Source organism: Bradyrhizobium zhengyangense (assembly GCF_022012435.1).
GTDB classification, from domain to species: Bacteria; Pseudomonadota; Alphaproteobacteria; order Rhizobiales; family Xanthobacteraceae; genus Bradyrhizobium; species Bradyrhizobium zhengyangense.
The window spans coordinates 55,741-110,531 of the sequence record NZ_JAKLUA010000020.1; the positions used below are offsets into that span (position 1 = coordinate 55,741).

At 63.8% G+C, this 54,791-nt stretch carries 45 protein-coding genes (1 of these 45 running past the window's edge); 19 read left to right on the forward strand and 26 right to left on the reverse strand.

All coding sequences use genetic code 11. The features are described 5' to 3' along the window. From L6637_RS36025 to L6637_RS36035, 3 genes are all read right to left on the reverse strand, one after another. Window positions 1-278: the beginning of an efflux RND transporter permease subunit gene (locus L6637_RS36025; RefSeq protein WP_237863836.1), read on the reverse strand. 2,839 nt of this gene lie to the left of the window's left edge; 278 of the gene's 3,117 nt are visible here — the first part of the coding sequence; its start codon is at window positions 276-278; its stop codon lies off the left edge, out of view. A 33-nt stretch (window positions 279-311) separates the two neighbouring features. Then, window positions 312-1,556 (reverse strand): efflux RND transporter periplasmic adaptor subunit, encoded by a 1,245-nt coding sequence (locus L6637_RS36030; protein ID WP_237863835.1) that lies wholly within the window; start codon window positions 1,554-1,556, stop codon window positions 312-314. A 151-nt stretch (window positions 1,557-1,707) separates the two neighbouring features. Beyond that, window positions 1,708-3,102 (reverse strand): CoA transferase, encoded by a 1,395-nt coding sequence (locus L6637_RS36035; RefSeq protein ID WP_237873661.1) that lies wholly within the window; start codon window positions 3,100-3,102, stop codon window positions 1,708-1,710. A gap of 112 nt (window positions 3,103-3,214) precedes the next feature. Between L6637_RS36035 and L6637_RS36040 the strand changes: the two genes are divergently transcribed. Next, window positions 3,215-3,502, forward strand: a complete 288-nt coding sequence (locus L6637_RS36040) for a hypothetical protein (protein ID WP_212241468.1) — start codon at window positions 3,215-3,217, stop codon at window positions 3,500-3,502. A gap of 198 nt (window positions 3,503-3,700) precedes the next feature. Next, the gene (locus tag L6637_RS36045; protein ID WP_237863833.1) at window positions 3,701-4,471 is read left to right on the forward strand and encodes an SDR family NAD(P)-dependent oxidoreductase; all 771 of its coding nucleotides are present in this window, start codon (window positions 3,701-3,703) and stop codon (window positions 4,469-4,471) included. A 177-nt stretch (window positions 4,472-4,648) separates the two neighbouring features. On the opposite strand, the gene L6637_RS36050 is transcribed toward L6637_RS36045, so the two are convergent. The 3 genes from L6637_RS36050 to L6637_RS36060 are packed head-to-tail and all read right to left on the reverse strand — an operon-like array spanning window position 4,649 to window position 10,297. After that, a complete protein-coding gene (locus tag L6637_RS36050; RefSeq protein ID WP_237863832.1) occupies window positions 4,649-8,023 on the reverse strand; it encodes an error-prone DNA polymerase in 3,375 nt (1,124 codons plus the stop codon). Continuing rightward, complete coding sequence (locus L6637_RS36055; RefSeq protein WP_237873663.1) at window positions 8,020-9,612, reverse strand: Y-family DNA polymerase; 1,593 nt, start codon at window positions 9,610-9,612, stop codon at window positions 8,020-8,022. The genes L6637_RS36050 and L6637_RS36055 overlap by 4 nt, the downstream gene beginning before the upstream one ends. After that, entirely contained in the window at window positions 9,509-10,297 is a 789-nt protein-coding gene (locus tag L6637_RS36060) for an ImuA family protein (protein ID WP_237863830.1), read from the reverse strand. Before L6637_RS36060 ends, L6637_RS36055 begins: the two co-directional genes overlap by 104 nt. Window positions 10,298-10,459: 162 nt before the next feature. Between L6637_RS36060 and L6637_RS36065 the strand changes: the two genes are divergently transcribed. The 3 genes from L6637_RS36065 (at window position 10,460) to L6637_RS36075 (ending at window position 14,884) form a co-directional block, all read left to right on the forward strand. After that, the gene (locus L6637_RS36065) at window positions 10,460-11,695 is read left to right on the forward strand and encodes a putative DNA modification/repair radical SAM protein (RefSeq protein ID WP_237863829.1); all 1,236 of its coding nucleotides are present in this window, start codon (window positions 10,460-10,462) and stop codon (window positions 11,693-11,695) included. Then, on the forward strand, window positions 11,695-13,137 hold the full coding sequence (locus tag L6637_RS36070) for a UdgX family uracil-DNA binding protein (protein ID WP_237873664.1): 1,443 nt from the start codon (window positions 11,695-11,697) through the stop codon (window positions 13,135-13,137). The genes L6637_RS36065 and L6637_RS36070 overlap by 1 nt, the downstream gene beginning before the upstream one ends. A 124-nt stretch (window positions 13,138-13,261) precedes the next feature. Further along, entirely contained in the window at window positions 13,262-14,884 is a 1,623-nt protein-coding gene (locus L6637_RS36075; protein ID WP_237873666.1) for an inorganic phosphate transporter, read from the forward strand. 76 nt (window positions 14,885-14,960) lie between these two features. On the opposite strand, the gene L6637_RS36080 is transcribed toward L6637_RS36075, so the two are convergent. Next, complete coding sequence (locus L6637_RS36080; protein WP_237873668.1) at window positions 14,961-16,133, reverse strand: M20 aminoacylase family protein; 1,173 nt, start codon at window positions 16,131-16,133, stop codon at window positions 14,961-14,963. 178 nt (window positions 16,134-16,311) lie between these two features. Between L6637_RS36080 and L6637_RS36085 the strand changes: the two genes are divergently transcribed. The 6 genes from L6637_RS36085 (at window position 16,312) to L6637_RS36110 (ending at window position 21,691) form a co-directional block, all read left to right on the forward strand. Next, the gene (locus tag L6637_RS36085) at window positions 16,312-17,931 is read left to right on the forward strand and encodes a GMC family oxidoreductase (RefSeq protein WP_237873669.1); all 1,620 of its coding nucleotides are present in this window, start codon (window positions 16,312-16,314) and stop codon (window positions 17,929-17,931) included. A 12-nt stretch (window positions 17,932-17,943) separates the two neighbouring features. Further along, a complete protein-coding gene (locus tag L6637_RS36090; RefSeq protein WP_237873671.1) occupies window positions 17,944-18,828 on the forward strand; it encodes an alpha/beta fold hydrolase in 885 nt (294 codons plus the stop codon). 138 nt (window positions 18,829-18,966) lie between these two features. Continuing rightward, on the forward strand, window positions 18,967-19,911 hold the full coding sequence (locus L6637_RS36095; RefSeq protein WP_237863823.1) for a metallophosphoesterase family protein: 945 nt from the start codon (window positions 18,967-18,969) through the stop codon (window positions 19,909-19,911). A 13-nt stretch (window positions 19,912-19,924) separates the two neighbouring features. Continuing rightward, the gene (locus L6637_RS36100) at window positions 19,925-20,254 is read left to right on the forward strand and encodes a cupredoxin domain-containing protein (RefSeq protein WP_237873674.1); all 330 of its coding nucleotides are present in this window, start codon (window positions 19,925-19,927) and stop codon (window positions 20,252-20,254) included. A gap of 127 nt (window positions 20,255-20,381) precedes the next feature. Further along, entirely contained in the window at window positions 20,382-20,930 is a 549-nt protein-coding gene (locus tag L6637_RS36105) for a sigma-70 family RNA polymerase sigma factor (protein WP_237873676.1), read from the forward strand. Continuing rightward, window positions 20,927-21,691, forward strand: a complete 765-nt coding sequence (locus tag L6637_RS36110) for an anti-sigma factor family protein (RefSeq protein WP_237873678.1) — start codon at window positions 20,927-20,929, stop codon at window positions 21,689-21,691. The genes L6637_RS36105 and L6637_RS36110 overlap by 4 nt, the downstream gene beginning before the upstream one ends. Window positions 21,692-21,710: 19 nt before the next feature. On the opposite strand, the gene L6637_RS36115 is transcribed toward L6637_RS36110, so the two are convergent. Together L6637_RS36115 and hpnO are read right to left on the reverse strand one after the other, a co-directional pair. Further along, window positions 21,711-22,001 carry a hypothetical protein gene (locus L6637_RS36115; RefSeq protein ID WP_237873680.1) on the reverse strand — a complete coding sequence of 97 codons (291 nt, stop codon included), beginning with the start codon at window positions 21,999-22,001 and terminating at the stop codon, window positions 21,711-21,713. Window positions 22,002-22,106: 105 nt separating this feature from the next. Continuing rightward, complete coding sequence (gene hpnO / locus L6637_RS36120; protein WP_237863818.1) at window positions 22,107-23,498, reverse strand: aminobacteriohopanetriol synthase HpnO; 1,392 nt, start codon at window positions 23,496-23,498, stop codon at window positions 22,107-22,109. Between the two features lie 142 nt (window positions 23,499-23,640). Here hpnO and L6637_RS36125 point away from each other — a divergent pair, with 142 nt between their 5' ends. Then, window positions 23,641-24,267: a DUF2147 domain-containing protein gene (locus tag L6637_RS36125; protein ID WP_237873681.1), complete on the forward strand. Its 627-nt coding sequence runs from the start codon at window positions 23,641-23,643 to the stop codon at window positions 24,265-24,267. Here the strand turns inward: L6637_RS36125 and hpnN are convergent. Then, window positions 24,235-26,823, reverse strand: coding sequence for a hopanoid transporter HpnN (gene hpnN, locus L6637_RS36130; protein WP_237873682.1), 2,589 nt, complete (start codon window positions 26,821-26,823; stop codon window positions 24,235-24,237). The genes L6637_RS36125 and hpnN overlap by 33 nt on opposite strands. A gap of 457 nt (window positions 26,824-27,280) precedes the next feature. Here hpnN and ispH point away from each other — a divergent pair, with 457 nt between their 5' ends. The 3 genes from ispH (at window position 27,281) to L6637_RS36145 (ending at window position 30,587) form a co-directional block, all read left to right on the forward strand. Beyond that, complete coding sequence (gene ispH / locus L6637_RS36135; RefSeq protein WP_237873709.1) at window positions 27,281-28,207, forward strand: 4-hydroxy-3-methylbut-2-enyl diphosphate reductase; 927 nt, start codon at window positions 27,281-27,283, stop codon at window positions 28,205-28,207. A 35-nt stretch (window positions 28,208-28,242) separates the two neighbouring features. Then, window positions 28,243-29,403, forward strand: a complete 1,161-nt coding sequence (gene hpnH, locus L6637_RS36140) for an adenosyl-hopene transferase HpnH (RefSeq protein WP_237873683.1) — start codon at window positions 28,243-28,245, stop codon at window positions 29,401-29,403. Window positions 29,404-30,053: 650 nt separating this feature from the next. After that, window positions 30,054-30,587, forward strand: coding sequence for an REP-associated tyrosine transposase (locus L6637_RS36145; RefSeq protein ID WP_237873684.1), 534 nt, complete (start codon window positions 30,054-30,056; stop codon window positions 30,585-30,587). A gap of 119 nt (window positions 30,588-30,706) precedes the next feature. Here the strand turns inward: L6637_RS36145 and L6637_RS36150 are convergent, their stop codons facing one another. The 6 genes from L6637_RS36150 to L6637_RS36175 form a co-directional block, all read right to left on the reverse strand. Beyond that, on the reverse strand, window positions 30,707-31,456 hold the full coding sequence (locus tag L6637_RS36150) for a phosphorylase (protein ID WP_237863812.1): 750 nt from the start codon (window positions 31,454-31,456) through the stop codon (window positions 30,707-30,709). Next, a complete protein-coding gene (gene shc, locus L6637_RS36155) occupies window positions 31,453-33,405 on the reverse strand; it encodes a squalene--hopene cyclase (RefSeq protein ID WP_237863811.1) in 1,953 nt (650 codons plus the stop codon). Before shc ends, L6637_RS36150 begins: the two co-directional genes overlap by 4 nt. 51 nt (window positions 33,406-33,456) lie before the next feature. Further along, window positions 33,457-34,713, reverse strand: coding sequence for a hydroxysqualene dehydroxylase HpnE (gene hpnE / locus L6637_RS36160; protein ID WP_237873685.1), 1,257 nt, complete (start codon window positions 34,711-34,713; stop codon window positions 33,457-33,459). Continuing rightward, window positions 34,713-35,552, reverse strand: a complete 840-nt coding sequence (hpnD, locus tag L6637_RS36165; protein ID WP_237873686.1) for a presqualene diphosphate synthase HpnD — start codon at window positions 35,550-35,552, stop codon at window positions 34,713-34,715. Before hpnD ends, hpnE begins: the two co-directional genes overlap by 1 nt. Next, window positions 35,542-36,426 carry a squalene synthase HpnC gene (gene hpnC, locus L6637_RS36170; RefSeq protein ID WP_237873688.1) on the reverse strand — a complete coding sequence of 295 codons (885 nt, stop codon included), beginning with the start codon at window positions 36,424-36,426 and terminating at the stop codon, window positions 35,542-35,544. Before hpnC ends, hpnD begins: the two co-directional genes overlap by 11 nt. Window positions 36,427-36,618: 192 nt before the next feature. Then, window positions 36,619-36,852 (reverse strand): hypothetical protein, encoded by a 234-nt coding sequence (locus tag L6637_RS36175; RefSeq protein ID WP_237863807.1) that lies wholly within the window; start codon window positions 36,850-36,852, stop codon window positions 36,619-36,621. Window positions 36,853-37,326: 474 nt separating this feature from the next. Between L6637_RS36175 and L6637_RS36180 the strand changes: the two genes are divergently transcribed. Further along, complete coding sequence (locus tag L6637_RS36180) at window positions 37,327-37,824, forward strand: hypothetical protein (RefSeq protein ID WP_237863806.1); 498 nt, start codon at window positions 37,327-37,329, stop codon at window positions 37,822-37,824. 65 nt (window positions 37,825-37,889) lie between these two features. Next, window positions 37,890-38,735 (forward strand): hypothetical protein, encoded by an 846-nt coding sequence (locus L6637_RS36185; RefSeq protein ID WP_237873690.1) that lies wholly within the window; start codon window positions 37,890-37,892, stop codon window positions 38,733-38,735. Between the two features lie 9 nt (window positions 38,736-38,744). Here L6637_RS36185 and L6637_RS36190 read toward each other — a convergent pair whose 3' ends face one another. The 5 genes from L6637_RS36190 to L6637_RS36210 all read right to left on the reverse strand — a co-directional run bounded on the left by L6637_RS36190 (window position 38,745) and on the right by L6637_RS36210 (window position 46,091). Next, on the reverse strand, window positions 38,745-39,536 hold the full coding sequence (locus L6637_RS36190; RefSeq protein WP_237873692.1) for a class I SAM-dependent methyltransferase: 792 nt from the start codon (window positions 39,534-39,536) through the stop codon (window positions 38,745-38,747). Window positions 39,537-39,593: 57 nt separating this feature from the next. After that, a complete protein-coding gene (locus tag L6637_RS36195) occupies window positions 39,594-41,960 on the reverse strand; it encodes an efflux RND transporter permease subunit (protein ID WP_237863803.1) in 2,367 nt (788 codons plus the stop codon). Window positions 41,961-42,165: 205 nt separating this feature from the next. Next, window positions 42,166-42,951: an ethanolamine ammonia-lyase subunit EutC gene (eutC, locus tag L6637_RS36200; RefSeq protein WP_237873694.1), complete on the reverse strand. Its 786-nt coding sequence runs from the start codon at window positions 42,949-42,951 to the stop codon at window positions 42,166-42,168. Further along, complete coding sequence (locus L6637_RS36205) at window positions 42,948-44,534, reverse strand: B12-binding domain-containing radical SAM protein (RefSeq protein WP_237873696.1); 1,587 nt, start codon at window positions 44,532-44,534, stop codon at window positions 42,948-42,950. The genes eutC and L6637_RS36205 overlap by 4 nt, the downstream gene beginning before the upstream one ends. A gap of 174 nt (window positions 44,535-44,708) precedes the next feature. Then, the gene (locus L6637_RS36210; RefSeq protein WP_237873697.1) at window positions 44,709-46,091 is read right to left on the reverse strand and encodes an ethanolamine ammonia-lyase subunit EutB; all 1,383 of its coding nucleotides are present in this window, start codon (window positions 46,089-46,091) and stop codon (window positions 44,709-44,711) included. Window positions 46,092-46,406: 315 nt separating this feature from the next. On the opposite strand from L6637_RS36210, the gene L6637_RS36215 reads away from it, so the two are divergent. Together L6637_RS36215 and L6637_RS36220 are read left to right on the forward strand one after the other, a co-directional pair. After that, window positions 46,407-48,137 carry a methyl-accepting chemotaxis protein gene (locus L6637_RS36215; RefSeq protein ID WP_237863799.1) on the forward strand — a complete coding sequence of 577 codons (1,731 nt, stop codon included), beginning with the start codon at window positions 46,407-46,409 and terminating at the stop codon, window positions 48,135-48,137. 187 nt (window positions 48,138-48,324) lie between these two features. Further along, window positions 48,325-49,335 (forward strand): ABC transporter substrate-binding protein, encoded by a 1,011-nt coding sequence (locus L6637_RS36220; RefSeq protein WP_237873698.1) that lies wholly within the window; start codon window positions 48,325-48,327, stop codon window positions 49,333-49,335. A 41-nt stretch (window positions 49,336-49,376) separates the two neighbouring features. Here the strand turns inward: L6637_RS36220 and L6637_RS36225 are convergent, their stop codons facing one another. The 5 genes from L6637_RS36225 to L6637_RS36245 all read right to left on the reverse strand — a co-directional run bounded on the left by L6637_RS36225 (window position 49,377) and on the right by L6637_RS36245 (window position 54,602). Beyond that, entirely contained in the window at window positions 49,377-50,807 is a 1,431-nt protein-coding gene (locus L6637_RS36225; RefSeq protein WP_237873699.1) for a hypothetical protein, read from the reverse strand. 476 nt (window positions 50,808-51,283) lie between these two features. Continuing rightward, on the reverse strand, window positions 51,284-51,799 hold the full coding sequence (locus L6637_RS36230) for a P-loop nucleotide/nucleoside kinase family protein (protein WP_237863796.1): 516 nt from the start codon (window positions 51,797-51,799) through the stop codon (window positions 51,284-51,286). A gap of 419 nt (window positions 51,800-52,218) precedes the next feature. Then, window positions 52,219-52,482 (reverse strand): hypothetical protein, encoded by a 264-nt coding sequence (locus tag L6637_RS36235; protein ID WP_237863795.1) that lies wholly within the window; start codon window positions 52,480-52,482, stop codon window positions 52,219-52,221. A gap of 89 nt (window positions 52,483-52,571) precedes the next feature. Further along, window positions 52,572-53,063: a septal ring lytic transglycosylase RlpA family protein gene (locus tag L6637_RS36240; protein WP_237863794.1), complete on the reverse strand. Its 492-nt coding sequence runs from the start codon at window positions 53,061-53,063 to the stop codon at window positions 52,572-52,574. 321 nt (window positions 53,064-53,384) lie between these two features. Beyond that, window positions 53,385-54,602 carry an acyl-CoA dehydrogenase family protein gene (locus L6637_RS36245; protein WP_237873700.1) on the reverse strand — a complete coding sequence of 406 codons (1,218 nt, stop codon included), beginning with the start codon at window positions 54,600-54,602 and terminating at the stop codon, window positions 53,385-53,387. Window positions 54,603-54,791: the final 189 nt, after the last annotated feature.

The window sequence follows — 54,791 nt, forward strand, 5'->3', positions numbered from 1 at the left end:
TTGACGTCGGAGAGGCCGTAGAGCGAGATGGTGCGGATCGTCGTCAGGTTCTTCAGGCCCGCGACCTGGGTCTCGATCGGGATCGTGATGTAGCGTTCGATCTCTTCCGCCGACAGGCCCGGGCTCTGGGTGACGATGTCGACCATCGGTGGGGTCGGATCCGGATAGGCCTCGATGTTGAGCTGGTTGAACGCAATCAGGCCGCCGATGAGCACGGCGGCGAACATGCCGACCATCAGGAAGCGCCGGTTGACGGCAAGGGCGACGAGACGGTCCATTCAGGTTTTTCGCAGTTTCGTGGGGCTCGTCGATCAACTACCGGACGCCGCGCGGTCGATGAACAGGCTGCCTTTGACGACGATCTGTTCGCCGGGCTTCAGGTTGCTGGTCACCTCGACGAGGTTGCCATTGATGAGGCCGATCTTGATCTGGCGGAGCTCGACCGACTTGTCTTCACGCGCGACCCAGATGCGGACCTGGTCGCCTTCGTAGATCAGCGCCTGCTTCGGCACTGCAGGCGCCGCGCGGTCGCCGGCCGAATAGATCGTGACGTTGGCGAACATTTCCGGCTTGAGCAGGCCGTCCTTGTTGTCGATGGTGGCGCGGACCAGCAGGCGGCGGGTATTGGGATCGATTGCAGTGGCGACGTAATTGATCTTGGCGGTCAAGGGGCGGCCCGGCAACGCCATCACGTTGACGCTGATGTCCTGTCCGACGCTGACCATGGCAGCATCGCTCTCGCGCACGAAGGCGGTGAGCCAGACCGTGGAAAGATCGCCGATCACAAAGACCGGATCGCTGGCGCCGGCGCTGACATATTGCCCGGGGCCGATCTTGCGCTGCACGACCGTGCCCGAGAGCGGCGCATAGATCGTGATTTCAGGATTGATGGTGCCCTTGTTCTGGAACGTCTTGATCGTTTCGTCGGTAAAACCGAGGATACGCAGCTTGTTGTTTGCGGCCTCCAGCGCCGTCACCGCCGAGCGCATGTCGTTCTGCGCCTGGACCTGGGTCGCTTCCGCCTGCTGATAATCCTTGAGCGGGATGGCGCGGCCTTCGTAGAGATCCTTGGCGCGCTTGTACTGGATGTCGGCAAGCTCTAGCGCAGACTTTGCCTTGTTCTGCGACGTCATCGCCGCGATGAAATCGTTCTGGGCCTGCACGGTGTCGGCGGCCTCGATTGTGAACAGCGGTTGACCCTGCGTCACGCTCTCGCCCGGCTTGGCTAGCAGCTTGGTCACCCGGCCTGCATAGGGCGAGAAGACCGGCGTCGAGCGGTCCTCATCGACCGCGACTTTGCCCTCGGTGACGTACTCGGCACGGAAGGTTTTGGCGTTGACTGGCTCGATGGTCAGCGTCGCCCATTCGGACGGTGTCGGTGTGAAATTCTGCGCGTTCTTGCGCGACTGACTGGAGACTTCGGAGAGCTTCTTCTCCTTGCCGCCGGCAAACAGGAAGCCATAGGCGCCAGCTCCGGCAAGCACCAGTAAAACTACGGATGCGATCACCCGTTGTTTTGTAAGCACCTGCAATCGCTTGGTCTTTTCAGATACCATGGGGCCCGGTCGTGTCTGCGACGATCTCGGCAGACGACTGCCTCATCGGTCGCGCTAATAGTGCCGATTTGGGATTTCAAACAACCTAAAAAACGCTGGCCGTCCTTCGGTTTGCGTTAAAATTTTGCGACACGTCAGCTTCACGTCAGCTTCAGCGCGGCCATCGCGGCGAATGGCTGCCGAGCGGCATTGCCGGACGGCTCCATTGCGCCGGTGTCCTCGACAGCACGGCCGAATGACGCACCGCCTGCAATGCGCCGAAGCCAGATGACACCGTTTCCATGAACGCTGCATGTACAGCCTCGCCCGTAAGATCAGGGGTGTTGAGACCGCTTTCGAGCCGGCCCAGATTCCACAGCCAGCGACCGGTCTGCGCCAGCGACACGCGCACGTGCCAGCTGCCGCCTTCGCGCGCCTGGCGCGCCTTCGCCATCATCGCGCCGAACGCCATCAGATAGCCGGTGGCGTGGTCGAGCATCTGCGCCGGCAATTCCTTCGGACCATCGATACCGGCCGCCTTGCCTTCCGCATGGTTGAAGCCCGTTGTGGTCTGCACCAGCGAATCGAAGCCGCGTCGCTCGGCCCAGGGGCCGGAATGGCCATAGGCCGACAACGTGACGTAGACGATGCCGGGATTGATTTCCGCGGCCTCTTCCGGCGCGAAGCCGAGGCCAGCGAGCGCGCGCGGGCGATAGCCTTGCGAGAAAATGTCGACGTCTTTCAGCAATTCGCGCATTTGCGCCCTGCCCGCCTCGCTCTTCAGCTCGATGAAGGTGGTGAGCTTGCCGCGGCCGGTGTCGATGGTGAGCCAGGGAATGGCCGGCAGCTCCGGCCCCGAGACCAGCAACACATCCGCCCCATGTGCCGCGAGCGTGCGGCCGGCGACGGGCCCTGCGATGACGCGGGAGAGATCGAGCACGCGCAGACCCGAGAGCGGACGATCACCTCGAGGCCACGGCTTCGGAGGCGCCTCGCCGATCCTCTCGATCGAGACCAGCGGCAATTCGGCCAGCGCACGCGCCTGCGGCAACGACGACCATTGGTCGTAGCTCCGCATCAAGGCAACGACACCACCCGCGGCATAGGCCGCGGTCTCGAAATCCTCGCCCTTCCATTGCATCAGCGCGGCCTGCACCTTCTCGCGCTCGGGCGCGCAGCCAAGCACCTTGCAGACGGCGTCGCGGTGATGCGGGAAATTCGTATGGCAGCGGACGAAGCTGTTGTCGCCGGTCCTGTAAACGCCGGCGATGGCGTCCCAGGCCGGCGGCGGAGGCTTGTCGTCGAGGCGCAGATAGCGCTCGGAGCGGCATTCGACGACGGCGTGGCGCATGTCGACGGTCACGTCCTGCGCCTCGCCGCTGCGCAGTCGCCAGATCTCGGCGGCGGCAAGGCCTGCGGCGGCGATTGTCGCTTGGCCGGCGACGGCGACGCGGAACGAGGACGGAACCTGCGGCTCCTCGCCGGTCAGATGCACGCGCGCCAGTGCGGCTTTATCGCCGCCGGCGGAGGTCCAGATGTCGCTGAGGATGTCGGTGGGGCTTTGCATCGTAGCCTCTCCCTTGTCATTTGAGCATGATCTTTCGGAAAACCGCTGCGCACTTTTCCGGATCATGCTGTAGTTTTCTTGCGACCATCCCATGAGCACGGAAAGGATTGCAATGGCCGCCATCGATCCCCTCACCGCAGGCGCCGTGTTCGTTGCAACGGCGGCGACCGATGCGGTCTATGTGATGTTTACGTCAGCCGTGGTCGCGCGCAAGCGCGTACCGGCCGCGAGCTGGAGCGCGATCTGGTATTTGCTCTCCTCCTACGCGGTGATCAGCTACACAGAAAACGCCGTCTATGTGGCGTTCGCTGCGATCGGCTCCTGGGTCGGTGCCTATGCCTCGCTGACCTTCCTGCACCGCCCGCCGGGCGGCCCACCGGTGGGGGCTGCGCCGGAGTGAGGGGGCCGCTCCTCCGGTTCGCACGGTGTCATCATCCGCGAAAGCGGATGATCCCGTATTACAGAGGCGGTTGTGATTGAACCGAGAGGCCGCAGCGTACTGGATACCCCGCTTTCGCGGGGTATGACACCGAGAACGAATTCGACATCCTCGTTCAAACAACTAAGCTGATTACGACCAACAAAAGGAAAACCAACAATGGATCTCGGTCTCAAGGGAAAAAACGCTATCGTGCTCGGCGGCACGCGCGGCATCGGGCGGGCGATTGCGGCAACGCTGGCCGGGGAAGGCAGTAATGTCGCGGTGTGCGCGCGCAATGCAGAGCAGGTCGCGGCCACGGTTGCTGAATTAAAGGCGGGCGGCATCAACGCCACCGGCGGCAGCGTTGACGTCACCAACGGCGCGGCGCTGAAGGCGTGGGTCGAGGGCGCAGCCAGGGAGCTCGGTGGCATCGACCTGCTGTTCGCCAATGCGGGCGCAATGGCGCAAGGCCACGATCCTGCATCGTGGGAGCAGAATTTCCGGCTCGACGTGCTCGGCGCCGTGCATGCATTCGACGCGGCACGGCCGTTCCTCGAGGCCAGCGGCGAGACGAGCGGCGATGCCGCCTTCGTCATCATCTCCTCGATCTCGGCGGCGCAGGCCGATGTCGCCAGCTCCTACGGCCCGATCAAGGCGGCGCTGATCCACATGGCCAAGGGCCTGGCGCGGCAATACGCCAAGAAGAAGATCCGCGTGAATGTCGTCTCGCCCGGCACCGTCTATTTCAAGGGCGGCGTCTGGGAGATGATCGAGAAGAACATGCCGGAGCGTTACAACGACGCGATGAAGCGCAATCCGACCGGACGCATGGCGACGCCGCAGGAGATCGCAAACGCCGCGGTGTTTCTGGCGAGCCCGGTGTCGGGATTCACGACGGGGTCGAATCTCGTGGTGGATGGCGCGATCTCGAACCGGGTGAATTTTTAGGGCGTGCTCGTTCTTGTTCCGTCGTCCTGGGTGCTAGGTTTGCGATGGGCATGCATCGCAAACCGAGCCTCGAAGGATGAACGGCCGAGATGCCAGCCGGGCCGTCCCCCTTCAAGGGCCGCTAAGAAGCGGCCACCTCAGGGGGACGGGGAGAGACTTGCGCGCATAGGCCCCACCTCAATGGAAATCCCGCGACGGCGGCAGGATACGGACGTTGCGGGGGTGGCGGATTTTCTGCGCCGGCATATCTGCGAGCGCGCGTGGGTCTTCGTTGAGCGGCTCGACCACAGTGGCGCCTGATGGCACCGGGTGCTTGCGGCTCAGGGCATCGTTGGCGAGGCCGACCAGATCGTGCGAGCGATCGATCATGCGCTGCGCGATCAGATGCGTGACCTTCTCGGGACTGCTCTGAATGTAGCCCTGAACCTCGATGAGGCGCGCGCCCATTACCTCCTTGCGGTACTGCTCCATGACCTTGGGCCACACCACGACATTGGCGATGCCGGTTTCGTCCTCCAACGTCATGAACACGACGCCGCTGGCGCTGCCCGGCCGCTGCCGCACCAGCACCACACCGGCACAGCGGACGCGGCGCCGCTCGTTCTCGTGGCTGATCTCCTTGCAGGCGACAATGCGCTCGCGCGAAAACATCTCACGCAGGAATTCCATCGGATGGCCCTTCAGCGATAGCCGGATGGTCTGGTAATCCGCGACGACCTGTTCGGGGCGCGGCATCACGGGGAGCGGTTTTGCGCGCTCGTCCGGCTGCTCGCGCGCGGTGGCCGCTTCGAATAGCGGCAGCGCCACGTCGTCAGGCAGCCGCCGCACCTGCCACAACGCCTCGCGGCGGTCGAGCCCGAGCGAGCGGAACGCGTCCGCATCGGCCAGCAGGATCAGCGCACGCTTGGGCAGGCCGGTGTCGCGGGCGAAGTCCTCGAGCGAGGTGAAGGGCCGGCGGCTGCGGGCATCAATGATAAGATCGGCCCAATCTTTCTGGGTGACATAGACCTTGCCTTGCCTCTTCGCCTGCTCCTTTTTGAGGAACTCCTCATCCGGATCGAGCCAGTGGAAGCCATCAATCTGGCGAAAGCCGAGACGCACAGCGCAATATCTGCCTTCCGTATTCTCCAGCGTATTCTGCGCAAAGCTGTAGGACACATCGATCTCGCGAACCTCGACGCTGTTCTTGCGGGCATCGCCGACGATCTGCGCCGGTGCGTAAAAGCCCATCGGCTGCGAATTCAAGAGGCCACAGCAGAAGGCGTCGGGGTGATGATATTTCAGCCATGACGAGATGTAGACGAGCTGCGCAAAGCTCGCGGCATGGCTCTCGGGAAAACCGTAGGAGCCGAAGCCCTTGATCTGGTCAAAGCAGCTTCTGGCGAAGTTTGCATCATAGCCGCGCGCCACCATGTTGCCGATCAGCTTCTCCTCGTATTGGCCGATGGTGCCGACATTGCGGAAGGTCGCCATCGAGCGGCGCAGGCCATTGGCTTCCTCGGGGGTGAATTTCGCCGCTTCGATCGCGATGCGCATCGCCTGCTCCTGGAACAGGGGCACGCCCTTGGTCTTGTGCAGCACCTTGTAGAGTTCGTCAGCGGGACCATGCTCCGGCGATGGCGAGGGATAGGTGACCTTCTCCAAATTATTCCGGCGCCGCAAGTAAGGATGCACCATGTCGCCCTGGATCGGCCCCGGGCGCACGATCGCGACCTCGATGACGAGATCGTAGAAGGTCCGTGGTTTCAACCGCGGCAGCATGTTCATCTGGGCGCGGCTCTCGACCTGGAACACGCCGAGCGACTCGCCAGCACACAGCATGTCGTAAACCTTGGGGTCATCCTGTGGAACGCTTGCCAGCACGAAACGCTCGCCCTTGTGCTGATCGATCAGATCAAAGCATTTCCTGATGCAGGTCAGCATGCCGAGCGCGAGCACGTCGACCTTCATCATGTTGAGCGCGTCGACGTCGTCCTTGTCCCATTCGATGAAGGTGCGATCGTCCATCGCGGCATTGCCGATCGGCACATAAGTGTCGAGCCGGTCCTGCGTCAGCACATAGCCGCCGACATGCTGGGACAGATGGCGCGGGAATTCGATCAGCTCGGTCGCCAGCTCGACCGCAAGGCCAATCATGGGGTTTTGCGGATCGAGCCCGGCCTGCCGGACCTGCATATCGTTGAGGCCCTTGCCCCAGCTGCCCCAGACAGTGTCAGCGAGCGCGGCGGTGACGTCCTCGGTCAGGCCGAGTGCCTTGCCGACGTCGCGGATGGCGCTGCGCGGACGATAATGAATGATGGTGGCAATGATCGCGGCGCGGTGGCGGCCGTAGCGGCGATAGACATATTGCATCACCTCCTCGCGCCGCGAATGCTCGAAATCGACGTCGATGTCGGGTGGCTCGAGCCGCTCCTTAGAGATGAAACGCTCGAACAAGAGATCGACCTTGGTCGGATCGACCGAGGTGATCCCGAGCACGTAGCAGACGGCCGAATTCGCCGCCGATCCCCGCCCCTGGCACAGAATGTTCTGGCTGCGCGCGTAATGGACGATGTCGTGCACGGTAAGGAAGTAATGCGCGTATTTCAGCTCTGATATCAGCGCGAGTTCCTTGTTGAGCGTCGCACGCAGCTTGTCGTCGATCTTGCCGCCGAAATATTTATCAACCCCCGCCCAGGTCAGATCCTCCAGATGTCCCTGCGCGGTCTTGCCCGGCGGCACCGGCTCATCAGGATATTGATATCTGAGCTGGTCGAGCGAGAACTGGATCCTGTCGGCAAAACGCATGGTCTCCGCGATCGCCTCGGGGACATCGCGGAACAGCCGGGACATCTCGCGGGGCGTCTTCAGAAAGCGCTCGGCATTGGCTTCCAGCTTGCGTCCGACCGCCTCGATCGTGGTCTTTTCCCGGATGCAGGTGAGCACGTCCTGGAGGGGGCGCCGGCCGGGATCGTGATAGAGCACCTCGTTGGTCGCGAGCAGCGGCACCTTTGCTTTGGCGGCGAGATCATCGAGCCGCGCCAGGCGACGGCGATCGTCACCACGATAGATCAGGCTCGCCGCCAGCCACACACCGTCAGCGCGGCTTGCTTTCAGCTTTGAAAGCACATCCAGCGCTTGCGCATCATCAAACCGATGCGGCAGCGTCAGGACCAGGAGCTGGCCTTCCGCAAACTCCAACAGATCGCCAAAGCTGAGATGGCACTCGCCTTTCTCGATCCGGGTGATGTCGTCGCCGCGCTTGCCCCGGGTCAGAAGCTGGCAGAGCCGGCCATAGGCTGCGCGATCGCGTGGATAGACGAAAATGTCGGGCGTGCCGTCGATGAAGACGATGCGTGCGCCGATCAGCAGCTTTGGCTTGTGCAGCACCTTGTCATTGTCGAGCTCATTCCAGGCCCGCACCACGCCGGCCAGCGTGTTGTGATCGGCAATCCCGATCACGGGAATGCCGAGCTTGCTGGCCTGATGCACATAGGCGCGCGGATCCGACCCGCCGCGCAGGAAGGAGAAATTGGTGGTGATGCCGATCTCGGCATAGGCAGGAATGTTCATGCGAAGAGACCGTGCACATACCAGCGGGGTGGAGCGGGCTCGCCGTCGGCGTCGAACACCTCCCCTTCATAAAGACCGTCGCGAAAAATCCAGAAGCGCAGGCCCTCGGCATCCTCGATGCGGAAATAATCCCGCGTCAGCTGCTTGCCGTCCTGCCGCCACCATTCCATCGCGATGCGTTCGGGCCCCTCCACCCGCACCACCGCATGTTTCGCGCGCCGCCAGGTGAATTGGTGCGGCGGGCCGTCAGGCACGGTCGCGAACGGCACGGAGACCGGCTCCGGCTGGTCGAACAGTCTGAGGGGACGCAGCGGTGGCTCGCTTTCGGCACGCGCGGGCCACTCGGCCTGCACGGCAGCAGCGAGATGATGCTGGGCGGGCGCGGCCAGCACCGCCTGCTCGGGGATATGGGTATCCTGCGGCAGATGCACGACGACACGCTTTCCGCCGATGCGCGCGGCGATACGGTCGATCAGCGCGGCGAGTTCGTCATTGTCATGGATGTGAGCATCGAGATCGCGCTGCTCCTGCACCACGATCTCGGTGCGGCTTGCCGACAGGCGCACCATGTCGAAGCCGAAGCCGGGATCGAGCGGATCGGCGAGCGCATCGAGCCGTTCGCGGAACAGGCGATCAATCACGGCGCTTCGCGTTACCGGACGTCCGGTTTCGACCGTGATCGCGCGCACCACGCCGTCAGTGCGGAAGAACGCGGCTTCCAGCCGCCGCGCGCCCTTGCCCTGCTTCTCCATGGCGACGATCAACGTGTTAGCGAGCCGCGACAGCGTCATCGCGATCATGGTGTCGGTCGCGATCGGCTCGGCAAAGCGTTTTTCCACGATGTAATCGGGCAGCGGCTTGCGAGGGCTGATCGGCGCATCGCCCTGTCCCAGCGCATGCGCAAGCAGCGTGGAGAACCGCGCACCGAACCGCGCCGTGATTTCGCTCGGGGTGCGCGAGGCGACATCGCCGATGGTCTTCAGACCGGCACGGCGCAAGCCGGTGGTGATCGCCTCATCCGCACCGAGTGCGGACACCGGAAACCGGTCGATCGCCGCTGCCTCCCCGCCATCGGCAACGATGCTGCCCGCGGCCTGCCGCGTCAGCGTGCGCGCGCAGACCGAGGTGCCGGCAATGGCTGCGCTGACGACAAAGCCTTGTCGACCGAGCGCCCGGACCAGCGTCTGCAACAAGGCCGCCTCGCCACCGAACAGATGCGCGCAGCCGGTGATATCGAGGAACAGGCCGTGCGGCGCATCGAGCGCCACCAGCGGCGTGAAGCGGTCGCACCAGTCGGCGATGTCGCTGAGCGTCTTGGCATCGGCGACGACATCGGCGTCGAACACTTTCAGGTCCGGACACATCGCTCGCGCATTGGCCAGCGGCTGGCCGATATGCAGACCCAAACGTTCGGCAGCTTCGTCCAGCGCATGGATCACCAGCGCATTGTTGTCCTTGATGACAACGATGCTCGGCGCATTGGTCTTACCCAGCCCGGCGCTGCTGAAGAACCGCTGGATCCGGTCGATGGGCAGGCGTGGCAGCCACAGGCTGAGGATACGCCGACGGTTCACTGAACTGGCACTCATCACACTTCCATTCCATGATCCACCGGCCGCACGGGCCATGACGATTGCGCAACAGCTCGACATCGAAGCGCGGCGCGCCCCAGGCACTCCATGCTGAACCCGGCGGCGAATGCGCCGCGCGCAGCATCCATCTGGTCTCCGCGGTCGAAGGCAGCGGCTGCGCCGCCATCCGCAGCAACAGGCCAGTGACGCCTGAGCCTTGCGCGGCCAGCGTCAGCTTGCGGCTCGCCACCAGGTCGAACTGCCTGGTCTCGCCCCAGAGCTCGAGCACGACGGCGCCGAGCGCATCGCAGGCGAGCGCATCGGCCGAGGTGCGCAGCGCGCTCTCGACGTCAGCCGCACGCACCATCACCACGCGACGCGGATCGAGGCCGAGCTCGGCGAGCCCGCTCATCGACAGCGCGCCGGTCTCGATCTGCGAGAAATCCTGCCGAACCCACAATAGCGGCCGCTGCGTCGTGACGCGGCCCGCAAGCCCCGTGACAAAGCCCGTCGCGGCCGCACCCTGGCGCCCTTCGCAAAACACCTCGTGGATCGCCGCGCGCGCGAGCCCGCCTTTCAAGGCGCGATCGACCTCACCGTGACCGAGCGCGACGCGGTCGTGATGATGCACGACCTCCGCTGTCTCGATCCGTTCGATCTGGCTGCGCAAGGTCGCAAGCGCGCTCATGCGTGCGCCGCTCATGCTCGCCGCTCCTTCAGAGGTGATTGCCGGAGGCTCTCAAAAAGAGAACCAGCGGCTGGCTCATTTGTTCATGATATGTTCTAATATAAAGCTAACGGCGCCCGAAGAGTCAATCGAATTGCGCCCAATCGGATTCATGAGCTGAATCAAAGGGATTCTGGGATGGACGTACAACGCAAGCTGGAGATCCTGGCGGACGCCGCCAAATACGACGCCTCCTGTGCCTCCAGCGGCACCGAGAAGCGGGATTCCAGCGACGGCAAGGGCATGGGTTCGACCGCGCCGGGAATGGGCATCTGCCATTCCTACGCGCCGGACGGACGCTGCATCTCGCTGCTCAAGGTGCTGCTGACCAACGCCTGCAATTACGATTGCCTCTATTGCGTCAACCGCGCTTCCTCCAACGTGCCGCGCGCCCGCTTCACCGTCGACGAGGTGGTCAAGCTGACGCTGGACTTCTACCGACGCAATTACATCGAGGGACTGTTTCTCTCCTCCGGCATCATTCGCAGCCCCGACTACACGATGGAGCAAGTGGTGAGCGTCGCGCGAAAACTGCGCGAGGAACATCACTTCCGCGGCTACATCCATCTCAAGACCATTCCGGAGGCCGACGACGCGCTGATCACGGAAGCCGGCAAATATGCCGACCGTCTTTCCATCAACATCGAGATGCCCGAAGCGGCGAGCTTGCAGCAATTCGCGCCGGAGAAGGACGTGCGCGCGATCCGCCGCACCATGGGCCGGCTGCGACTCAAGCTGGACGAGGCCGAGGACGATCGCGCCGCGAAAACGAGAGCGAAGCCGCAGCGCTTCGCGCCGGCCGGACAAAGCACGCAGATGATCGTCGGCGCAGACAGCGCGAACGACCACACCATTCTCCATACCAGTGCCAATCTCTACGGCTCCTATCGACTGAGGCGCGTCTACTATTCCGCCTTCAGCCCGATCCCGGACGCCAGCCGCGCTTTGCCTCTGGTCAAGCCGCCACTGCTGCGCGAGCACCGGCTCTACCAGGCCGATTGGCTGATGCGCTTCTACGGCTTCGATGTTGCGGAGATCGTCGACGACAGCGCCATGCTGCCGCTCGACATCGATCCCAAGCTCGCCTGGGCGCTGCGCCATCGCGACCGCTTCCCGCTCGACGTCAACCGCGCCAGCCGCGAGGAGCTGCTGCGGGTGCCAGGCTTCGGTACCAAGGCGGTCGAGCGCATTATCGCGACGCGGCGCACCACCACGATCCGCCTCTCCGATCTGGCGCGGCTGCACGTGCCCCGTCACAAAGCGCTGCCGTTCATCATCCTCAGCGATCATCACCCTACGCCGCATCGTCTCGATGCTGCCGGGCTGATCGAACGATTCAAGCCGAAAGCAACGCAATTGGGGTTTGGATTCTGATGCAGTACATCACCCTCGACAGCGAAACCGATTTCGACGGCTGGCGCAAAGCCGCACGCAGCCTCGTGCTTCATCATGTGCAGCCCGCCGATGTCACCTGGGCCGTGCAAGGCGACGACGCCGATTTGTTTGCGCCGCCCGCACCGTCGCCGATCCTCGAAGTGAATGACGGCACGTTCAATGTATCAGGCAAATTCGTCGATCTCGCGAAATCGGCAATCCTGCATCGCGATCGCGAGCGCTTTGCGATTCTCTATCGCCTGCTCTGGCGGCTGAAGGACCATCACGATCTCATCGAGGTCGCGACCGATCCCGACATCGCGCTGGTGACGGCGATGGCACGCGCGGTCCATCGCGACGAGCACAAGATGCACGCCTTCGTGCGCTTTCGCGAGATCGGCCGTGAACGCGCCGCGCATTACGTCGCGTGGTTCGAGCCGGAACATCACATCGTCGAGCTCGCCGCGCCATTCTTCGCAAGACGCTTTGCCGACATGCCCTGGTCGATCCTGACGCCCGATCTCTGCGCGCATTGGGATGGCCACGCGCTCTCATTCACGCCTGGCGTGAGCAAGAGCGAGGCGCCAAGCGAAGACCGGCTGGAGGAAACCTGGCGGCGCTATTACGCCAGCATCTTCAATCCGGCACGGCTCAAGGTGAAAGCGATGCAGACGGAGATGCCGAAAAAATATTGGAGGAACCTGCCCGAGGCCTCGATCATTAAGCCCTTGATCGAGGACGCCGAGCGCATGACCGGTGCTATGATCGCCAATGCCGCGACCGATCCGCACAAGCCTCAGAAGCGGCCGGAGGCCCCGATGACACGCAAGACGGCTGCCGATGATCTCGAAGCCCTCCGCGAGGAGGCCGCGCATTGCCGCGCCTGCCCGCTCTACAAGGACGCAACGCAAACCGTGTTCGGCGAAGGCCCGAAGCACGCCACCATCATGCTGGTCGGTGAGCAGCCGGGCGACAAGGAAGACCTTGCCGGTCATCCCTTCGTCGGCCCGGCCGGCCAGATGCTCGACCGCGCGCTTGCGGAGGCCGGCGTCGATCGCAAGAAGGTCTATGTCACCAACGCCGTGAAGCACTTCAAATTCGTGCCGCGCGGAAAGATCCGCCTGCACCAGAAGCCGGCAACGCCGGAGATCAAAGCTTGTCGGCAATGGTATGAGCGGGAAGTTTCGGCAATCCAGCCCGAGCTCATCGTGGCGATGGGCGCAACCGCTGCGCAAAGCGTGTTCGGCAAGATCACGCCCATCGGCAAGACTCGCGGCCGACTCATAGACCTCCCCGACGGACGCAAGGCTCTGGTGACGGTGCATCCGTCCTATCTGCTGCGGCTACCTGATCCCGAGGCGAAGGTGATGGAATATCAGCGCTTTGTCGAAGACCTGAAGATCGCCGCCGCGTTGCAGAAGAAAGCCGCGCGCGCCGCCTGACGCAGCTCCGATGCACGGCAACAAGCCGTGGAGAACTCACGTCATTTCGGCGGCCCTTCCGCCATTTCAACCGCCTGTCACATGCCGCGCGCAAAATCGAGGCCTTGGGACAGGAGAATTTCCAATGAGTGACGTTGCTTTGCCGGGCTCGATTGAGCCTGCTTTGAGTAAGGGGCCAGACCTCAATCGCGGATTTCATCCCCTCACCGGCGTGATCTACATGGGGGTGATCGCCGCCGCATTGCTGTTCGTCGCCTACAGCATCTGGGTCGACGTTGATGCGTCCGGCGTGCAGGTCAAGGCCTTCGCCCCCTTCCTCCTGCTCTTCGTCGCGCTCCTGATCGCGCTCGGCTTCGAGTTCGTGAATGGCTTCCACGACACCGCCAACGCGGTCGCAACCGTGATCTACACCCGCTCGCTGCCCGCCCATGTCGCGGTGGTGTGGTCCGGCATGTTCAACCTGTTCGGCGTGCTGCTGTCCTCCGGCGCGGTCGCGTTCGGCATCGTCTCGCTGCTGCCGGTCGAGCTGATCCTCCAGGTCGGCTCAAGCGCCGGCTTCGCGATGGTGTTCGCGCTGCTGATCGCCGCCATCATCTGGAACGTCGGCACCTGGTATTTCGGCCTGCCGGCCTCAAGCTCGCACACCCTGATCGGCTCGATCATGGGCGTCGGCATCATGAACGCGGTCCTGCATGGCCGCAGCGGCACCACCGGCGTCGACTGGTCCCAAGCCACCAATATCGGCAAGGCGCTGCTGCTGTCGCCGCTGTTCGGCTTCGCGCTCGCCGCTGGCCTGCTGCTGATCCTGCGCACGGTGCTGCTGCGCGCCACACCCGCTCTGTTCGGCGAACCGAAGGGCGACCAGCCGCCGCCGTGGTGGATCCGCGGCATTCTCATCCTGACTTGCACGCTGGTGAGCTTCTTCCACGGTTCCAATGACGGTCAGAAGGGCATGGGCTTGATCATGCTGATCCTGATCGGCACCGTGCCGACCGCCTACGCGCTCAACCGCGCCCTGCCGGAGAGCCAGATCGCCGCGTTCATTCAGAACTCGGAAGCCGCCAGCAAGATCATCGAGGGTAAGGCCGCCGGCTACAGCGTGATCGGCAATCCGCGGCCGGCCGTGACCAACTTTGTCGCGCAGCACGAGGTCAACGCCGGTACGTTCCCGTCGCTCGCCGTACTTGTGCGCGACATCGCCAAGCAGGTGAGCACCTACGGCTCGCTCGCCAAGGTGCCTGCCGACCTCGTCGGCAACACCCGCAACGACATGTACCTCGCATCGGAAGCACTGCGCTACCTGATGAAGGACAAGGAAGCCGAGCTCAGCGCCGCCGACGTTGCCGTGCTCAACGCCTATAAGGGCTCGCTCGACAGCGCCACGAAGTTCATCCCCGGCTGGGTGAAGATCGTGGTCGCCATCGCGCTCGGCCTCGGCACCATGGTTGGCTGGAAGCGTATCGTCGTCACCGTCGGCGAGAAAATCGGCAAGACGCACCTGACCTATGCGCAAGGCGCCTGCGCCGAGATTACTGCGGCCGCCACCATTGCTGCCGCCGACGTCTACGGCCTGCCGGTTTCGACTACTCACGTGCTGTCATCGGGCATCGCCGGCGCCATGGCCGCCAACGGCTCGGGCCTGCAATGGGCGACGATTCGCAACATTGCCATGGCCTGGGTGCTGACCCTGCCGGCCGCGATGATCATCTCGGGCGTGCTGTACTATCTGTTTTCGCACGTGTTCTGAGCCGCGACACGACATGCCAAGAAAAAGGGCCCGTGCGCTGCACGGGCCCTTTTCATTCGTGCCTCGGTTCAGCGTGTCATGACGCCGCGAGCTGCTCCTCGACCAGCTTGACCCAGTAGGACGTGCCGAACACAATCGCCTCGTCGTTGAAATTGTAGGCGGGGTGATGAAGGCCGGCGCTGTCGCCATTGCCACAGAAGATGAAGGCACCGGGTCGCGCTTCCAGCATGTAGGCAAAGTCCTCGCCGCCCATCATTGGCGACATCTCCAGCACATTGGTATCGCCCGCGACCTGCCTGGCAATGCGCGTCGCCACCTCGGTCTCTGCGGCGTGATTGTTCACGACAGGATAACCGCGCTTGTACTGCAGGTCGATCTTTGCGCCGGTGATCTGGGCGACGCCCGCCACGACTTCGCGCACGCGCTTCTCGACCAGCTTGCGCACATCAGCTGTCAGCGTGCGGATCGTGCCTCTCAGCGTCGCGGTTTGCGGAATGACATTGCGGGCATTGCCGGCGTGGAATTCGCAGATCGAGATCACGGCCGATTCCAGCGGATCGACGCTGCGCGAGACGATCGACTGCAAGGCGGTGATCAGCTGTGCACCCACGAGAACGGAATCGACGCATTTGTGCGGACGCGCGGCATGGCCGCCGAGGCCCTCGATCATGAAATCGACCTCGTCGGTCGACGCCATGATCGGGCCGGGCCGGATCGCGAAGGAGCCGATCGGAATGCCGGGACCATTGTGCATGCCGTAAACCTGCTCGATGCCGAAGCGCTCCATCATGCCGTCCTTGACCATCGCCGCGCCGCCGGCGCCGCCCTCCTCGGCCGGCTGGAAGATCACGACGGCGTCGCCGGCGAAATTGCGGGTCTCGGCGAGATAGCGCGCGGCACCGAGCAGCATCGCGGTGTGGCCGTCGTGGCCGCAGGCGTGCATCTTGCCGGGGGTCTTCGAGGCGTAAGGCAGGTTAGTTTGCTCGTCGACGGGCAGCGCGTCCATGTCGGCACGCATGCCGATCGCCTTGAGCCCCTCGCCGCCGGGCTTTTTGCCCTTGATCACACCGACCACGCCGGTCTGGCCAATGCCGGTCACAACCTCATCGCAGCCAAACTCGCGCAGGCGATCCGCCACGAATGCTGCGGTGCGGTGGACATCATACAGCAACTCGGGGTGCTGGTGGATGTCCCGCCGCCAGGTCTGGATATCGGGTTGGAGGTCGGCGACGCGGTTCACGATGGGCATGGAGGATCTCGAGCTCTGTTGAAAATACAAGCCCGTCTACCATGCAAGCGCCAGTCCACCTAACTGCCGGAGAACGGGGCTGGCTCTGCCCGTTCGGCATGGCCGGGCTTGTCCCGGCCCAGTCCGTCTGCCTATTAGGACGGAACGCGTTTGGAGACCATTCGGGGTGGAAAGCAGAATGCCAAGGCGGCTCGAAGGTGATTTTGACTACATTATCGTCGGCGCCGGCACGGCCGGCTGCATCATCGCCAACCGGCTGTCGGCCGTATCCGGAAACCGCGTCCTGATTCTCGAGGCCGGCGGCGACGACAACTGGATCTGGTTCCACATTCCGGTCGGCTACCTCTTTGCCATCGGCAATCCTCGCTCCGACTGGATGTTCAAGACCGAGGCCGACCCTGGCCTGAACGGCCGCTCGCTCGCCTATCCCCGCGGCAAGGTGATCGGAGGCTCTTCGGCGATCAATGCCATGATCTCGATGCGCGGCCAGGCCGCCGATTACGATCACTGGCGCCAGCTCGGCATGACCGGCTGGGGCTACGATGACGTGCTGCCGCTGTTCAAGCGGCTGGAGGATCACTTCCTCGGCGCCAGCGAGCATCACGGCGCCGGCGGCGGCTGGCGCATCGAGGCGCCCCGACTGTCCTGGGACGTTCTCGATGCCGTTGGCGATGCTGCAGAGGAAATGGGTATCAAGCGCATTCCCGACTTCAACACCGGTGACAACGAGGGCACCAGCTATTTCCACGTCAACCAGAAGCGTGGCCGGCGTTGGTCGTCGGCGCGCGGCTTCCTCAAGCCGGCGCTGAACCGCCCGAACCTTCGGCTCGAGAAGCATGTGCTGGTCGATCGTCTCGTCATTGAGCAAGGCCGCGCCGTCGGCGTGCGCTTCATCCAGAACGGCGAGATCGTCGAGGCGCGCGCCAAGCACGAGGTGATCCTCTCGGCCGGCTCGATCGGCTCGGTGCAGGTACTGCATCGCTCCGGCATCGGGCCGGCTGACTGGCTGTCGCCGCTCGGCATCGACATCGTGATGGACAAGCCCGGCGTGGGCCGCAACTTGCAGGACCACCTTCAGCAGCGTGCGATCTACAAGGTCGAGGGGGTGCGGACGCTGAACGAGACCTACTACAACCTGTTCCGCCGCGGCCTGATGGGTCTCGACTATGCCTTCCGCCGTCGTGGTCCGCTGACCATGGCGCCGTCGCAGCTCGGCATCTTCACGCGTTCCGACGCGACACGTGCGCGCGCCAACATCCAGTTCCACGTGCAACCGCTGTCGCTCGACAAGTTCGGCGATCCGCTGCACCGCTTCCCCGCCATCACGGTGAGCGCCTGCAATCTCCAGCCGACCTCGCGCGGCACCGTGCGCCTGCGCTCGGCGGGCCCTGACGACAAGCCGATCATCGCGCCGAACTATCTGTCGACCGACGACGACCGCCAGGTCGGCGCCGACGCGATCCGCACCACGCGCCGCCTGATGCAGCAGAAGGCGCTCGCGAAGTATCGACCCACGGAATATCTGCCCGGCCCCTCGGTCGGCGATGACGATGCCTCGCTGGCGAAAGCCGCCGGCGACATCGGCACCACCATCTTCCATCCCGTCGGCACGGCGAAGATGGGATCGGCGAACGATCCCATGGCCGTGGTCGACGAACGCCTGCGCTTCTATGGACTCGGCGGCCTGCGTGTCGTCGACGCCTCGATCATGCCGACCATCACCTCGGGTAACACCAACACGCCGACCGCGATGATCGCCGAGAAGGGGGCCACGATGATCCTGGAGGATGCGAAGTAGCATCCCGTCGCCATGATCCCTCAGCGCTTTTCCATCGGCCCCGCCGGCGCAGAGATCGCCATGCTGCAATGGGGCGAGCGCGGCAAGCCGCCTGCCCTGCTCGTGCATGGCACCGGCTTCGTCGCCGACGTCTGGGACGAGGTCGCGCGCGAGCTCGCGTCGACCTACACCGTCTACGGGCTCGATCGTCGCGGCCACGGCGCCAGCCACAAGCCCCGCACCTATCACTTTGCGGATTATGCCGACGACATCTGCCGGGTGGTCGACGCGCTCGGCTTGCGTAACGTCTACGGCATCGGCCACAGCGCAGGCGCAACCGACCTGTTGCTGGCAGCGAAGCTGGTGCCGGGATGCTTCACGCGCCTGTTCGTGATGGAGCCGACCGCGATGAACCCGTTCGCGGCGCGCGATCCATCGGTCGGATTGAGCGAGCAATCGCTGTCCCGCGTGCAAGGCGCGTTGCGCAGGCAGGCCGAGTTCGACAGTCCCGACGCTGTCTTCGAACGCTACCGCGCGGCTCCCGCCTTTGTGGATTGGACCGAGGCTTCGCTCTGGGCCTATGTCCGGCACGGCTTCACGCCGCTCGACAATGGGCGGGTGCGCCTTTGCTGCACGCCCGAGATCGAGTCAGCCATGCTGCGTCCGATCTACGAGGTGATGGAACAGGTTTATGTCGGCGACACCCGCGGCAATCCCTTTACCTGGTTCAGTGAGATCGCGTGCACCGTGATGGTGACCACCGCCGAGATGTCGTGGCCGATTTACAAGGAGATGGCGACGCACGCCCTGGCCCTCATCCCGCACGCCCAAACGCTCGTTTTCGAAGGCGCCGGCCACTGCGTGGTGCAGGAAGCTCCCGCGCTCGTGGCGCGGGCGATCCGGGAATTTTCGGCGTAGGTCGCCGTTCAGCTCTCTTATCCCCCGCCCGGCGTATGTGACCCCACCTCACGAAAACGTCATCGCGTCCGGGAATAAGTCTCCCCCTCCCCCGATCAACTCCGCGAAGCCCAATTCCGGGCCAAAGGAGACGTTGCGATGAGCGGACACGATCACGGGGACGACGGCGTCAGCCGCCGCAAGGTGCTCGAATGCATGACATGGGCCGGCACCGGGGTGCTCTGGACCATTACCGGCGGCGTGCCGCGCTCGCTTGGCATCATCGATTCCGCTGAGGCCGCAACTGCCGCCGCGCCCGGCATGACCTTCCTCCAGATCAGCGACAGCCATGTCGGCTTCGACAAGCCGGCGAACCCCAATGCGCTGGGCACGCTGGAAGAAGCCGTCAACAAGATCAATGCGATGCCGACCAAGCCGTCGTTCATGATCCACACCGGCGACATCACCCATCTGTCCAAGGCGTCCGAGTTCGACAACGCCGACCGCATCATCTCACAGTCCAAGCTGGACGTGCATTACGTGCCCGGCGAGCATGACTTCCTCGACGAGGAGGTGAAGTTCTATCGCGACCGCTACGGTCGCGGCACCAAGGGCGCGGGCTGGTACTCTTTCGACGCCGGCGGTGTGCACTTCGTCGGCCTCGTCAACGTCGTCGACCTCAAGGCCGGCGGCCTCGGCAATCTCGGCACCGAGCAGCTCGCCTGGCTCGAGGACGACCTTCGCGGCAAGTCGAAATCCACACCTATCGTCTTGTTTGCACACATTCCGCTCTGGACCGTCTATCCGGAATGGGGCTGGGGCACCGAGGATGGCGGCCGCGCGCTTGAATACGTCAAGGGCTTCGGCTCGGTCACCGTGCTGAACGGCCACATCCACCAGGTGATGCAGAAGGTCGAGGGCAACGTCACCTTCCACACCGCACGTTCGACCGCCTTCCCGCAACCGGCGCCGGGTGCCGCCCCCTCTCCCGGGCCGATGAAGGTCGAGGACGCCAAGCTCCGATCGATGCTCGGGGTCGCCAGCATCAACTTCAAGCAAAACGAGCAGCGGCTCGCCATCATCGACACGCCGCTCCAAGGTTGATGAGAAGCTGACAATGAAGACGCTCAATCGCCGCGACTTCTCCGTCGCTGTGGCCGCGGCCATCCTGCTGCCCATCACGACTGCCCGTGCCGACGACAACGCCATGGAGGTGCATATCGACAATTTCGTCTTCCAGCCGGCGGAACTCAAGATCAAGATCGGCACGACCGTGACCTGGACCAACCGGGACGACATCCCGCACACCGTGGTGTCGGCCGGCAAGTTCCGGTCCAAGGCCCTGGACACTGACGACAAGTTCACGTTCACCTTCACCGATGCGGGCGACTACAAATATTTTTGTTCGTTGCACCCGCACATGACCGGGATGATCAAGGTTGAGTAACGTCTCCAACCAAGGCATCTCTGTCTTGCCCGGCCGGTGGTCCCACACCGGCCGGGCTCGCGTGCCTTCGGTCAGGCCCCAAGGCGAAACGGCGTACCAAACGCAGCAAGAGGCAAAGCGAGAGGCGATGCCCGTCAGCGACGATTTCCAGAAGGCGCAGCGCTTCCGCGAGGCAGCACTGCCCTATCTCGACGACGTCTACACGCTCGCACGTTATTTGCTGCGCGACGCCTCCGACGCGGAGGACGCGGTGCAGGAATGCTATCTGCGAGCGCTGAAGCACTTTGACAGCTATCGCGGCCCGGCCATGAAGCCGTGGCTGTTCGCGATCCTGCGCAATGTCTGCAACGCAGAATATGCCAGACGCGCGCATTCGCATGCCGCGATCGAGGATACGCCGGGAGCGGTCGACGAGACGCCGATGTGGCAGGAGAACGAGGCGAGCCCGGAGGCCGAAGTGCTGCGCAATCGCGACGCCGGCGCCATCCGCAAGATGATCGACGCGCTCGCCGAGCCGTTCAAGGAAACCTTCGTCCTGCGGGAGATCAACAACCTGTCCTATCGTGAAATTGCAGAAGCCGTCGGTGCCCCCGTCGGCACCGTGATGTCCCGCCTTGCCCGGGCCCGCGCCATGCTGCGCGCGGCCTGGATGGCGGAAGAGGAGCACTCGAAATGACCTGCGACGAAGCAAAGATCCTGCTTCACGCGCTGCTCGACAACGAGCTTGATGCCGGCCACGCGCGCGAGGTCGAAGCCCATATCGCCACCTGCCCGGCCTGCGCGGCCGAACTTGCCGCGCAACGCGAAATGCGGCACGCGCTTGCCGGTGCGAAGCTGCGCTACACGGCACCGGCGAGCCTGCGCGCACGTATCGAGGCCTCGCTCCCGCAGGCGCGGCCGCAGCCCAGCCGACGCTCGGTGCTGCGCGGCTTTGCGATGGGTTCGGCCGTCTCCGCGCTCGCCGCCTCCGGCGTCGTCGCCGTCGTGTTGCGCCAGGACGACCAGCAGCGCATCCTCTCGGAGGTCGTCTCCGCGCATCTGCGCTCGCTCCAGGCCGGCCATCTCATCGACGTCGTCTCGACCGACCAGCACAGCGTCAAGCCGTGGTTCAACGGCAAGCTCGACGTTGCCCCGCCGGTGATCGACCTTACCGCGCAAGGCTTTACGCTGGTCGGCGGCCGGCTCGATTACGTTGATGCACGTGCGATCGGCGCGGTCGTTTACAAGCGCCGGCAGCACATCATCAACCTGTTCGTGTCGCAGACCGCGAGCACCGAGCATCGGCCACCGAAGACGCAGACCATGCAGGGCTTCAACTGCCGCCGCTGGGGCGAGCGCGGCCTGAACTTCTGGGCCGTCAGCGACATCGGCGGCGACGAGCTCACCGAGTTCGTCGACAAGTTCGAGGCGGCGATGAAGGCGAATGTGGAGGGATAGACTATTTCCGCGGTCGATTTCAGTCGAAGAGCCGCTGAAGATCAAATGCTCTCAATGTGACGATAAATAATCCCGTCGCGATCCATGTCGTGGCGGCGATCAGAGCTGCAATCCTGAAACTCTTGAGCTGCGCCAGGCACTCCCGCGACAGGTCGGGATCGTGTATCACACGGATGGCCGCAAGCGCCCCGACCACGCGGGGCTTCGGCATTAGTTCTCTGTAACCGTTGTAGCTGAGCCCGGCGCGCGCGCTGGACACGACGAACGTCAGAAACAGGAGAAGCGAGACGAGAACAATTGCAAATCGCATGAAGCGCCATCTTGAGGGGCAGCAGCAAATATGTCGAGCACAACACGCTCGCCGTTGCGCCTCACGTACCGCGCTGGCTCCGCTGAGCCGCGGACCGCTCGGTGTCTATGCCGACCGTCGCACCGCGTTGTCGACCAGCGTCTTGCCGAGCGACCAGATCGCGCCGGGGACCTTGTGGCTGCCGGCGATGACGTCGTCGAAGGCGCGCTCGATCCAGTTGCAGTCTTCTTCGGTGATGGTGAGCGGCGGCAGCAGCTTGATGGTGTGGCTGCCGTGACCGGCGACCTGGGTCAGGATCTTGTGGTCCTTGAACAGCGGCACGGTAATGAGCTGGCAGAACAGGCCCTTGTTGGCGGCCTCCAGCACGTTCCAGGACGCCCGCAGCCGCAGCGATTTCGGCGGCCCGAACTCGATGCCGATCATCAGACCCTTGCCGCGCACTTCCTTCATCAGCTCGTAGCCGGGCACCATACGCGTGAGCGCGAGGCGAAGCTCGGCACCGCGCTTGGCCGCAGCCTCGATCAGCTTCTCCGATTCCATCACATCGAGCGTGGCGATGCCCGCGGCCATCCCGAGATCGTTCTTGGAGAAGGTGGAGCCGTGCACCACGGCGCGATCCATCTGATTAAAAATCTTGTCGAAGATGCTCTTGCGCGTCAGCACGGCGCCGACGGGCACGTGGCCGCCCGACAGTGACTTCGACAGCAGCACCATGTCGGGCTCGACGTTCCAGTGCTCGACCGCGAGGAAGCGGCCGGTCCGGCCCATGCCGGTCTGGATCTCGTCGGCGACGAACAGCGTACCGTACTTCTTGCAGAGCGCGGCCGCGCCCGGCAGGAACTCGTCGGAGGGCATGTTGACGCCCTTGCCCTGGATCGGCTCGACGACGAAGGCAGCGACCTCGCGCGAGGCCAGCGCCTTCTCGAGCGCGGCCAGATCGTTGAACGGAACCGAGGTGCAGCCCGGCAGCAGCGGCTCGAAGCCGGTGCGGAAGTTCGAATCGCCGGTCAGCGACAACGCACCATAGGTCAGGCCGTGATAGCCGTGGGCGCAATAGACGATGCCGGGACGCCCCGTCGCGCCGCGCGCGAACTTGATCGCGGCCTCGACGCATTCGGCGCCGGAATTGGCGAAGAACGCCTTGTCGAGATAGGGAACATATTTCAGAAGCCGCTCGGCGAGCACGCCGGCCAGCACCGAGACGTCAAACTGGACCAGATTGGGCAGATCGGCATCGAGCACGCTTTTCAACGCCTCGCGCATGACAGGATGATTGCGCCCGATTGCGAACACGCCAAAGCCGGACAAGAGATCGAGGTAGCGTGCCCCCTCGCGATCGTAGAGGTACTGCCCCTGCCCCTTCTGGAAGCCGACGTCGTAGCCGATGGTCTTGAGAACCCGTACGAACTGCTCGTTCAGGTACCGATTATGCAGGGTGCTGCGCTGGGCCTGACGGTCCGCGAACAACTGGGACATGTCTGGATTTGGACTGATCATCCGCTACATACTTCGGTTGAGGGCCGCTTCGTCAACTGAAAACGGTCAGCGAACGGAAAAGGGTCTGTGCGGCCTTTTGCCCTTTTTCGGACCATCTTCGCAAGCACAGCTTTAGACCATGTTGCACTGCCGAGGAACACATATGCGTTTGGCCATTTACACCGGAATAATACTGGCAGGTGGTTACGCCGGCCTGACACCGGCGCTTGCCGCCGATCCCACCGGCGATTGGCGCGTCGCCGATGGCGTCGCCAATATCCGTGTCGCGCAATGCAATGGCAGCATGTGGGGCGCGGTTTCCTGGGAAAAGCAGCCCGGAGGCCGTGACGAGAACAACCCGGATGTCTCAAAAAAGAACAGGCCGACACTGGGCATGGCGACCCTGATCAACATGAAGAAGACGGCTGGCGCCGAGCAATGGGAAGGTCAGGTCTACAACGCCAAGGATGGTCAGATGTATAGTGCGACCATCACGCCAAATGGCACCGACCAGCTCGAGATCAAGGGTTGCGTGCTGGGCTTCCTGTGCGGCGGCGAGACCTGGACCCGCGTTGGTCCGCCGATTCCCCTGAGCACCGCCAACGCCATGGCCAAGGGCGCGCCAAAAACCACCGGTGCGGCGCCCAAGTCTGCGCCGGCTGCCGCGGCACCTGTGCCGACCGCGGCCACGCCGAAGAGTGCCGCCGCGGCCAAGCCGGGTCAGAAGAGCTCCACTGACCCCGTCGGCGATATCTGCCTACTCCCTGAGATTGCGGGGTTTGCCCATTAGGGCCGGCTGAAACAGCAACACTGCGGCAAGCGTCGTCACCAGCGACAAAGCGAGCAGCTTGCCCATGCTGGATGTGCCCGGATGGCTCGACAGCCACAAGCTGCCGAACGCCGTCGCCGTCGTCAGCGCGCTGAAGAAGATCGCCCGCGTCAGGCTGGTCTGAAGCAGGTTCGTCCTGCCGGACCGCCACGCGACGACATAATAGATCTTGAACGCGACGCCGACGCCGAGCAGCAGCGGAAACGCGACGATATTGGCGAAGTTCAGCGGCAGGCCGATCAACACGCAAATCTCGAGTGTCACCGCACCCGCAACCAGAAGCGGCACCAGCGTCATCAGCACGTCCACGATGCGACGGAGCGTGATCCACAGCAACAGGCCGATCACCAGCAGCGCATAGATGCCGGCATGGATGAAGGCATTCACCACGGTGTCACCGGATTTCAGGATCGAGACGGGTCCGCCGATCGCGGTCGGCTCGGCAGCGAGCACGGCGGCCGCAAACTTGCGCAGCGTATCGTTATCGTTCGGATCGCCCTTGGGCTGAGCCTCGACACGGATGATGCCGTCCTTGCTCTTCCAGGCGCTCACGAGATCCGGCGGCAATGAGCTCAGCGTGACCGGCCCGGCCTGCATCGCATTTCTCAGCTGGTCGAACACGATCTTCATCGGCGCGACGAACACGTCCTGCGCCTTGTTGCGGGTCGCTTCATCCGAGTTGGCGAGCTTCTCCAGGGCGTCCGCGAGTCGACGCGAGGCAACCGCGCCAGGGCCCTTGGCGTCGCCCGCAGTCCGGCGGAGATTGTCGACCGAGGATTTCAGCGACTCGACATTCTCCTGGTCCGACGGCGCTGCATCGATCTGGTCCGGATTGAGCGCGGGGTTCAGCACCTTGGCGCCCTGCGCGATCAGCTTCAGTTTCGGCTGCTGGTCCTCAGGCACGAAACTGTTGAGCGACATCACCCGCAGTACTTCGGGGACCTTTTCGAGCCTCGCCTCAACCTGCCTGGCTTGCTCTTCCGACGTGACCATCACGTTGATGGCATTGGCGCCGGTGTTGGGATCCTTGCGCAGGTCGAGGAAGGTCGCGATCGACTCCGCGTTCGGGTTGCGCAGGTTCATCGGGTTGAAGTCGAACTTCAGGAAGTAGAGCAGCGGCAGGCCGGCGAGCGCCAGCAGCAACGTGCCGCCCACGACCAACACACGGTGCTTCTCCAGGAAGTAATCGAGCGGCGCCAGGAAGGCATAACCGACCGGCTCCATCTCGCCGGGCGGATTCAGCAGCTTCAGCATCGCGGGCAGTACGGTGATGCTGGAGACGAACGCCACCAGCATGCCGACGCCGGCGATCTGGCCGAGCTCGGAGATGCCCTTGTAGTCGGTCGGCAGGAAGCAGAGAAAGCCGGCGGCAGTCGCCATTGCCGCCAACGACAGCGGCACTGCGGAGCGCTTCGCGGCAAGCACCAGCGCGCCGGAGAGATCGTTGTGCTTGTAGCGCTCCGAACGGTAGCGGACGCTGTACTGGATACCGAAATCGACGCCCAGACCGACGAACAGCACGGCGAACGCGATCGACAGCAGGTTGAACGAGCCGACCATCATCAGGCCGGCGGCGGTCGTCAGCGCGAGGCCGACGAAGAGATTGACGAATACCGCGAAGATGATTTTCGACGAGTGCAGCGCGAGCCACAGGATCAGCAGCACCACGACCACCGTGCCCACCCCGTTGACGATGGCGCCTTCCTGGACGGTCGCGTATTCCTCGTTCGCGATCGGGACCGGACCTGTCAGCCGCACCCGCGCCTGGTACTTCGTCGCGAAATCGAGATCGACCGCGGCCTTGCGGATCGCGTCGGTCGCGCCCTTGCCGGGCTCCAGCGCGTTGTAGTCGAGAATCGGCTTGAACTCGATGAAGGCCCGCTTGTCCGAATCCTGTAGCGGCTTGTCGCTGACGAGCTCGCGCCAGGAGAAAATCGCATTGCCCTTGCTGAGCACGGTCTCGACGGTCTCCGCGATCTGGTTGAACGGCCGCTCGGTGCTGTCGAGCTTGACCTCGCCGCGCTTGACGCCGGCAAGCCCGGTCTCCAGCGCGCCAGTCAGGCCGCGGATCGAGGGATCACCGGCCATGATCTCGATCAGGGGCGCTGCGGATTCGAACTGGCTGGTGATCTTGCCGACTTCCTCGGTCGGCAGGAACAACAGGCCGTTCTTCTCGAAGAACTCGCCGGTGCCGAGCTGCTGCATCGACTGGAATTCGGCCTTGTTGTCCTTCAGCTTGGCGAACAGCGCGTCTGACGCCGCGGTCGCCATCTCCGGTGTCCTGGCCTCGACTACCGCGAGAATCGTGGCATCGCGGTCGAAGGCACGATCGAACTGCTGGTCGCGCTGGCGCCAGTCGAGATTCTGGGCAATCAGCGAATTGATGTCGGTGTTGATGGCAAAGTGCCGGGACGTGTAATAGCCGGCCCCTACCGCCAGCAGGAGCCCGAGAACGACGACGAGGGAGGCAAACCGGGTACAGGCCCTGACGATGGCAACGACTACGCTTTGCAGCATCTTTTCTTTCTAGTGTTAGCAGCCTGCCGAAAACGCCCGCTGTTTAGCGGAGTTCCCGGGCGAAACCTATTGCCGTTTTGGGTCGTTCTCACCGGAACAAGGTTCGAAGTAAACGGCGAAAGACCATGGCAAAATCATGCGGGACGGCGGTATAGCCGGAGACTTGAGGCGGCAAAGTGACGAAGGGGTGAGCACAAACGTTGCCGTCTTGCTCATCCGAAATGGCGCACTATAATACCTCATATCGGTCCTACCCGGAACCCGCGGTTCCTTACACCTTTCCTTATTGCCGATTTTTTGACACAAAGTGCTGTGCCTGCATGCGCCGAGACCCTGATGGGGTGGGCGGTTACCGCGGTTGCGACACCAATGGTGCGGATATTGCAGCGTTGGCCCATATCGGGGTGCCGCCGGGGACAAATAAGCGGATTGGTGCAACTTGCGTGATGGGCGTCCAATGGAAGTTTATCTAGCGCAGCCGCGCGGCTTTTGCGCAGGCGTGGTGCGCGCGATCGAGATTGTCGAGCGGGCGTTGGAGAAATACGGCCCGCCGGTCTACGTGCGCCACGAGATCGTGCATAACAAATACGTCGTCGAGAGCCTGAAGGCCAAAGGCGCTGTCTTCGTCGAGGAGCTGTCCGAGGTTCCGCCGAAGGCCGTGACCGTTTTCAGTGCCCATGGCGTCGCCCGCAGCGTCGAAGAAGAGGCCGCCGCGCGCGACCTTCCGGTGCTGAACGCCACCTGCCCCCTGGTCACGAAAGTTCACAATCAGGGGAAGCGCTACATCTCCAAGGGCCGTACCCTGATCCTGATCGGCCATGCCGGCCACCCCGAGGTCGAGGGCACAATGGGCCAGGTTCCAGGGCCCGTTCTGCTGGTCCAGAGCGTCGAAGAGGCCAAGGCCCTGACGCTGCCGGCGGATACGCCAGTGGCCTACATCACCCAGACCACCCTGTCGGTCGACGACACCAAGGGCATTATTGAGGCCCTTCAAGCCAAATTTACAGATATTCAAGGCCCAGACATCCGGGATATCTGCTATGCGACACAGAACCGCCAATCTGCGGTAAGGGACTTGAGCAAGCTGGTCGACGTGATTTTGGTGGTGGGCGCTGCCAATAGCTCGAACTCGAACCGGCTCCGCGAGATCGGCACTGAGGCCGGTGTCGCGAGTTATCTGATCGCCGATGGCCGCGAGCTCAATCCGGAGTGGTTGAAAGGTGCCAGGTCCGTCGGCCTTACGGCCGGCGCCTCGGCGCCCGAGGTGCTGGTGGATGACGTGATCGAAGCGCTGCGGCGGATCGGACCGGTGACGGTTTCGGTGCTCCCGGGCCGCGAGGAAAACATCGAATTCAGGCTTCCGGCCGAACTGGCTGCGAGCTGACCTACCCGAATTTCAAGCCCAGAAAGAAACGTGTAATGGCAATCCCCTTCTTCAAGGAAATGCGTATCGGCGGCTATTTGCTCAAGCAGAAACTGCTTGGCCGCAAACGCTATCCGCTCGTGCTCATGCTCGAGCCGCTGTTCCGCTGCAACCTCGCCTGCGTCGGCTGCGGCAAGATCGACTATCCGGATGCGATCCTCAACCGCCGCATGACCGCCCAGGAGTGCTGGGACGCGGCCGACGAGTGCGGCGCGCCGATGGTGGCTATTCCCGGCGGCGAGCCGCTGATCCACAAGGAGATCGGCGAGATCGTGCGCGGCCTCGTCGCGCGCAAGAAGTTCGTCTCGCTCTGCACCAATGCGCTGCTGCTCGAGAAGAAGCTCGACCTGTTCGAGCCCTCCCCGTACCTGTTCTTCTCCGTGCATCTGGACGGCCTGCGCGACCACCACGACAAGGCGGTGTCGCAGCAGGGCGTGTTCGACCGCGCCGTGTCCGCGATCAAGGCAGCGAAGGCCCGCGGGTTCACCGTCAACGTCAACGCCACCATCTTCGACGGCCATCCGGCCGAGGAGATCGCAAAGTTCCTCGACCTCACCGTCGAGCTCGGCGTCGGCGTCTCGATGTCGCCCGGCTATGCCTATGAGCGCGCGCCGGACCAGGAGCACTTCCTTAACCGCACCAAGACCAAGAAGCTGTTCCGCGACGTCTTCGCGATGGGCAAGGGCAAGAAGTGGAACTTCATGCACTCCGGCCTGTTCCTCGACTTCCTCGCCGGCAACCAGGAATATGAGTGCACGCCCTGGGGCATGCCCGCGCGCAACATCTTCGGTTGGCAGAAGCCCTGCTATCTGCTCGGTGAAGGCTACGCCAAAACCTTCAAGGAGCTGATGGACACCACCGACTGGGAGACCTACGGCACCGGCAAGTACGAGAAGTGCGCCGACTGTATGGCCCATTGCGGCTACGAGCCGACGGCGGCGACCGCAGCGCTGAACAACCCGATCAAGGCGATGTGGGTGTCGCTGCGCGGCATCAAGACCACTGGCCCGATGGCGCCGGAGATCGACATGTCGAAGCAGCGCCCGGCGCAGTACATCTTCTCCGAGCAGGTCCAGAAGAAGCTCTCCGAGATCCGCAAGGACGAGGCCGACGCCGCTACGGCGAAGGCGGCACGGAAGGCTTCGACGGCAGCATAAGTCGCGCGAGCACGCACGAACGAACAAGGCTCGGTCGCCATCGCGACCGGGCCTTTTCTTTTGCTCATTCTCCCACAAAATGAAAAACAACCCCATGCACAGTAGAAGCGCCATCGCTCGCTGGCACGGGGTCTACCTGGTTAGGTCATTGCAGCGTCGAGCAAATCGGCATCAAACCGGCAAGGATCGCCGCAGCTGCGGCGCGGGTCCGTTTTCGTAACCAGCGGCGCCGTCAGCCGGCCGCGATTAAGACCGACCCAATTTCGTATTTTACGAATATCATTTGACCCGTCGGGCAAAACAGTGGCACTATGCCATGCTGGCAGTTTCGAAAGCGGCACCAGCTAGTCGCTTTCCGCGAGGCACGAAGTCTCGACGCCGCGGTCTTCATTTCGTGCTGAACCAGATACTTCGTGATTGCCGCGGGCTGACAATCTGAGCGACAGCCCCGGCACCGTCACTGTAATAATCGTGATTCACTCCAGGGGTGCAGTCCAGCACTGTCACGGTAGTCGGGGACGAGATGGATTTCGCAAGGGCTCAGCTCATTCTACGAACTAGGCTTCTGAGAAGCACCAAACGATGCAGCGCGTAGGATGGGTTGAGCCCTTGCGAAACCCATCACACTTGTTTCGTGGTAACGTCGCGTCATGACCGCGTACCGCCGCAATTTCGTTCCGGGCGGATGCTTCTTCTTCACCGTCAATCTGGCGGAACGGAAGCTATCGCTGCTGACGGATCATGCCGAGCTGTTGCGCGCGGCGTTTCGCGAGACACGCCCACGCCATCCATTCGCGATCGACGCCATCGTGGTGTTGCCTGATCATCTCCACACCGTATGGAACCTGCCCAAAGGTGATGCCGATTTTGCGGTGCGTTGGCAGTTGATCAAGGCCGCTTTCTCGCGCCGCCTGGCGCGAAACGAACGGATATCCCAAAGCCGTTCGGCCAAGGGTGAACGGGGCATCTGGCAACGCCGATATTGGGAGCATACCATTCGCGACGAAATGGATTTCAGCCGGCACGTCGATTACGTCCATATCAATCCGGTCAAGCATGGGCTCGTCGACCGGGTCCGCGACTGGGCGCCGTCATCGTTTCATCGTCACGTGGAGCTGGGCAACTATCCGGCCGATTGGGCGGGCGATCTGTCGAATGATGGCCGCGATTATGGAGAGCGGTGATCGCGACGCGATGGGTTTCGCAAGAGCTCAACCCATCCTACGAAGTCATGCCTCAGCCAAAAAACAAAAAGGCCCGATCGCATCGCGACCGGGCCTGTTGTTTTGCCGGGCTGAAAAGCTCAGATCGTCTCCGCCACCAGCGCTTCGCTGTCCACCAGCTCCGTGCCGATCAGGAAATCGCGGCAGCCGCGCAAGGACCGCAGCGCGCGGTTGAAGTCGAGGCCGGTGGAGACCAGGGCGTGGAGCGTGGCCGGGTTGCGGACGATGCCGCGCAGGACGGCGGCGAGGTCGATCTGGCCGTTGGGCTTGATGGCGGCGCGGGCGAGCGCCGGCAGCGCGCGGTGGGCGGGGTCGCTGATGACGCGGACTGCGGCGAACGGCAGGCCGGCCTCGGCGGCGTAGGCGGCGGCGATGTGGCTTTCCATGTCGACGGCGGAGGCGCCGGTTTCCGAATGCAGCGCCGCCTTGCAGGATGAACCCGTGACCACTTCCTCGGCACCGGCGAGGCTGCCGCGCACGACCCGGCGGCGGCCGGAGGTCAGCTTGTCGATGAGGTCGTCGCTGAGCGACAGCCCGGCCCCCCAGCGCGCATCGCCGGAGAGCACCTCGGTCGCCACCACGACGTCGCCGGAGCGCAAGCTCGGATCGAGCCCGCCGGCGACGCCGAACGAGATCACGCCGCGAATCGTCTCGGGGTCCACCACCGTCAGGAGCGCGCGCAATTGTGTCGGGCTGCTGGACGAGCAAATGACCGCCATGCCGGGGCCGGCGGCAATGCGGGCCTCCTGGACAAGTCCGGTCACGATCAAGATCGGCCGCGGATCAATGGCATTGCCCGCAGTAAAATAGTCCCCCGTCCCCAAAGTCACATCCCGACCCCTACCACCCTGCTGTTGGTGTTCCGCAAGTTCCGATACCGCGCCAGCGCCCACAGCGGGAAGAACTTTGGGTAACCATGATATCGCAGATAGAACACGCGGGGGAAGCCTGTGGCGGTGTACCGCTGCTCGTCCCACAGTCCTTTTTCGTTTTGTGTTGCAATCAGGTACTCCACCCCGCGGGCGACGGCCGGGTGATCAACCTCGCCAGCAGCCATCAGGGCAAGCAAGGCCCATGCCGTTTGCGAGGCGGTCGAGGGGGCGGGTTCCCAACCCCGGTAGTCCAGCCGGTAGCTGACGGCGTCCTCGCCCCAGCCGCCGTCCTTGTTCTGGATCGAGGCCAGCCAGGCGGCGGCCTTGCGCATCATGGGGTCGTCGTGGCGGACACCGGCCATGTTGAGGGCACACAGCACCGACCAGGTTCCGTAGATGAAGTTCATGCCCCAGCGCCCGTACCAGGACCCCTCGGGGTGCTGGGTCTTGCGTAAGTAGGCGACGCCGGCGGCGACGTGCTTGCTTTTAGCTTCGGTCTCGCCGAGCTGCGCCAGCATCGAAATGCAGCGCGCCGTGACGTCCTCGGTCGGGGGATCGAGCAGCGCGCCGTGGTCCGAGAACGGGATGTTGTTCAGGTAATATTCGAGGTTGTTGACGTCGAAGGCGGCCCAGCCGCCGTCGTCGCTCTGCATGCCCTCGATCCACTCCCGGCCGCGGTCGATCGCGGCGTCATAGCCGGTGGCACCATGCTCCCGGCGCATCCGGTCCATCGACATCACCACCACGGCGGTGTCGTCGAGATCGGGGTAATGGGCATTGTTGTACTGGAAGGCCCAGCCGCCTGGACGCACATCCGGCCGCTTCGCCGCCCAGTCGCCCTTCACCTCGAGCTCTTGTTTGGGGATCAGCCAGTCGAGGCCCTGCTTGGCCGCAGGCACCGCCTTGTCGCCGCCGGCTTCCAGCAGCGCATGCGCCGTCAGCGTCGTATCCCACACCGGCGAGACGCAGGGCTGGCAGTAGGCCTCGTCGCCGTTGAACACGAGCAGCTTGTCGATGCCCCGGCGCGTGATCGCGCGCGGCGGGAAGTTCTCGTCCTTGCCGAGCGCGTCGTACATCATGACGATGTTGGCCATGGGCGGATAGATCGCGCCCATGCCGTCCTCGCCATTGAGCCGCTCTTCGGTGAAGGCAAGCGCCGCATCGATCGCGCGCTTGCGCAGGCTCTTCGGAAACAGCGGCTCGATCACGCGCAAGATCGCATCCAGCGAACGGAATAGCAGGAACCAGGCCATGCTCTGGTGCGGCGCCTTCGCGGTCATGCCGATCGAGCGCGGATCCTGCAGGAACAGCTCGTCGATGCCGACGCCTTTAGGATTCCTCGCCCGCGGCTTCAGCGCCGCGATCACCATCAGCGGCACCATGGTGGTGCGCGCCCAATAGGAGATCTTGTTGAGATGGAATGGCGACCAGAACGGCAGCAGCATGATCTCGATCGGCAACACCGGCACCGCGCGCCAGGTCACGACGCCGAAGGTCGCGAGCAGGAAGCGGGTGAAGACGTTGCTGTTGATCGCACCGCCACGGGCGTGGATCGCCTGCCGCGCGCGCACCATGTGCGGGCTGTCCACGGAATCGCCGATCATCTTCAGCGCGAAGTACGCCTTCACGCTGGCGCTCATGTCGAACTCGCCATCATGCACCAGCGGCCAGCCGCCATGGGCGCCCTGGACGCGGCGCAGATAGTTGGCGATCTTGGCCTCGAGCGCGGTGTCGACCGGCTCGGCGAGATAATGACGCAGCAGGATGTATTCGGCCGGAATGGTGCAGTCGGCCTCGAGCTCGAAGACCCAATGGCCATCGGCTTGCTGGAAGCCGATCACGCCCTGCGTGGCCGACGCAATGCTCGATTCCAAAGCTTCGCGGCTGGTCGCGTTCACGGAATCCATGTCGCTCGATTGCTCCTGGCGTCGATTTGAAAGTGACCGGGACATTGCCCGTCAGGCCCGCTTTGCGGCCAGCACCAGATCGGCGGCGCGATCACCCGACCGGACCGATCCCTCGATCGTTGCAGGCAATCCCGTAGCAGTCCAGTCACCGGCGAGAAACAGGTTTTTCAGCGACGTGACCGGCCCCGGACGCAGGGCATTCTGGGCCGGCGTTGCCGCGAATGTGGCACGGCGCTCGCGCACGATCTGCCACGGGGGCAGCTCGCCGGAGACCCCACCGGCCGCGCAGACGTCGTTCCAGATCGTCTGGGCCAGTTCCTCGCGCGGCATGTCGACCAGGCGGTCGCCATTGCTGATGGTGACGGAGAGCCGGTTCGGGAAGGCGAACAGCCATTCCACGACGCCGCCGATCACGCCGAGGATCGGCGCCGATCCGGGCGGCGGCTCGAAGCGGAAATGCGCATTCACGATGGCGCGGAATTCAGTCGGCGCGGTCAGCCCCGGCAGCAGGCTCGTCGCGGCACGCGGCGGCACCGCCATCACGATCACGTCGCCTTCGCTGAGCTGGATCACGTCCTCGCCGCCGAAATTCAGCGCGCTGACCTTGCCGTCGCTGTTGACGAAGGAGCGCAGCTCATGGCCGAGCTGAACCGTGTGTCCCCGGTCCTGAAGGAATTTCACGGCGGGCTCGATCAGCACGGCGCTGAGCCCATCGCGCGCGATCAGCGGACGACAGGCCTGCCCGCCCGCCAGCAGCGTCTCGCGCACGATCGCGCCGGCAAGCCCGGCCGAGCCTTCGGGCGGATCGACATTGAGCGCCGCAAGCAGCAGCGGCTGCACCAGGCGATGATAGAGCGTGCCTTCGCAAGGAATGGATTTTCCGACCAGCGTCTGTTCCGATGCCCAGATCAGCGGCGCCAGCTTGAGATAATCGGTGAGACCCGTATCAGGGACGCGACGGCCCTCATCAAGCACCCAGGTCGGCAACCGGCCGGTGCCGAGATCGATCTGCCAGCGCTGCCCGGTCTTGATGTCGACGAAGGGAAACTGCGCGCTTTCAGGCCCGACCAGGCCCGCCTCGGTGCCGATCGAGCGTGCATAGGCGCGCGCGTGGCTGTTGCCGGACAGCAGCAGATGATTGCCGTTGTCGATGGTGAGATTGGTGGCGCCGTCGAAATAGGAGCGGCAGCGGCCGCCGGCCTGGTGCGTCGCCTCGTGCACGGCGACCTTGTAGCCGGCATTGGCGAGCCGCACAGCGGCGGAGAGGCCGGAAATTCCAGCGCCGATGATGTGAGCTGTGTTTTGCATCAGATGAAAGCGTAGCGGAGCAGGATCAAAATGCGTGTGACCTTCGACACACGCACGGGCTCGCGCGGTGCGTTGAAGCCGCGCGCGATCAGGAGGTCCAGGATGGAATGGTAGTACTTCGACATGATCCGCGGCGCGCGCACCGCGCGACGCTTGTTGCGGCTCATGATCTCGTCCGACTTCTCGAAATGCGCTTTCGCACGCTGCGTCAGGGGCAGGCAGACCTTCGGCAGCGCGCGCTCGGCGATCACGCGGTTCGGATCGTTGGAGGTGATGCCGGCATGCAGCAGCGCTTCGCGCGGCAGATAGAGCCGGCCAAGGCCCGCGTCCTCGTCGATGTCGCGCAGGATGTTGGTGAGCTGGAGCGCACGGCCGAGGTGATACGCCAGCAGGATGCCATCCTCTTCCGGCAGGCCGAACACCCGCACCGACAGCCGTCCCACGGCGCTGGCGACACGATCGCAGTAGAGATCCAGCGTCGCCATGTCCGGCGCGCGGATATCCTGCGGCACGTCCATCTCCATGCCGTCGACGATGGCCAGGAAATCTTCCCGCTTAAGCCCAAAAGTCTTCACCGAGGCGACGTAGTCCTTCAGCCGCGGCGGCGGATTGCCCTGGTAGAGCGCATCGATGTCGTTGCGCCATTCCTGCAGCGCGGCCAGCCGCTGGTCGCGCGGGCCGTCGGAATCGGCGATGTCGTCGACCTGGCGGCAGAAGCTGTAGATCTGGAACATCGCCTCGCGCTGGTCGCGCGGCAGGATCCGCATCGCAGCGTAGAAGGAGCTGTTCGATGCGGACGAGCCATAATTGGCGCTGGGCGCGGTCGCCTCAAGCGTCATGGGCAGTCCCCGGATTGGTGATGGTTTTGCGGCCGATCGCACGGCGGCCGAGTTCACCGGCGATGCCGGCAAGGCTGAAGGTGAGCAGTTCGAACTTGTTCAGGTGCACGCGCTCGCGCAGGGGATCGCGCAATTTCAAGAGGCGCACGATACGGTCCGCATAAGCCTGGATCACCGCGACGTCGACGCCGAGGCGGACATCCCGGATCTCGGCGCTCAGCGACCTGCCCTCGCCCAGCAGCGCTTCGTTGCGCACCGCGAGCGACTGCAGGCAGGCCAGCATCGCCGGCGGCGACTGCGCCAGGCCGAGCTGCTCGACCGAGGCGCCGCTTGCGGCGAGCGCATCGCGCGGCAGATAGACGCGATTTAGCTCGCGATAATCCTTGCCGCAATCCTGGAGGTGGTTGTTGATCTGGAGGCCCGCACACAGCGCATCCGACGCCGCCCAGGTCGAGGTGCTTTCGCCATGGACGTCGAGCATGAAGCGGCCGACCGGCATCGCCGAATAACGGCAATAGTGGATGACCTCGTCCCAGGTCTCGTAGCGCAGCTTGGTTACGTCCATGCGGAACGCGATCAGCACGTCGAGCGCGTGGCGCGGCGCCATGCCGCGCTCGGCGAGCGCGCGCCGCAAGGTGACGGCCTCGGCCTGGGTCTCGCCCTTGCCGAGCAGTTCCGCCTCGAGCAGGTCGAGATAACGCAGCTTCTCGTCCGCCTGCAGGGTGGCGTGATCAGCGATGTCGTCGGCGGTCCGGACGAAATTGTAATAGGCCAGGATCAGGGCGCGATGACGCGGATGAATGATCCAGGACGCGACGGGAAAATTCTCGTCGCGGTCACCCTTGCCGGATCGCAATTCGCTCGCAGAGGTCATCGAGGGCTGATCAACAATCGTTTGGACAGAAGGGGCTTTTGCGTTCGCGCGGGCTCATGCCGGCGACGCCGCCGCGGCCCCCATATAGGGGAATACGGCCGCAAAACCAATCCTGTCGCGCGATGGCAGCCCTCTGCGGATCCGGCCTGAAAAAGGCGGCCCAGGGCCGCCTTTGTGGGCCAGTGGCCGAGCTTATTGGTTGTGGTCCTTCAGGACCTGGTCGCAGGCCTGCGAGATCTTGGACCGGTTCTCCTTGAGGCAGGCCAGGATGGTGAAATCGCCCTGGTCGATAACCGGACGGCAGAACTTCTGCACATCGCGCGTGCAGGCCTTCTGCTCGGCATCCGTGCCACGCCCCTGCTGGGCGAACGCAGCCGTGGACAGGGTTGCCGACAGCACGGTGAGAGCGACGAGAAGCTTACGCATTGTATTCCTTCATTCTGACGGCAGAATCGCACCAATCCCGGGCAGCACAGGGCCGACGGGAACGGATTGTTCTGTTGGCAAGTTGCCACGGAGAGTGCGGCACCGGAGAAGGCACAAGCGCTGGTAAATGCGGCCAAATTGGCGCCGCGTTCACCAAATCAGGTCTTCCCTCGGTCTTCATTGGCAGATGTAAGGGCTTGATACTACGTCATAATTCTGGCACGTGGTGTTTTACTGCATACCTGTTGCAGCGCTGCATCTGTCCGACCGGCCATTTGGGCCGGAAACATATGGAAACAGAGGGAAATCGGGGCCGGACCTTAGGCAAGGCCGCTTCGCGCGCCTGACATCGCGGGCGGCTAGGCTTATCCGGCACAGAAGCTTGAACCTGACACAGGCTCACAACACTAAACTTTCGATGTGGCGAGACGGCTTGCGATGAAGCAGGCGTGGTTCCAAAACGGGATATTGATGATGAAATTCTTTGGGCGATCTGAACTGGCACTCAAGGCAGCCGGCATCGGTGCGGCGCTGCTCTTCTCGGTTGCGGCAAGCCACGCTCAGTCGTCCGGCCCGTTCGCCGGTTTCGACGGCGCGTGGACCGGCACCGGCACGGTGTCGCTGTCGGACGGCTCGACCGAGCGCATCCGCTGCAAGGCGGACTACAAGGTCGCCGGCACCGGCCTCAGCCTCAAGCAGGCGCTGCACTGCGCCTCCGACAGCTACAAGTTCGACCTCACCAGCGACGTGACCAGCCAGGGAGACCGTATCTCCGGCAATTGGAGCGAGGCCAGCCGCAACATCTTCGGCAATCTGCAGGGCACCGCCGGCGGTGGCCAGATCGAAGTGTTCGTCGAGGCCAACGGTTTTGCCGCCAACCTGACGCTGCGCACCAACGGCACCAAGCAGACGGTGCAGATCTCCTCCAAGGGCGAGATCCGCGGCGTGAATATCACGATGACGAAGGGCTGATTGCCAGTCTCCGCTTGAAAAGGACCGAGCCCCCGGTTTTCGCGAGCCGGGGGCTTTTCGCTGACATGAACCCGTTTCGCAGACACCTGCTCAAGGCCATCGGACTCCTCGCCGCCGTTCCCGCGTGGGCCAGTGATGATCAGTCAATCCAGCAAGGCAAGGACATGCAGCCGTCGTCAGTGAAGCCGCGCCACGTGCTCTGTTTCCTCGGCAAGGACGACGGTCTGCTTCATCCGCCGAAAGCCGTCGCAACGATGATCGCCGATTTCGGCTTCGAGATCGACCGCACCTATTCGCAAGCAAAACCCGATCCGCACATGGAGCGATCATTCGGTGTGTGCTGGGACCGCACCTTTCCCAATGCCTGGTCCGCCGCCGATGAGGCCGCTGTCGCCAACCACAAATCGGTTCTCTACGTGCTGAGCCCGCCGATGGAGCGGGAGAAGACGGTCGCCTATTCCGCCGCAGCCTTGCGCATCGTCGAGGCGATGATCGAGGCGGGAGCCATCGCCGCCAAAGGCGAGAGCGCCGGCGTCGCGCATGGTCTCAAACGGTGGATGCAGCTGGCCTCCGAGTGCAAGGCGGCGGCGAAAACAAACCAGGGCCTCGCCGTCACGGCAGCGATGAGCCGGGTCTGCCGCCTCGCCTTCGCCAAGCGTCCACTCGGCGGCGACGTCTATTATGAAAGCGTCGGCTACCATTTCGTCGGGCTGCCGGAGATCTACGTCGCGAAGTCGCGCGGCAGCGACCGCGATGCGGCCAGGCTCATGGACGAGATCGCCGATAACATGGCCGCGGACGGCGTCGATGCAATTCTGCGTGCGCGCAACCTCGCACTTTCGCGCGGATCGCACTACGCCGAGGACGATTTCAAGTTCGACCCGTACGGGATCGTCCACGTCGAGGCGTAAGGCCGCGGATCACGGCTTGCGCGCGATGCATGCGCACCGGCATCTGAAATAAACCGCGTCGGGATCGCAGCCCCAGGCGTCCCAGCCGGCAAGCGCGGTCTCAATCTCGTCGGCGGTCGCGAGCGACTTGCCTACAAGCTGCGGCCCGAGACCGAGCAGGCTCTGCCGCGCATCCGCGACGGCTTCAGTGCGGCTTGCAGCATCGGCGCTGTGGTTGACATAGCTCGCGCCGGCCCAGACCGGCGTGAAGCCGTGCGCGCGAAGAACGGCGCTCTGTCGGCGGCCGAAGCGAAGTGCCTCGGGATCGTCGTGCTCGTACCAGCGCTGCCAGAGATCGAGCGCGAGGCGCACGCCGTCAACCTCAGGATGGAGAATGTTGCCGCCAACAACGGCGTCACGCGTGCCCAGCAGGCCACCCGGCCTCAGCACACGTCGCGCTTCGGCCAGCGTTTTCGCCAACATCGCCTGGCTCTGATGGTAGAGCACCGCATGACAGAATATCGCGTCGAACGCACCGTCCTCGAACGGAAGCGCGGTCATGTCGGCTTCGACAAAGGACAGATTGGTCAGGCCCGCATGCGCGGCAAGCTGCCGGGCTGACGCGATCGCGTTCGGATTGATATCAACGCCGATCGCCGTGCCCACGCTCTCCGCAAGCGCGGCCGTGATCGTTCCCGGGCCGCAGCCGATGTCGAGCAGCCTCATACCGGGGCTAAGGAACGGCACGAAGAAGGCGGCCGCATCGCCGCCCCGCTTCTGCTGAAACGCCGTGATCGCGCCGTCGTGCCTGATATCGCGCATGAAACCTCCGAACCGCAGCCAGCGTGCTGCGATTCGGTGGCCGCGTGATGACCCCGCTCAGATCGCCGGCTTGTCCGTGCCGTGAAGCCTGGCGTGGAGGTTGATCAGCCACATCGCCGTCGGCCGCAGGATGAAGAGGTCGGCGACCAGCGCCGCCACCATCGAGAAGGCGCTGAGCCAGCCGAACAGCCGCAGCGACGGCAGGTCCGAGAACACGGTGACGACGAGGCCGCAGGCCAGCACCACCGTGGTCAGGATCAGCGCCGGGCCGACCAGCACGGTCGCGCGCTCGACCGCGAGCGCCGAACCGACGCCGGGTTTACTCTCGAGCCTCAGGCGGTTGAGGAAGTGGATGGTTGCGGACAGGCCGAGGCCGAACGAGACGGTGAGCGCGACGACGCTGGCGAATTGCAGCCCTTCGCCCATCGCCCACAGCACCGTTCCCGACATCACCACCGGGAAGATGCCCGGCAGGATGCAGGCGAACATCACGACCCAGGAGCGGAAGGCAAGGCCTATGAAGATCGCAACCAGCGCGAATTCGACGGTGAGACCGCGATTCAGCTTCTCGATCATGCCGGCCGAGTTGCGTGCGGCGATGGCGGCAAGACCGGTGACGGCGACTTCGTAGCCGGGATGCTTCTTGCGGACGGCGTCGAGCTCGGTATCGAGCTTGTCGACGATCGGCAGAAGCTGGCTGGAGTCCTTGTCCGGCACGCGGCCGGCCACGACCACCGCATCCTGCTCGGCGTCGATGAAGCGCCGCACCAGATGTTCGGGGATGACGCCCACATATTCCTTGAGGGTCGCGACGTCGTCGCTCCCGGCCTTTTCGGCGAGCCACCGGCGCAGCGTTTCCAGCGACCAGACGTTGCCGACGCCGGCGGCCTTCTCGACGGTCGCATGCACGTCGGCGATGGTTTGCAATGTCTCCGGCGAGTAGAGCGATTCACCCTTGGGGAACGTGATCAACACGTTGACCGGGTTGGCGCCCGTCAGCTTGGCATCGAGCCGGTTGCTTGCGGCGACCGCCTGGCGCTTGTCCGGCACCTGGTCGGCGAGCCGGTAGCGCGGCTGCAGATTGGCGTAGATGACGCCGAGGCTGGCGACGAACAGCAGCGCGATCAGGCTGAACAGGCCGGGCCGGCCGACCATGCGCACCGCGATCCAGTAGCAGAAATTGCGCAGCGCCTGCACGCCGGCATCCGCGCTCTGGAACTTGACCGCAAAGATCTTCTCGTTGCGCACGAACAGCACGCCGAACACGGGCACCAGCGACAGCACCGTGATGAGCGCGATGATGGTGGCAGCCAAGCCCGCCTCGCCGAACTTGCGGATCAGGTCGGAGTCCGAGAACTGCAGCGCGATGAAGGAAATGCCAGCGGTGCCGTGCGTCAGCACGCAGGCGGGCCCCACCACCAGCACCGCGTTCCTGAAAGCGGTGAACTTGTCCTGGCCCGCGATCAGCCGGTCGCGCGCGGCGAAAGTCAGCTGCATCGAGTCCGAAAACGAGATCACCATGATGAGCGGCGTCATCACGTTCAGGAACATGTTGAGATTGAAATTGGCCCAGCCGAGCGCGCCGAGTGCGATCAGAATCGCGATCATCGGCGGGAACGCCGCCACCACCATGAACGAGATCTTGCGGAAGAAGATGATGGCGATGATGCAGCCGGCGAGAATGCCGAGGATGTTGTAGGTGAGGCCGTCGCGCTCGACCGCGTTGCGGATCTCGAGCTGCATCACCGGCACGCCCGAGAGCTGCACGCTGAGCCCGGTGTCGCCGAGATCCTCCTTCATCAACGCGCGGATGTCGCCGACGGTCTTGGTCAGCTTGCTGGAGGCGACCACCTGCGGATCGAGCGAGAGCACGATCAGCGCCAGCGTGCCGTCCTCCGACAACAGCTTGCCGCGGATGATCTCGTTGTTTTTGACAGTCTCGATGAACTGGTCATAGGCCGCGCCCTCGGGCAGCTCGGCCGGGAACAGCGCCGCCGGCAGCTTGCCCGGCGCCGGCGCCTGGCGCGCCGAGAACAGCGAGACCAGGCCGCGGGTGCCCTCGACCAGTTGCATGTCGGTGACGAAATCACGGAGCTTCTCGAGGTTATTCCGCGCCAGCAGTTTTTGGCCCTCGACCACGACGAGGACGTCGAATTCCTCGGCCGGGAACTTCTTGGTCACCTCTTCGTACTGCCGGAATTCGCGGGTGTTGGAGCGGAACAGCTGCGACAGCGAATCGTCGATCTTGATCCGCTCGATGCCGAACACGGCGGCGACGATCAGCGCGACCAGGATGATGCAGGAGACGATCGGCGCCCGGACCGCGATCAGCCCGATACGCTCCAGCCCAAAGGCAATGGAGGACGCAGGCCCCTGCTCGACCTTGTCGACATGAACCTCATTCTCGCGGTGCTTTTCGAGCATGCCTTGTCCAGTTCCTAAATCGGCTCTAGCTGTGAGCTTATTGCGCCCCGCGAACGGCTTGAAAACGCCATAACAATGGGAGGCTTGCCCTTTGAAAATGCGCGGAAAATCGCCGGCAGCGGTTTAGCAGGTCAAGCGCCCTTCTCGCAAGCACGCCGGCGGTCTCCGAATCGATCAAGATGCGGCGATTTTGCCGGAATGTCCGTCATTCTGGCACAGCCGTGCCGATTCGACGCGGGGCGCGGTCGGCGCTTTCGTCCTTGAGCGCCACGCCCGTGACCTGGCGCGCCAGCCCCTCGCGGACCAGCCAGGCGATCTTGATGGCCGCCGCGTCGTAGCTCAACCCGGCCTTGTGGATATTGGACACGCAGTTGCGCTCGGCATCAGTCAGGCCGGGCTTCGGCGCGAAGGTCAAATAGGCCCCGAGGCTGTCGGGCGCTGACAGCCCCGGCCGCTCGCCGATCAGCATCACAACCATGCGGGCGCCGAGAATCGCGCCGATCTCGTCACCGAGCGCGACCCGCGCGCCTGAGGCGACGACAACGCGGCCGACCGCGACAGCGTCGTCCCCAGCCAGCAGCGGCAACAGGCTTTGCAGCAGTGCCACCGCATGGGCGTGGACCGCGGCGGCCGACAAGCCGTCGCCGATGACGATCGCAAGCTGGCATGGCGCGATGCCAAGGTCCGCCAGTGCCGCGGCGGAGCCGGCGTCGAGCTGACGTCCAAGATCGGGCCGGCGCAGATAATCGGCGCGATCGGTGGCACGGCTGCTGACCACGGTGGCGCCAAGGCCGAGCGCCCTCACCCCGGCAATCACACCCGGCGCGTCGAAAGCGGCATGCACGGCATCGCGGGCGCGGGCGTGGGCCAGTGTGAAAGCGAGCAGCGGTTTGGTCGGCAGGCTCGCGCCGCTGCGCCCGAGCGCGACGCGCGCCGGCGTGAGCGATTTGAGGTCGATGATCGGGCGGGCCGGAACGGGCTCGTCGCTCATTCGGCGGGAACGGAGGCTTCGCGCAACCTGATCGAATAGTTCGAGGCGTTCTGCTCGCCGCTGGTGGCCGCCCGCGCAAAGGTGATGAGATGATGCGCGATCATGGTGCAGCCGATCAGGCCCTCCATGTCACCGCGCTTGATGCGTCCGAGCGCAAACTTCCAGAACACGCGCCTGTAATCGCCGAGCACGCCGACCTTCCAGAAGATGTTGCGCAGCATGACGAGGCCGCGGCGGATGTTGGCCCAGGTCTTCATCTCGTCCGGCACCGGCATCTTGAGGCGATGAGGATAAACCTCGTCGCATTGATACTGGAAGCGCTCGTAAACCTTCTCCGGCTGGTAGGCGACACTCATGGCGTGCTTCCAGGACGCGACAACTTCGTCATAAGGCAGCAGGAAGTCGACGTTGGAATCGCGCCCCTCATCGTCGACCAGACGCCCTTCCCTCTCCAGTCGGTCCCACAACGGCGTCTTCGGCAGGGCCTGAAGCAGGTTGATGGTGAGCAGCGGAATGCGCGACTCCTCCACGAAGGCGAGCAGCGCCTCCGACGTATTGGCCTTGTCAGTGTCGAGCCCCATGATGATGCCCGACACCACTTCCATTCCGTAGGAATTGATGGTGCGCACGCCCTCGAGGATCGGGACCATCATGTTGTGGTCCTTGTGCATGGCCTTCAGCGCGTCCGGGTCCGGCGTTTCGATGCCGCAGAAGATGGTGATGAAATAGGCCTCGCGCATCTTCTTGAGGATCTCGGGGCGCTTGGCGATGTTGAGCGTTGCCTCGCAGGCAAGCCGCACCACATAGCCGGTCCTCTTTTGCCATTCGATGAGGTGCGGCAAGAGATCCATTGCGGCCTTGCGGTTGCCGATGAAGTTGTCATCGACGAAGTAGACCGTGTCGGTCATGCCGCATTCACGCAGGCGGTCGAGCTCGGCAATGATCTGCTCCGGCGACTTGATGCGCGGGTTGCGGCCATAGAGGCCGGGGATGTCGCAGAACTCGCACTCATACGGACAGCCGCTCGAATATTGAATGCTGCCGAGGAAGTACCGTTTCACATCGGCGAGCTCATAGGCCGGGATCGGAAACTCCGTCATCGGCACGCGATCCTTGGTGGTCAGCACCACCTGGACGTCGGGACGCGACGTATCGCGCGACAGAATATCGATCAGTTGATTGGTGGCATCGCCAAGCTCGCCGACATGGAGATAGTCGAACGACGGATAATAATCCGGGCACGCGCTGACCGAAGGGCCGCCGAGCGCGACCGGCAGGTCGAATTCATGGGCGCGGCGGCAGATGTCGTTCATCTGCTGGCGCTGGATGTGCATGCCGCTGACGAAGACGGCCTCTGCCCATTCGAACTCCTCCCTGGTCGCGCGGCGGAGGTTCTCGTCGACGAATTTGACCTGCCATTCCTTCGGCAGGTAGGCCGCGAGCAGCAGCAGGCCCTGCGGCGGCATGAAGGCACGGACGCCATCGGTCAGCGGATAGGCGTGCTCGAAGGTGCCGAAGGATGAGGTGTAACGCGGAAAGACGCAGAGAATATGCCGGCTCGTTCCGTTGCTTTCAGCGCGCATCGAACTTCCCCCAACCACGTTCCACTGATGGTACTGACGAGGTCTCCAGAAACATAGCGTAACGCTGCGACCGGAATTCCTCAATATTGTGGCAGCGAACTAATTCTTGAGACACGCCAATGGTTTCCCGGGGTTCACGGCGGCAGACGGGGCTTTTCGCGAGGTTTTTCCGCATCACGCGATCAGCCGCGCGGCAAAATCGGGCAAAAGGCCCGCGTCGCCGGCAAGCCTGAAGTCGGCCCCGGCAATACCTGACAGCACCAGCCAATCGTCGAACTCGGGCGCGCGGGCCACACCGAAGACGTCGCGGACATAGAGCGCGTCGTGGAAGGAGGTGGACTGGTAGTTCAGCATGACGTCGTCGGCGCCGGGCACGCCCATGATGAAGGTGACGCCGGCCGCGGCCAGCAGCGTCAGGAGATTGTCCATGTCGTCCTGGTCCGCCTCGGCATGGTTGGTGTAGCAGATGTCGATGCCGAGCGGCAGGCCGAGCAGCTTGCCGCAAAAATGATCCTCCAGGCCTGCCCGGATGATCTCCTTGCCGTCGTAGAGATATTCCGGGCCGATGAAACCGACCACGCTGTTGACCAGCAATGGCGCATAGGCGCGGGCCAACGCATAGGCGCGCGCCTCGCAGGTCTGCTGGTCGACGCCGTGATGGGCGCCCGCCGACAATGCCGAGCCCTGGCCGGTCTCGAAATACATGACGTTGTCGCCGACCGTGCCGCGCTTCTGCGACAGCCCGGCCGCGTGCGCCTCCTTCAGCAGCGCGAGGTCGATGCCAAAGCTGCGGTTGGCGGCCTCGGTGCCGGCGACCGACTGGAAGACGAGGTCGACTGGAACGCCCTGCCCGATCAGCGACAGCGTCGTGGTGACATGGGTCAGCACGCATCCTTGCGTCGGGATTTTCAGCCGCGCGACGATCTCGTCCAGCAATCGCAGCAATTGGCCAATCACGGCCGGATCGTCGCTGGCCGGATTGATGCCGATGCAGGCGTCACCGGCCCCGAGCAGAAGGCCGTCGAGGATCGAGGCGGTGATGCCCTTCGCATCGTCGAAGGGGTGGTTGGGCTGCAGCCGCGTGCTCATCCGCCCCTTCAGGCCGATGGTGTTGCGGAAGGCGGTCGTGACCTCGCATTTCCGTGCCGCCAGGATCAGGTCCTGGTTACGCATCAGCTTTGACACTGCGGCGGCCATTTCCGGGGTGATACCGGGCGCGAGCTTGCGCAACATCTCAGGGGTGGCGGCGTCCGACAGCAGCCAGTCGCGGAATCCGCCGACGGTCAACGAGGCCACCGGCGCGAAGGCCCTGGCGTCATGGCTGTCGATGATCAGGCGGGTGACCTCGTCGGCCTCATAGGGAATGACGGCCTCCTGCAAGAACTGGCCGAGGGGGACGTCGGCCAGCGCCATCCGCGCGGCGATCATCTGCTCCGCGCTTCCGGCGGCAATCCCGGCCAGCCGGTCGCCCGAGCGCGGCGGTGTCGCCTTGGCCAGGAGGTCGCGCAGGTCGGCGAAGGCATAGGTCGTGGCGTCGATGGTGTGGCGATAGACCAAAGGCCCCTCCGGGTTCGTCGGCCAGTGACCGACCCCCGGTCGATCCCGAAGGCGGCGCTGGCATCAGGGAATACGCGCTCGGCGGCTTGTGCGCACGCCCGATGTTCGGGGCATTCCAGGCACTCCCCGGGGCCGACCTGCCGAGAACGATAGGACGGCACCAAATTACTGAGATGGCTCTTATTTCCCAAGACCTTTGGCGCACGCCCCGGACTTGCGCGTTAACGCAGCGTCCATCTTCATTCTGCATAGTTTTGCATCAATTTTACACGACCGCACACACCGGCCGATCCTGGCCATTTGGGCCCGAACACCATGCAAATCGACAGATCTGGGAATGCTGCCGGCCTGGCAGGCCGTTTCTCGCTTGCCACCAAGCTCTATGCGATCTTCGCGCTGTTCGCCCTGCTGACGGCGGCGATTGCGATGCTGTCCGACTACAACAGCCGCCGCGGCGCCGAGCTGACCTCAGCGATCGAGACGGCGAATGCGGCTGCGCTGAACGTCGAGCGCGTCAACTCGCTGGTCTATGCGGTCGTGATGGAATCGCGCGGCGTCTACATGTCGACCGAGCCGAAGGTCGTGAAGAAGTTCGGCGACGGGCTGCTGAAGTTCAACGATCAGATCCTGGGCGTGGTCAAAGGCTGGGAAAGCATCGTCAAGGCCGACGACGCCGAGCAGTTCGCGACCTTCAAGAAGCGCATCGAGCAGTTCGTCGAGTTCCGCAAGGAGCTGGTCCGCCGCGGTGTCGAGATCAACGCGGCGGCGGGGCGCGAATGGGGCGATAACGACGCCAACCGCGCCGTGCGCTCGGCGCTGAACAAGGATCTCGAGGCGCTCTCCAAGGTCTATGCCGAGCGCGCCAGGCAGATCGCGCAGCAGACCGAGACCAACCGCATGCTGTCCTTCGTGCTGACCTGCCTCGGCGGCGTGGCGCTGGCGCTGGTCGTGATCGGCATCATCATCATCGCCCGCTCGATCGCCCGGCCGCTCGCCGCGATCACCGCGACGATCAAGCAGGTCGCGGACGGCGCCGAGAATGTCGTGGTGCCGCACGCCGGCCGCGCCGACGAGATTGGCGCCCTTGCCCGCGCCATCGAGGTGTTCCAGGACGCGATGGGGCGCAACCGCAACCTCGCCTCGCAGGTCTCGCAGGATTCCGCCATGCGCGAAGAGCGCGCGCGCCACATCGAGCAATCGGTCGAGGCGTTCCGCGAAGCGATCGGCGCGATCATGCGCGGGCTCAGCGACAATGCCAGTGTCATGCGCGAGACCGCGCAGACCATCACCCGCGTCACCGCGGATGCGAGCAGCCGCGCCGGCACCGCCGCAAACGCCACCCAGCAGGCCTCGCACAACGTCACCGCGGTCGCAGGTGCCGCCGAGGAGCTGTCGGCCTCCGTCGAGGAGATCGGCCGCCAGGTGCGGCAAAGCGCAAGCGCGGTCGAGCAGACCGGCCAGCGCACCGAGAAGTCTATCACCGAGATCGAGAGCCTTGCCGCCGCCACGCAGCGCATCGACGGCGTTCTGACCCTCATTCAAACCATCGCGGAGCAGACCAATCTGCTCGCGCTCAACGCCACCATCGAAGCTGCGCGCGCCGGCGATGCCGGCCGCGGCTTTGCCGTCGTCGCACACGAAGTGAAGGCGCTGGCAGGACAGACTGCGAAGGCGACCGCCGACATCAGCGAGAACGTCGCGATGATCCAAACCTCCACCCGCAACGCGGTCGATGCCGTGCGCGAGATCGGCGGCGCGGTGCGCGAGATCAACGAGGTCACCTCGGCGATTGCCGGTGCCGTCGGCCAGCAGGACCAGGCCACGCGCGAGATCTCCTCCAACGCGCAGAGCGCGGCCCAGGGCAACGAGACGCTGGTCGCCAACATCACCTCGCTCCGCGACGCCATCGGCGAGACGGATACGGCGGCCTCCTCGGTCCTGTCAGCGGCGAGCAGCCTGACCGCGACCGCGGACACGCTGTCGCGCGAGGTGGAGAAGTTCTTCCATAACCTGCGCGCCGACAACCGCACGGCCAAGGCGGGATAATCGCGCGCCGCTCGCAACAGCGGCGATTGACCCGCACCGACGGAATCGCGAAAACAACCCCATACACAGTAGACGGGCGAGCCAGATCAATGGCTTGGCCGGCGAAGCGCCACGACTGCTGATTTTACGAAATCCATTTGACACGTCGGGCAAAACACCGGCATGATGCCACCATGGCGGAGGTCGCATGGAGATCGTCCGGCGTACATTTTTCCAGTTCGTGGCCGGCGCGACCGCCGCGTCCGCCATCCCTGTCCGCTCAGCCAGGACCGAAGAAGCAAACAAGCCGGCACGCGTCGCGACCGGCCTGCTTGCAATGTGGCAAAGCACGGCCTGGCTGGGCGTGGAATCCGGGATATTCAAAAAATATGATGTCGACGTCAGCGTGCCGGCGGTGGCTGTCGGCGGGCCGCAGGCCGCCGCTCGTTTGATCCACGGCGATGTCGAGTTCGCCCATACCGGCGTCCTCCCCGTCGCCGAGGAAGTGCTCAAGGGCAGCGATATCGTCATCCTGGCGACCCCGACCACGGAGTTTCCAAACCAGTTCGTGATGACGCAGAAAGAGATCACTGCGCTCAGTCAACTGGGCGGGAGAAAAGTCGGCGTGCTCTCGGAGACGGGTCAAACCAGCGTCGCGACGCGCATCACCATCGAGAAAGCAGGTGTAACGGCCGCTTACCTGCCGCTCGTCACGTTCGATCGGATCTTCAGCGCACTCGCGGCAGGTGAGATTGACGCCGGCGTACTTCCTGTCGATCTACGCTTTGTCGGAGCGTCCCGCCATGGCTGGAATGCCTTTCCGATTTACGAGTTCGGCGCTCCCTCGATATTCGCCACCACGCGCAGGCTGATCACATCCGATCGCGAGCTGGTCATGAACGTCATGCGAGGCTTCGTCGACACGATCCATGTGTTCAAAACCCAGCCTGATCTCGTCGTGCCCTTACTCCAGCGCTATCTGGGCATCGCCGACCGAGGCGCTGCCGAGGAGCTCTATAGGTACCACGTCCCGGTGTTTCAGAGGGTGCCGAAGCCGCTTCTGGGCAATCTGCAGAACATACGAAACGTGCTCACAGCCAAGTATCCGGCCGCGGCTTCACTCAAGGAGACCGATATCTCTGACGGATCGTTCATCGAGGCGCTGGAACATGACGGATTCATCGAGCGCCTCTGGCAGTCGGTAGAGAGCCGGCGATGACATGCGGCAGGCAACCGCGCGAAATGCCGCGGTCAGCGCGCCTATCCCGACTGATCGACAAATATCCTGACGCGGCCGACATCCTCGACTTCGCGATAGCGGCTGAGCTCCGCCTTCAGCTCGGGATCCGAATTGGCCCAGGCCAGCCAATCGAACGGGAATGAACTTAGTAGATAGGTATCGACGAGGATGACGTTGGGCCGGCCGGTGCGAATGTCCGCGAGCAAATGCCGCCGCTCGAAATCGATGATGCCGTCCAGTTTCGCTTGCTCGGCGGGATTTGGTTGCGCGCTCTGCTGGCGCAGGATCGCGCCTGCGCCCAGCAGCTGCGCGCACGAGCTGCCGACCCAGGTTCCGTGGATTTGACGGACGAGCGGATGTCCCAGACCGATGTGATCTGTAATCGTCAGCAGCCGCGGCTGGTCCGCGAGAGCCTGCACGCGCCCTTGCAGCGGCGGAAAACGCGGAGCCGGCGACGACAGATAGAGCCCGATGAGCAAGGCGGCGGCGAGGCCGCCGATCAGGGTCGGCGTCCTCAATGGCCTTGTGCGAAGATGGAGCGACGGCGCCGCAATCGCGAACACACAAAGCGCCAGGGCCGTGTATGGCCAGGCCTTGCCCTGGATGATGAAGCTGGCGGCTCCTCCGACCGATGCGGCCAGCCACGGCAAGGAGTTGCCGCTCATTTTGAAATCGCTGGGCGCCGAGAAGCGCAGGAACGCAACAGAAGCGGCGATCACGACGATCGGAAGAGGAACCAGGCTGATGAGGTCTTTGCGGATCGGGAGATAGGCCTCGGCGACCATCGGCGCATAAGTGGAGACGTAAGCGGGAAACAGGACGACGACCAGCGCGCCGTAGCCGACGACGATCGCCGCGGCAATGCATGCTTCAGACGTGAATAAGGGCCTGAGGGAACGCTGGCGGACGACGCGCAGGATGACCGGAAGGCCCACCACCAGGGCAAAGAACGGTTTGATGCCCATCGCCAATCCCGCCCCCACCCCTGCGAGGATTGCGGCCGGCCCCAGCGAGAGGCCGCGCCAACGCAGCGCAGTGATGAAGACAAAAGGGGTCAGCGCAATGACGGCGATGTGTTCACGTTGTCCGAACACGGCGCCGGGAAGGACGGCGAGCAGGAACGCGAACAACCACGCCGAAATGCCTCTCTCTCCGGCCTCCAATCTCGCGGACGCAGCGGCGCGATCGATGATCAAAAGTGCGCCCGCGATTTCGACCATCACCATTGCGATCACGATGAACTGCGGCGCAATGCCAGATAGGCGTGAGAACACCACGGCCGGCATATACATGTAGACCGACAGAGGCGGGTTGGACTCGAACAGGTTGATGCCAAGCTTTTGGCCGTCCAGGATCTTTTCGTCCACAGTGAGCAGCCAACCCAAATCCGGGTTGAGGACGACGGGAATCTGAACAAGCCCAGCCGTCAGCAGCATCGCAGCAACGATCATCCACCGCTGCTTGGCGCTGAAAGCACTTCCTGAGTTCCCCAAGAGCCCGACCTCTCTGCTGCGCGGTTCAAACCGTGCGGCGAGACGTACGGTCGAAGGGAATTACGAATCCGAGAATAACGATCATCCCCACTCTCAACCAGAAGGTGTTACTAATGTCCTACTCGCCTTTGGTTCCATTGCGTGCATCCCCGACGGAACCGCGGGCGGAGCCATACTCTGCTGGTGCTGTCCGATAGTTGGATTGGCGAATGGACTAACCGCGGACTGCGGCATCGCGACGCGTGCAAAAAGCGCGGATAGCCTCGCTCAGGCAGCCTCGACAACAAAAAGCCCCGGCACGCGGGGCCGAGGCTTGCGATCCAGTTCGCGTACATCCGGCGAACCAATCGTCGAGGCAAAGACTAGCCGCGAATTTTGAACAGATGATGACGAAGCTCGCCGCCAACAAAATGTCGCGCCGGGCGGGAACCCGATCACTCCATCACATCGCGAAGATAGATCTCCACCAGCGCAAGCAGATGATCGACCGAATCATGGGCGGTATCGAGCACCAGATGATCTCGATCCCACGGTTCGTAGTGCCTGGTGACGATGTCCTGCCAGGTCGGCGGCCTGAGGCCGGGAATATCGGACTTGCGCGTCTCCGCCCGCTGCCGGTGCAAAGCCACATCGCTGCAGATCACTTCGATCTCGGCGATGGGTATTGATGCTTGCAGTGCCGTCTGCCGCCAGCCCTCGCGGCTGGCCAGAACCGGATTTACGCTATCAGCGACGACCGCGCGACCGAGCTTCAAGTTTTCCGCCGCCAGCGCGTTGGCGATGACGTAGCCCATCGGACCGACATCATGGCCCGCCGCGCGCAAGGACTGCTCGATTGCATCGACGCGGATATAGCTCGCCGCATACCGCCGCGTCAGTTCGCGTGAAAGCGTGGTTTTTCCGGTGGCAGGAAGACCGGCGAAAACGATGAGGATGGGCTTGCCTATCATGCCTCATCATCCGCCGGCGCGCCTGGATCTGCAACGGCACGGGCGCCGACGCCCTCAGAGCAGCATGGAGATGATGGCTATCAAGCCGATCGCCGTCAGCCCCCACACCAGCGAATGCAAAGCCCAAGGCCGCATCGTTGCACCTCGTCCGCCTGTCCTGCAGAACGCAGGAAACGCCAAGGCGCGGTGCGTCAAATTGAGATAGATCAAGAGCCGAAAATGAGCAGGGAGGCGGCAGCCACGGTGAACGCACCGGCCGCGACGACAAGCACACGTATGATCAGGTCGCTGCCCATGCCCAACGTTAACCTATGATAACGCGGCGCGTCTGTGCAGTTTGTGCCAAAACCGCAGTTGAGACGATTGCGACGTGGCCCAAGGGCCTTCGCCGCCAAGGCCGCGCGGGCGAGGTCGCCAATCTATTTCGGCAGACATTCCACGTTATAGGCAATGATGATCTGGCTGGGATCGGCCTTGCCCAGGCTCTTCAGATCCTCCAGGCCGCTCCTCAACCTGGCGCCGGCCTGGCTCAAGCTCCCCTCGAGCGTCGACTTCGCCGCCTTGCACCGTTCCTCGCTGGTGAATTCCTGGAACACTACGGTCGGCAATAGCCGCCATTCCGCCTTGTCATTGGTTGCAGCGGGACTGACCGAATAGGAAAACACATACATCAGGACCCACATGGTTGGGCTCCGGTACGATGCGAGCGGGAATGCGCAATCGCATCGCGCCATCCCGCGGCATCTCCTCGTTGATCCAGATCAACGAAGGCTCAACCGACCGGCCCCGGTATCCAATCGTCGCCAGAGAGCGGCCTGACCGTGACGTCGGGAATGACGCCAAGCTCCATGCTCGGATCGAAATGGCGCATCGTCCGCTCGTTGAGATCGATGATGCGGCCAGGCCTGAGCGGCCCCACGTCGTTGATCTTGACGATGACCTTCTTGCCGGCAGCTTCGACCAGCGCATATTTCGGTCGCGCGCCGAATTGGACCCCGCCGAACTTCCCGCGCAGGCTCGTCTTGATCGCAGCTGTCCACACCTCGGGATCGTAACGCTCGCCGGTGGCTGTTTTCGGGCCGCCCTCCTCCTTGCCGGGCTTGAATGGATTATACGTGGATGCTGCGCCAACGATTGCTCCCTCGCAGGCGGCTTCGACGACGGCGCTTGATTGAGCCCCACTTGTTTCGCTGCGGGCAACGGTCACAGAAACGACAAGCGCAACCAGGGCGCCGCAAACTGCGGCGCTCGAGCGGAACACCATTACATCTCCTTTGAATTTTCGTGCGGTTCCCGATGCCGCAGAACGTGGCGAAGCGAACGCGTCAGCGTTTTTGAACTTGCGCCAGTCTCTTGCGGATTCGCGCCAACCCCTGGCCGCGGAACCGTTGCGAGAACCTGAGCGGTCCCCGCGTGTCTTCGTTATCGCTGTCTAAAACAGGGAATGAGTCAGCAACATGACCTCCGCGGTCGCCCCCCGGAGTCTTACGTGCTCAGCGGCAGGATCCACTGCGCAACGTCCGTGAAAACCGCAATGGCGCGGAACTTCAGAACCTTTGCATACCGTTGTCTTGCAACAGAAGCTCTAGCCTCCGATGACACCACCGTGCTTGATCAGTTCCTTGCCGATGGCGGCGAGATGCACTTGATCGGGGCCGTCGCCGATGCGGATGAAGCGGGCATAGACATAGGCGCGCGCGAGGAACGTGTCCTGCGACACGCCGGCGGCGCCATGGATCTGGATGGCGCGGTCGATGACGCGGGCAGCCATGCTCGGCACCACGATCTTGGCGGCGGCGATCAGGTCGCGCGCGGCCTTGTTGCCCTCGCGGTCCATCTTGTCGGCGGCTTGCAGCGTGAGCAGCCGCGCCTGCGTGATCTCGCAGAAGGAGTGCGCGATATCCTCGCGCACCGAGCCCTGCTCGGCGAGCGGCTTGCCGAAGGCCACCCGCGACACCGAGCGCCGGCACATCAATTCCAGCGCGCGCTGGGCGCAGCCGATCAGCCGCATGCAATGATGGATGCGGCCGGGACCGAGCCGCCCCTGCGCGATCTCGAAGCCGCGGCCTTCGCCGAGCAGCATGTTCTCGGCGGGCACGCGGACATTGTCGTAGACGATCTCGGGATGGCCGGCCGGCGCGTCATCATAGCCGTAGGTGAGCATGTCCCTGACGATGCGGACGCCGGGCGTGTTCCTGGGCACCAGGATCATGGATTGCTGACGGTGACGATCGGGATCGTCAGGCGCGGTCTTGCCCATCACGATCAGGATCTCGCAATCCTCGTTCATCGCGCCTGAGGTGAACCATTTGCGGCCGTTGATGACATAGTCGTCGCCGTCACGCGTGATCGCACACTGGATGTTGGTGGCATCGCTGGAGGCGACCTGCGGCTCGGTCATCGAGAAGCCGGAGCGGATGCGCCCCTCCAGCAGCGGTTTTAGCCAGCGCTCTTGTTGCGCGGGCGTGCCGTAATTCGCGAGCACCTCCATGTTGCCGACATCGGGCGCCGAGCAGTTGAACACCTCCGGCGCCCAGAGAATGCGGCCCATGATCTCCTTCACGGGGGCATATTCGAGATTAGAGAGGCCGGGACCGTGCTCGCCGGAGAGGAATAGATTCCAAAGCCCCTGCTCGCGCGCCAGCCGCTTCAGGTCCTGCAACACTTGCGGCGTCTTGTAGCGCGCCGCTTCCGGCTTCACCTGCTCGTAATAGAGCTCCTCGACCGGCTCGACTTGCTCCAGCATGAACCGGCGGACGCGCTCCTGAAGCTCGAGCGACCGGGCGGAGTGTTGGAAGTGCATAAGGGTCCCCTGTTCGTCCACCTTCGCGCCAGTATCATAGGGTGGGCAAAGCGGAAGCGTGCCCACGCATCTTTTTCGATCGAGAGAGATGGTGGGCACGGCGCAAGTGCGCCTTTGCCCACCCTTGTCTTAGCGCACCGGGCTAGAATGGCCTCGTTCCGTGAGGAATGGCCCAGCCCGGGTGGCCGC

Excerpts from the sequence above, each read along its gene's own strand:
- L6637_RS36105 (WP_237873676.1), top strand. The coding sequence starts at position 20,382 with ATGCCCGTCAGCGACGATTTCCAGAAGGCGCAGCGCTTCCGCGAGGCA.
- L6637_RS36045 (WP_237863833.1), top strand. The coding sequence starts at position 3,701 with ATGGATCTCGGTCTCAAGGGAAAAAACGCTATCGTGCTCGGCGGCACG.
- L6637_RS36090 (WP_237873671.1), top strand. The coding sequence starts at position 17,944 with ATGATCCCTCAGCGCTTTTCCATCGGCCCCGCCGGCGCAGAGATCGCC.
- L6637_RS36085 (WP_237873669.1), top strand. The coding sequence starts at position 16,312 with ATGCCAAGGCGGCTCGAAGGTGATTTTGACTACATTATCGTCGGCGCC.
- L6637_RS36060 (WP_237863830.1), bottom strand. The coding sequence starts at position 10,297 with ATGAGCGGCGCACGCATGAGCGCGCTTGCGACCTTGCGCAGCCAGATC.
- hpnD (WP_237873686.1), bottom strand. The coding sequence starts at position 35,552 with ATGACGCTTGAGGCGACCGCGCCCAGCGCCAATTATGGCTCGTCCGCA.
- hpnO (WP_237863818.1), bottom strand. The coding sequence starts at position 23,498 with ATGATCAGTCCAAATCCAGACATGTCCCAGTTGTTCGCGGACCGTCAG.
- L6637_RS36125 (WP_237873681.1), top strand. The coding sequence starts at position 23,641 with ATGCGTTTGGCCATTTACACCGGAATAATACTGGCAGGTGGTTACGCC.
- L6637_RS36040 (WP_212241468.1), top strand. The coding sequence starts at position 3,215 with ATGGCCGCCATCGATCCCCTCACCGCAGGCGCCGTGTTCGTTGCAACG.
- L6637_RS36240 (WP_237863794.1), bottom strand. The coding sequence starts at position 53,063 with ATGGTGTTCCGCTCGAGCGCCGCAGTTTGCGGCGCCCTGGTTGCGCTT.
- L6637_RS36095 (WP_237863823.1), top strand. The coding sequence starts at position 18,967 with ATGAGCGGACACGATCACGGGGACGACGGCGTCAGCCGCCGCAAGGTG.
- L6637_RS36050 (WP_237863832.1), bottom strand. The coding sequence starts at position 8,023 with ATGAACATTCCTGCCTATGCCGAGATCGGCATCACCACCAATTTCTCC.
- L6637_RS36100 (WP_237873674.1), top strand. The coding sequence starts at position 19,925 with ATGAAGACGCTCAATCGCCGCGACTTCTCCGTCGCTGTGGCCGCGGCC.
- L6637_RS36065 (WP_237863829.1), top strand. The coding sequence starts at position 10,460 with ATGGACGTACAACGCAAGCTGGAGATCCTGGCGGACGCCGCCAAATAC.
- L6637_RS36230 (WP_237863796.1), bottom strand. The coding sequence starts at position 51,799 with ATGATAGGCAAGCCCATCCTCATCGTTTTCGCCGGTCTTCCTGCCACC.
- L6637_RS36185 (WP_237873690.1), top strand. The coding sequence starts at position 37,890 with ATGAACCCGTTTCGCAGACACCTGCTCAAGGCCATCGGACTCCTCGCC.
- L6637_RS36110 (WP_237873678.1), top strand. The coding sequence starts at position 20,927 with ATGACCTGCGACGAAGCAAAGATCCTGCTTCACGCGCTGCTCGACAAC.
- ispH (WP_237873709.1), top strand. The coding sequence starts at position 27,281 with ATGGAAGTTTATCTAGCGCAGCCGCGCGGCTTTTGCGCAGGCGTGGTG.
- hpnH (WP_237873683.1), top strand. The coding sequence starts at position 28,243 with ATGGCAATCCCCTTCTTCAAGGAAATGCGTATCGGCGGCTATTTGCTC.
- L6637_RS36115 (WP_237873680.1), bottom strand. The coding sequence starts at position 22,001 with ATGCGATTTGCAATTGTTCTCGTCTCGCTTCTCCTGTTTCTGACGTTC.
- eutC (WP_237873694.1), bottom strand. The coding sequence starts at position 42,951 with ATGAGCGACGAGCCCGTTCCGGCCCGCCCGATCATCGACCTCAAATCG.
- L6637_RS36080 (WP_237873668.1), bottom strand. The coding sequence starts at position 16,133 with ATGCCCATCGTGAACCGCGTCGCCGACCTCCAACCCGATATCCAGACC.
- L6637_RS36075 (WP_237873666.1), top strand. The coding sequence starts at position 13,262 with ATGAGTGACGTTGCTTTGCCGGGCTCGATTGAGCCTGCTTTGAGTAAG.
- L6637_RS36030 (WP_237863835.1), bottom strand. The coding sequence starts at position 1,556 with ATGGTATCTGAAAAGACCAAGCGATTGCAGGTGCTTACAAAACAACGG.
- L6637_RS36245 (WP_237873700.1), bottom strand. The coding sequence starts at position 54,602 with ATGCACTTCCAACACTCCGCCCGGTCGCTCGAGCTTCAGGAGCGCGTC.
- L6637_RS36195 (WP_237863803.1), bottom strand. The coding sequence starts at position 41,960 with ATGCTCGAAAAGCACCGCGAGAATGAGGTTCATGTCGACAAGGTCGAG.
- L6637_RS36190 (WP_237873692.1), bottom strand. The coding sequence starts at position 39,536 with ATGCGCGATATCAGGCACGACGGCGCGATCACGGCGTTTCAGCAGAAG.
- L6637_RS36215 (WP_237863799.1), top strand. The coding sequence starts at position 46,407 with ATGCAAATCGACAGATCTGGGAATGCTGCCGGCCTGGCAGGCCGTTTC.
- L6637_RS36220 (WP_237873698.1), top strand. The coding sequence starts at position 48,325 with ATGGAGATCGTCCGGCGTACATTTTTCCAGTTCGTGGCCGGCGCGACC.
- hpnE (WP_237873685.1), bottom strand. The coding sequence starts at position 34,713 with ATGCAAAACACAGCTCACATCATCGGCGCTGGAATTTCCGGCCTCTCC.
- hpnN (WP_237873682.1), bottom strand. The coding sequence starts at position 26,823 with ATGCTGCAAAGCGTAGTCGTTGCCATCGTCAGGGCCTGTACCCGGTTT.
- L6637_RS36235 (WP_237863795.1), bottom strand. The coding sequence starts at position 52,482 with ATGTGGGTCCTGATGTATGTGTTTTCCTATTCGGTCAGTCCCGCTGCA.
- L6637_RS36225 (WP_237873699.1), bottom strand. The coding sequence starts at position 50,807 with ATGATCGTTGCTGCGATGCTGCTGACGGCTGGGCTTGTTCAGATTCCC.
- L6637_RS36205 (WP_237873696.1), bottom strand. The coding sequence starts at position 44,534 with ATGCGCGCTGAAAGCAACGGAACGAGCCGGCATATTCTCTGCGTCTTT.
- hpnC (WP_237873688.1), bottom strand. The coding sequence starts at position 36,426 with ATGACCTCTGCGAGCGAATTGCGATCCGGCAAGGGTGACCGCGACGAG.
- L6637_RS36070 (WP_237873664.1), top strand. The coding sequence starts at position 11,695 with ATGCAGTACATCACCCTCGACAGCGAAACCGATTTCGACGGCTGGCGC.
- L6637_RS36035 (WP_237873661.1), bottom strand. The coding sequence starts at position 3,102 with ATGCAAAGCCCCACCGACATCCTCAGCGACATCTGGACCTCCGCCGGC.
- L6637_RS36175 (WP_237863807.1), bottom strand. The coding sequence starts at position 36,852 with ATGCGTAAGCTTCTCGTCGCTCTCACCGTGCTGTCGGCAACCCTGTCC.
- L6637_RS36145 (WP_237873684.1), top strand. The coding sequence starts at position 30,054 with ATGACCGCGTACCGCCGCAATTTCGTTCCGGGCGGATGCTTCTTCTTC.
- L6637_RS36180 (WP_237863806.1), top strand. The coding sequence starts at position 37,327 with ATGAAATTCTTTGGGCGATCTGAACTGGCACTCAAGGCAGCCGGCATC.
- shc (WP_237863811.1), bottom strand. The coding sequence starts at position 33,405 with ATGGATTCCGTGAACGCGACCAGCCGCGAAGCTTTGGAATCGAGCATT.
- L6637_RS36055 (WP_237873663.1), bottom strand. The coding sequence starts at position 9,612 with ATGAGTGCCAGTTCAGTGAACCGTCGGCGTATCCTCAGCCTGTGGCTG.